Source organism: Erwinia aphidicola (assembly GCF_024169515.1).
Classification (GTDB): Bacteria; Pseudomonadota; Gammaproteobacteria; order Enterobacterales; family Enterobacteriaceae; genus Erwinia; species Erwinia aphidicola.
In genome coordinates, this window is sequence record NZ_JAMKCQ010000003.1 from 1 (window position 1) to 56,518 (window position 56,518).

At 53.2% G+C, this 56,518-nt stretch carries 53 protein-coding genes and 1 pseudogene (1 of these 54 cut by a window edge); 20 read left to right on the forward strand and 34 right to left on the reverse strand.

The genetic code is table 11. The annotated features are described in order from the left end of the window. Positions 1–809: BCCT family transporter (locus J2Y91_RS22520; protein ID WP_253539748.1), on the reverse strand; the 809-nt coding region annotated here is incomplete at its 3' end. Positions 810–1,398: 589 nt separating this feature from the next. Here J2Y91_RS22520 and zigA point away from each other — a divergent pair. Then, on the forward strand, positions 1,399–2,613 hold the full coding sequence (gene zigA, locus J2Y91_RS22525) for a zinc metallochaperone GTPase ZigA (protein WP_133625286.1): 1,215 nt from the start codon (positions 1,399–1,401) through the stop codon (positions 2,611–2,613). Between the two features lie 19 nt (positions 2,614–2,632). Here the strand turns inward: zigA and J2Y91_RS22530 are convergent, their stop codons facing one another. Continuing rightward, positions 2,633–3,040, reverse strand: coding sequence for an Exc2 family lipoprotein (locus J2Y91_RS22530; RefSeq protein ID WP_133625285.1), 408 nt, complete (start codon positions 3,038–3,040; stop codon positions 2,633–2,635). A gap of 175 nt (positions 3,041–3,215) precedes the next feature. On the opposite strand from J2Y91_RS22530, the gene J2Y91_RS22535 reads away from it, so the two are divergent. Then, positions 3,216–3,503, forward strand: coding sequence for a VF530 family protein (locus J2Y91_RS22535; protein WP_133625284.1), 288 nt, complete (start codon positions 3,216–3,218; stop codon positions 3,501–3,503). A 181-nt stretch (positions 3,504–3,684) separates the two neighbouring features. On the opposite strand, the gene J2Y91_RS22540 is transcribed toward J2Y91_RS22535, so the two are convergent. After that, the gene (locus tag J2Y91_RS22540; RefSeq protein WP_133625283.1) at positions 3,685–4,950 is read right to left on the reverse strand and encodes a type II toxin-antitoxin system HipA family toxin; all 1,266 of its coding nucleotides are present in this window, start codon (positions 4,948–4,950) and stop codon (positions 3,685–3,687) included. Next, positions 4,940–5,257, reverse strand: coding sequence for a helix-turn-helix domain-containing protein (locus J2Y91_RS22545; protein WP_048918046.1), 318 nt, complete (start codon positions 5,255–5,257; stop codon positions 4,940–4,942). The genes J2Y91_RS22540 and J2Y91_RS22545 overlap by 11 nt, the downstream gene beginning before the upstream one ends. Positions 5,258–5,639: 382 nt before the next feature. On the opposite strand from J2Y91_RS22545, the gene J2Y91_RS22550 reads away from it, so the two are divergent. The 4 genes from J2Y91_RS22550 (at position 5,640) to J2Y91_RS22565 (ending at position 9,822) form a co-directional block, all read left to right on the forward strand. Beyond that, complete coding sequence (locus J2Y91_RS22550; RefSeq protein WP_166643231.1) at positions 5,640–7,040, forward strand: ATP-binding protein; 1,401 nt, start codon at positions 5,640–5,642, stop codon at positions 7,038–7,040. After that, positions 7,027–7,683, forward strand: coding sequence for a winged helix-turn-helix domain-containing protein (locus J2Y91_RS22555; protein ID WP_208864925.1), 657 nt, complete (start codon positions 7,027–7,029; stop codon positions 7,681–7,683). The genes J2Y91_RS22550 and J2Y91_RS22555 overlap by 14 nt, the downstream gene beginning before the upstream one ends. Further along, the gene (locus tag J2Y91_RS22560; protein WP_133625281.1) at positions 7,683–8,510 is read left to right on the forward strand and encodes a DUF2861 family protein; all 828 of its coding nucleotides are present in this window, start codon (positions 7,683–7,685) and stop codon (positions 8,508–8,510) included. The genes J2Y91_RS22555 and J2Y91_RS22560 overlap by 1 nt, the downstream gene beginning before the upstream one ends. Before the next feature lie 91 nt (positions 8,511–8,601). Beyond that, the gene (locus tag J2Y91_RS22565; protein WP_253539751.1) at positions 8,602–9,822 is read left to right on the forward strand and encodes a glycoside hydrolase family 5 protein; all 1,221 of its coding nucleotides are present in this window, start codon (positions 8,602–8,604) and stop codon (positions 9,820–9,822) included. A 152-nt stretch (positions 9,823–9,974) separates the two neighbouring features. Here the strand turns inward: J2Y91_RS22565 and J2Y91_RS22570 are convergent. Then, positions 9,975–10,983, reverse strand: a pseudogene (locus J2Y91_RS22570) (ISNCY family transposase). Between the two features lie 186 nt (positions 10,984–11,169). Further along, positions 11,170–12,267: an alkene reductase gene (locus J2Y91_RS22575; RefSeq protein ID WP_133625280.1), complete on the reverse strand. Its 1,098-nt coding sequence runs from the start codon at positions 12,265–12,267 to the stop codon at positions 11,170–11,172. A 119-nt stretch (positions 12,268–12,386) separates the two neighbouring features. Here J2Y91_RS22575 and J2Y91_RS22580 point away from each other — a divergent pair, with 119 nt between their 5' ends. Then, positions 12,387–13,316: a LysR family transcriptional regulator gene (locus J2Y91_RS22580; RefSeq protein ID WP_133625279.1), complete on the forward strand. Its 930-nt coding sequence runs from the start codon at positions 12,387–12,389 to the stop codon at positions 13,314–13,316. On the opposite strand, the gene J2Y91_RS22585 is transcribed toward J2Y91_RS22580, so the two are convergent. Genes J2Y91_RS22585 through J2Y91_RS22595 form a run of 3 tightly spaced genes read right to left on the reverse strand, consistent with a single transcriptional unit; the run spans position 13,299 to position 16,251 of the window. Next, positions 13,299–14,270 (reverse strand): nuclear transport factor 2 family protein, encoded by a 972-nt coding sequence (locus J2Y91_RS22585; RefSeq protein ID WP_133625278.1) that lies wholly within the window; start codon positions 14,268–14,270, stop codon positions 13,299–13,301. The genes J2Y91_RS22580 and J2Y91_RS22585 overlap by 18 nt on opposite strands. Before the next feature lie 14 nt (positions 14,271–14,284). Continuing rightward, the gene (locus J2Y91_RS22590) at positions 14,285–15,265 is read right to left on the reverse strand and encodes a TIGR03571 family LLM class oxidoreductase (protein ID WP_253539754.1); all 981 of its coding nucleotides are present in this window, start codon (positions 15,263–15,265) and stop codon (positions 14,285–14,287) included. A gap of 56 nt (positions 15,266–15,321) precedes the next feature. Continuing rightward, positions 15,322–16,251 (reverse strand): alpha/beta hydrolase, encoded by a 930-nt coding sequence (locus tag J2Y91_RS22595; protein ID WP_133625277.1) that lies wholly within the window; start codon positions 16,249–16,251, stop codon positions 15,322–15,324. Between the two features lie 121 nt (positions 16,252–16,372). Here J2Y91_RS22595 and J2Y91_RS22600 point away from each other — a divergent pair, with 121 nt between their 5' ends. Beyond that, a complete protein-coding gene (locus J2Y91_RS22600) occupies positions 16,373–17,281 on the forward strand; it encodes a LysR family transcriptional regulator (RefSeq protein ID WP_133625276.1) in 909 nt (302 codons plus the stop codon). Between the two features lie 135 nt (positions 17,282–17,416). On the opposite strand, the gene J2Y91_RS22605 is transcribed toward J2Y91_RS22600, so the two are convergent. The 3 genes from J2Y91_RS22605 to J2Y91_RS22615 all read right to left on the reverse strand — a co-directional run bounded on the left by J2Y91_RS22605 (position 17,417) and on the right by J2Y91_RS22615 (position 19,594). Beyond that, complete coding sequence (locus tag J2Y91_RS22605; protein ID WP_133625275.1) at positions 17,417–18,091, reverse strand: Rossmann-fold NAD(P)-binding domain-containing protein; 675 nt, start codon at positions 18,089–18,091, stop codon at positions 17,417–17,419. Between the two features lie 52 nt (positions 18,092–18,143). Beyond that, positions 18,144–18,908, reverse strand: coding sequence for a glucose 1-dehydrogenase (locus J2Y91_RS22610; RefSeq protein ID WP_133625274.1), 765 nt, complete (start codon positions 18,906–18,908; stop codon positions 18,144–18,146). A 122-nt stretch (positions 18,909–19,030) separates the two neighbouring features. Continuing rightward, complete coding sequence (locus tag J2Y91_RS22615; RefSeq protein WP_133625273.1) at positions 19,031–19,594, reverse strand: TetR/AcrR family transcriptional regulator; 564 nt, start codon at positions 19,592–19,594, stop codon at positions 19,031–19,033. A gap of 432 nt (positions 19,595–20,026) precedes the next feature. Here J2Y91_RS22615 and J2Y91_RS22620 point away from each other — a divergent pair, with 432 nt between their 5' ends. Beyond that, positions 20,027–20,353, forward strand: coding sequence for an alpha/beta hydrolase (locus J2Y91_RS22620; protein ID WP_166643230.1), 327 nt, complete (start codon positions 20,027–20,029; stop codon positions 20,351–20,353). 104 nt (positions 20,354–20,457) lie between these two features. On the opposite strand, the gene J2Y91_RS22625 is transcribed toward J2Y91_RS22620, so the two are convergent. From J2Y91_RS22625 to J2Y91_RS22635, 3 genes are read right to left on the reverse strand one after another with little or no spacing between them, the layout of a single operon-like run. Further along, the gene (locus tag J2Y91_RS22625) at positions 20,458–20,847 is read right to left on the reverse strand and encodes a nuclear transport factor 2 family protein (RefSeq protein WP_133625271.1); all 390 of its coding nucleotides are present in this window, start codon (positions 20,845–20,847) and stop codon (positions 20,458–20,460) included. A gap of 4 nt (positions 20,848–20,851) precedes the next feature. Further along, positions 20,852–21,700, reverse strand: a complete 849-nt coding sequence (locus J2Y91_RS22630; protein WP_133625270.1) for an MBL fold metallo-hydrolase — start codon at positions 21,698–21,700, stop codon at positions 20,852–20,854. 57 nt (positions 21,701–21,757) lie between these two features. Then, entirely contained in the window at positions 21,758–22,390 is a 633-nt protein-coding gene (locus J2Y91_RS22635) for a DsbA family protein (RefSeq protein WP_253539774.1), read from the reverse strand. Between the two features lie 116 nt (positions 22,391–22,506). Between J2Y91_RS22635 and J2Y91_RS22640 the strand changes: the two genes are divergently transcribed. Continuing rightward, complete coding sequence (locus J2Y91_RS22640) at positions 22,507–23,406, forward strand: LysR substrate-binding domain-containing protein (protein ID WP_166643229.1); 900 nt, start codon at positions 22,507–22,509, stop codon at positions 23,404–23,406. 311 nt (positions 23,407–23,717) lie between these two features. Here J2Y91_RS22640 and J2Y91_RS22645 read toward each other — a convergent pair whose 3' ends face one another. The 3 genes from J2Y91_RS22645 to J2Y91_RS22655 form a co-directional block, all read right to left on the reverse strand. Next, entirely contained in the window at positions 23,718–24,929 is a 1,212-nt protein-coding gene (locus J2Y91_RS22645) for an MFS transporter (RefSeq protein WP_166643228.1), read from the reverse strand. Between the two features lie 171 nt (positions 24,930–25,100). Beyond that, entirely contained in the window at positions 25,101–26,003 is a 903-nt protein-coding gene (locus J2Y91_RS22650; protein ID WP_133625267.1) for a LysR family transcriptional regulator, read from the reverse strand. Between the two features lie 82 nt (positions 26,004–26,085). Then, entirely contained in the window at positions 26,086–26,643 is a 558-nt protein-coding gene (locus tag J2Y91_RS22655; RefSeq protein ID WP_133625266.1) for a recombinase family protein, read from the reverse strand. Positions 26,644–26,802: 159 nt separating this feature from the next. Here J2Y91_RS22655 and J2Y91_RS22660 point away from each other — a divergent pair, with 159 nt between their 5' ends. Next, the gene (locus tag J2Y91_RS22660) at positions 26,803–29,811 is read left to right on the forward strand and encodes a Tn3 family transposase (protein ID WP_133625265.1); all 3,009 of its coding nucleotides are present in this window, start codon (positions 26,803–26,805) and stop codon (positions 29,809–29,811) included. A 492-nt stretch (positions 29,812–30,303) separates the two neighbouring features. Then, complete coding sequence (locus J2Y91_RS22665; RefSeq protein ID WP_133625264.1) at positions 30,304–31,341, forward strand: tyrosine-type recombinase/integrase; 1,038 nt, start codon at positions 30,304–30,306, stop codon at positions 31,339–31,341. A 301-nt stretch (positions 31,342–31,642) separates the two neighbouring features. Here the strand turns inward: J2Y91_RS22665 and J2Y91_RS22670 are convergent, their stop codons facing one another. From J2Y91_RS22670 to J2Y91_RS22685, 4 genes are all read right to left on the reverse strand, one after another. Continuing rightward, the gene (locus J2Y91_RS22670; RefSeq protein ID WP_133625263.1) at positions 31,643–31,969 is read right to left on the reverse strand and encodes a hypothetical protein; all 327 of its coding nucleotides are present in this window, start codon (positions 31,967–31,969) and stop codon (positions 31,643–31,645) included. A gap of 409 nt (positions 31,970–32,378) precedes the next feature. Further along, positions 32,379–33,887 (reverse strand): glucosyltransferase domain-containing protein, encoded by a 1,509-nt coding sequence (locus J2Y91_RS22675; RefSeq protein WP_133625262.1) that lies wholly within the window; start codon positions 33,885–33,887, stop codon positions 32,379–32,381. Next, on the reverse strand, positions 33,874–34,806 hold the full coding sequence (locus tag J2Y91_RS22680) for a glycosyltransferase family 2 protein (RefSeq protein ID WP_133625261.1): 933 nt from the start codon (positions 34,804–34,806) through the stop codon (positions 33,874–33,876). The genes J2Y91_RS22675 and J2Y91_RS22680 overlap by 14 nt, the downstream gene beginning before the upstream one ends. 8 nt (positions 34,807–34,814) lie before the next feature. After that, positions 34,815–35,207 carry a GtrA family protein gene (locus tag J2Y91_RS22685; RefSeq protein WP_133625260.1) on the reverse strand — a complete coding sequence of 131 codons (393 nt, stop codon included), beginning with the start codon at positions 35,205–35,207 and terminating at the stop codon, positions 34,815–34,817. Between the two features lie 202 nt (positions 35,208–35,409). Here J2Y91_RS22685 and J2Y91_RS22690 point away from each other — a divergent pair, with 202 nt between their 5' ends. The 5 genes from J2Y91_RS22690 to fhuD all read left to right on the forward strand — a co-directional run bounded on the left by J2Y91_RS22690 (position 35,410) and on the right by fhuD (position 41,172). Then, complete coding sequence (locus J2Y91_RS22690; RefSeq protein ID WP_133625259.1) at positions 35,410–36,702, forward strand: glycoside hydrolase family 10-like protein; 1,293 nt, start codon at positions 35,410–35,412, stop codon at positions 36,700–36,702. Between the two features lie 190 nt (positions 36,703–36,892). Continuing rightward, entirely contained in the window at positions 36,893–37,249 is a 357-nt protein-coding gene (locus J2Y91_RS22695; protein WP_048918556.1) for a cupin domain-containing protein, read from the forward strand. Positions 37,250–37,312: 63 nt separating this feature from the next. Further along, positions 37,313–37,813 (forward strand): thioredoxin family protein, encoded by a 501-nt coding sequence (locus J2Y91_RS22700; RefSeq protein ID WP_166643227.1) that lies wholly within the window; start codon positions 37,313–37,315, stop codon positions 37,811–37,813. A 274-nt stretch (positions 37,814–38,087) separates the two neighbouring features. Next, complete coding sequence (fhuE, locus tag J2Y91_RS22705) at positions 38,088–40,262, forward strand: ferric-rhodotorulic acid/ferric-coprogen receptor FhuE (protein WP_253539776.1); 2,175 nt, start codon at positions 38,088–38,090, stop codon at positions 40,260–40,262. Further along, entirely contained in the window at positions 40,252–41,172 is a 921-nt protein-coding gene (gene fhuD / locus J2Y91_RS22710; protein ID WP_133625257.1) for a Fe(3+)-hydroxamate ABC transporter substrate-binding protein FhuD, read from the forward strand. The genes fhuE and fhuD overlap by 11 nt, the downstream gene beginning before the upstream one ends. A gap of 32 nt (positions 41,173–41,204) precedes the next feature. On the opposite strand, the gene J2Y91_RS22715 is transcribed toward fhuD, so the two are convergent. Beyond that, entirely contained in the window at positions 41,205–41,414 is a 210-nt protein-coding gene (locus J2Y91_RS22715) for a YMGG-like glycine zipper-containing protein (protein WP_048918560.1), read from the reverse strand. Between the two features lie 343 nt (positions 41,415–41,757). Between J2Y91_RS22715 and J2Y91_RS22720 the strand changes: the two genes are divergently transcribed. Further along, positions 41,758–43,539 (forward strand): sensor domain-containing diguanylate cyclase, encoded by a 1,782-nt coding sequence (locus tag J2Y91_RS22720; RefSeq protein WP_133625256.1) that lies wholly within the window; start codon positions 41,758–41,760, stop codon positions 43,537–43,539. Positions 43,540–43,541: 2 nt separating this feature from the next. Here the strand turns inward: J2Y91_RS22720 and J2Y91_RS22725 are convergent, their stop codons facing one another. Then, on the reverse strand, positions 43,542–44,927 hold the full coding sequence (locus tag J2Y91_RS22725; protein ID WP_133625255.1) for an aldehyde dehydrogenase family protein: 1,386 nt from the start codon (positions 44,925–44,927) through the stop codon (positions 43,542–43,544). 103 nt (positions 44,928–45,030) lie between these two features. Between J2Y91_RS22725 and ptrR the strand changes: the two genes are divergently transcribed. After that, positions 45,031–45,885 (forward strand): putrescine utilization regulator PtrR, encoded by an 855-nt coding sequence (ptrR, locus tag J2Y91_RS22730; RefSeq protein WP_133625254.1) that lies wholly within the window; start codon positions 45,031–45,033, stop codon positions 45,883–45,885. A gap of 2 nt (positions 45,886–45,887) precedes the next feature. On the opposite strand, the gene hpaC is transcribed toward ptrR, so the two are convergent. The 10 genes from hpaC to J2Y91_RS22780 are packed head-to-tail and all read right to left on the reverse strand — an operon-like array spanning position 45,888 to position 55,903. Further along, the gene (gene hpaC, locus J2Y91_RS22735; RefSeq protein WP_133625253.1) at positions 45,888–46,406 is read right to left on the reverse strand and encodes a 4-hydroxyphenylacetate 3-monooxygenase, reductase component; all 519 of its coding nucleotides are present in this window, start codon (positions 46,404–46,406) and stop codon (positions 45,888–45,890) included. Continuing rightward, positions 46,396–47,979 (reverse strand): 4-hydroxyphenylacetate 3-monooxygenase, oxygenase component, encoded by a 1,584-nt coding sequence (gene hpaB / locus J2Y91_RS22740; RefSeq protein ID WP_133625252.1) that lies wholly within the window; start codon positions 47,977–47,979, stop codon positions 46,396–46,398. Before hpaB ends, hpaC begins: the two co-directional genes overlap by 11 nt. A 41-nt stretch (positions 47,980–48,020) precedes the next feature. Next, a complete protein-coding gene (gene hpaA, locus J2Y91_RS22745; protein ID WP_133625251.1) occupies positions 48,021–48,899 on the reverse strand; it encodes a 4-hydroxyphenylacetate catabolism regulatory protein HpaA in 879 nt (292 codons plus the stop codon). 28 nt (positions 48,900–48,927) lie between these two features. Beyond that, the gene (gene hpaX / locus J2Y91_RS22750) at positions 48,928–50,268 is read right to left on the reverse strand and encodes a 4-hydroxyphenylacetate permease (RefSeq protein WP_133625250.1); all 1,341 of its coding nucleotides are present in this window, start codon (positions 50,266–50,268) and stop codon (positions 48,928–48,930) included. Between the two features lie 16 nt (positions 50,269–50,284). Then, the gene (gene hpaI, locus J2Y91_RS22755) at positions 50,285–51,082 is read right to left on the reverse strand and encodes a 4-hydroxy-2-oxoheptanedioate aldolase (protein ID WP_133625300.1); all 798 of its coding nucleotides are present in this window, start codon (positions 51,080–51,082) and stop codon (positions 50,285–50,287) included. Between the two features lie 9 nt (positions 51,083–51,091). Beyond that, positions 51,092–51,895 (reverse strand): 2-oxo-hept-4-ene-1,7-dioate hydratase, encoded by an 804-nt coding sequence (hpaH, locus tag J2Y91_RS22760; protein WP_133625249.1) that lies wholly within the window; start codon positions 51,893–51,895, stop codon positions 51,092–51,094. A 13-nt stretch (positions 51,896–51,908) separates the two neighbouring features. Further along, entirely contained in the window at positions 51,909–52,295 is a 387-nt protein-coding gene (locus J2Y91_RS22765) for a tautomerase family protein (protein ID WP_133625248.1), read from the reverse strand. Positions 52,296–52,310: 15 nt separating this feature from the next. Next, complete coding sequence (gene hpaD / locus J2Y91_RS22770; protein WP_133625247.1) at positions 52,311–53,162, reverse strand: 3,4-dihydroxyphenylacetate 2,3-dioxygenase; 852 nt, start codon at positions 53,160–53,162, stop codon at positions 52,311–52,313. A 10-nt stretch (positions 53,163–53,172) separates the two neighbouring features. Then, positions 53,173–54,627: a 5-carboxymethyl-2-hydroxymuconate semialdehyde dehydrogenase gene (hpaE, locus tag J2Y91_RS22775; protein WP_133625246.1), complete on the reverse strand. Its 1,455-nt coding sequence runs from the start codon at positions 54,625–54,627 to the stop codon at positions 53,173–53,175. Continuing rightward, positions 54,614–55,903 (reverse strand): fumarylacetoacetate hydrolase family protein, encoded by a 1,290-nt coding sequence (locus J2Y91_RS22780; RefSeq protein ID WP_133625245.1) that lies wholly within the window; start codon positions 55,901–55,903, stop codon positions 54,614–54,616. The genes hpaE and J2Y91_RS22780 overlap by 14 nt, the downstream gene beginning before the upstream one ends. 254 nt (positions 55,904–56,157) lie before the next feature. Between J2Y91_RS22780 and hpaR the strand changes: the two genes are divergently transcribed. Next, positions 56,158–56,518 carry the 5' portion of a homoprotocatechuate degradation operon regulator HpaR gene (gene hpaR, locus J2Y91_RS22785; RefSeq protein WP_253539763.1) on the forward strand. Its footprint extends 83 nt past the window's final position, so only the first 361 of its 444 coding nucleotides appear in the window; its start codon is at positions 56,158–56,160; its stop codon lies beyond the right edge, outside the window.

Genomic DNA, 56,518 nt, shown 5'->3' on the forward strand with positions numbered 1-56,518 from the left:
GCCAGCAGTACGTTCAGCTCAGAAAGGAAACGGATCCCTTTGTTGACGCCGGAGGTAACGGAAATGGTCGCCATAATCACCGACAGTACAATCAGCCCGGCCTGCGCCGTCAGTCCTTCTGGCACGTCGAACAGCACCTTGAGGCCATAATTGAGCTGCACCACGCCAATGCCAAGTGTGGTGGCGATACCGAAAATGGTCCCCAGCACGGCGGCAATATCCACCGTATGACCAATCGGACCGTTAATGCGCTTGCCAAAAATGGGGTAGAGCGCAGAGCGGATGGTCAGCGGCAGGCCATAGCGATAGCTGAAGTAACCCAGCGCGATCCCCATCAGGGCATACATCGACCAGCCAGTCAGACCGTAGTGGAACAGCGTCCAGACCATCGCCTGACGCGCCGCTTCCATCGTCTGGCCCTGACCTTCCGGAGGCATCATATATTGCGTGACGGGTTCCGCGACCGAGAAGAACATCAGGTCAATGCCTATCCCGGCGGCAAACAGCATTGCCGCCCAGCTCATCAGGCTGAACTCGGGCTTCGACTGCTCCGGCCCGAGCTTGATCGAGCCAAAGCGTGAACAGGCCATAAACAGCACGAAGACGATGTAAACCGTGGCTGCCAGCAGGTAATACCAGCCAAAGGTATTCGATACCCAGTCAAGGGTGAGATTGATCCAGCGATCGGATAAATCGGTGAAGAAAATAGTGGTCAGGGAAAATAGCAGGATGAGGACGGCTGAGGTGTAAAACACCACCGGATTAATACGATCTTTTTGAGGTTTTGCAGGTATTTCGATTGACGGCATAATGTCTCCGCAAACAGTGACCAGAAAAATAACCTGAAGTCCGCTCTGCGAAGCGCGCATTAGCGCATACTGGGTAAAATCCGCCGTATATCCGCTAATTACACTGGGAGAACTCTCAGGTGATGAGTGGTGTAACTTTCTGATTTTATTGTTTTAGTTTTTCTGCAATTGGCCCCCTGACGGTAAGTTTTGGGTAAATTTGAGCACCGATGATAAGTTTTATTGATTGAGCATTCAATTAAAAAAAACTTTAGCGTCTCATTTTTGGCTATTTTTCGGCAGAAAATCGGCAAGTCTGGGCGATATTTTTCCGTTCAGTCTGGTGATTTATCGTCGTCAATTTCCTGCCTTCACTCCGTTTATTCTTTATGAGAATTAACTTATAACCACGTTAATATTGCGGTTATATCCTCGTGTCTATTTTTAATGAATTTTATCATCAAGCTTCAATCCGGTCCCACAAGCAATAAAGCCGAAGAGGATAATGACAAAACATATTGTTATGTTATAACATATCAAAAATAAATGGTGTGCCGTCAGTTTTCACACTGTCTTTATCGCGGTTTTATCAGTCTGTAAGGATGTTCCAATGTCAAATATCAATCTTGCGGCGGACAGCCGTCTGCCGGTCACCGTTCTCTCCGGCTTCCTGGGTGCGGGTAAAACCACGCTGTTAAATCACATCCTTAATAATCGTGAAGGGCGCCGCGTAGCCGTGATCGTCAACGATATGTCGGAAGTGAACATTGACGCTGCGCTGGTGCGTGATGGCGGCGCTGAACTGTCGCGCACCGATGAAAAGCTGGTTGAAATGAGTAACGGCTGTATCTGCTGCACGCTGCGCGAAGACCTGCTGCTGGAAATTAACCGCCTGGCGCGGGAAGGGCGTTTTGACCAACTGGTGATTGAGTCCACTGGGATCTCCGAACCGCTGCCGGTGGCGGAAACCTTCACTTTCGAGGATGAGAGTGGGGAAAGCCTTTCCGCCGTAGCGCGGCTCGATACCATGGTCACGGTGGTCGATTGCTATAACTTCCTGCACGACTACGAGTCATGTGACAGCATTCAATCGCGCGGAGAATCGCTGGGCGAGGGCGATGAGCGCACGGTTGTCGATCTGCTGATTGAACAGATCGAGTTCTGCGACGTGCTGGTGCTGAATAAAACCGACCTGATTGATGCCGAACAGTGTGAACGGCTGTTTGCCATTCTGCGCAGCCTGAACCCCCGGGCGCTGATAGAAACGGCGAGTTTTGGTGCTGTCCCGTTGGAGCGCGTGCTGAACACCGGTCTGTTTAACTTCGCCGATGCCGCGCAGGCGCCGGGATGGATGCAGGAGTTGCGCGGCAGCCACGTACCGGAAACCGAAGAGTATGGCATCAGCCATTTTGTCTGGCGAGCGCGCCGTCCGTTCCATCCTCAGCGCTTCTGGGCATTATTCAGCAATACGCTGCCGGGCGTGGTGCGTTCGAAAGGCTATTTCTGGCTGGCTTCTCGTCCGGCTTTTGCCGGTAACTGGTCACAGGCCGGAGGCGTTTCGCGTCAGGGACTGGCAGGAAGTTGGTGGGTCAGCGTGCCGCGCGAACGCTGGCCACAGGATGAGGAGTCGCTGTTGGAAATAATGCGTAACTGGCAGGACGGCATCGGCGATGCGCGCCAGGAGCTGGTGTTTATTGGTATGGAAATGGATGAAGAGTGGCTTCGACAGCAGCTGGACAGCGCATTATTGAGCCATGCTGAGATGGCTGCCGGTCCGCAGGCGTGGGTCGGAATGGCCGACCCGGTTCCGGAGTGGTTTAACTGACTTGCTGCCAGGGATGGCATCAACGCCCGGCAAAACCATCAAGGTAAGCGCCAGAGGCTTCAGTAATGAAAATGTGAACTCTTCTTTTACCTGCCGGAGAGGTGATGGTCTGGTTCACGAACGTCTCCTGTTTTTGCAGCCTGTTCAGTGCTTCATCGTGATACATCGCCGCCGCTTTTTTCTCGGCCTCGCTGCGGCTCACTCCTGCCTGACGATCTTTCGCCCCCATGTCGTAGAACTGAGCAAATACCGGTGTCATGGCTTTGATGGTATCGGACGTTTTGGTGTAGAAGTTCGGATCGAAATCCTTCTTCGTTTTGAACACATAACTTTTGGCATGAGCTTGCGGACTGGGAAGGTGATTGTTGCAGCCGGATAAGAACGGGAACAATGAAGCGACAATCATGGCGATGAGTGTACGAGGCATAACATTTCCTTTTGAGGGTGTAACATCCTGTTTATAAAACTGTTGCACTGCTGATTCTGACGCAAAATTTCCTCCAGATACAGTTATTTTCACCTGCTGCTATGATGGCGGAGATTGCATAACGCCTTTACGCTCAGTATGGTGTGCGCAATTTTCTGACAGAACCGGAATGACCATGACCACTCACTCTTCAAAAGATCCTCTGCACGGCGTCACGCTGGAAGCGCTGGTCACCGCGCTGGTTGAGCGATATGGCTGGGAAGAACTGGCGCAGCGCATCAGGATCAACTGCTTCAAAAGCGACCCGAGCATCAAATCCAGCCTGAAATTTTTACGCCGCACGCCTTGGGCGCGCCAGGAAGTGGAAGCGCTCTACATCGCCACGATAAGTGAGCCTGAAGCCAGTGAGGAATCTCAGGATAACGATCCCTGGGCCAACGCGAAAAATCGCCCCCGTTCGTAATCAAGCCTCGTAAATACATGAAAGGGCTCTCCTGTCTCCTATTTTGTGACATCCGCACTGTAGGAAGACCACCTCAGCATGGGCACCAGCGCTGCTGCGTGAGCAGGTTGCGACCTGGACTGACGATCGCTGGCTTGCACCTGAGATTGCCAAAGCAGCCCTGCTGATGAAAACGCAGTCGCTAGCGGCCTAACCGTTTAATGTTGTCATCCATCCGCGCCTGCAGGGTACGCAACGTTTCCCCGGTGATTTGGCCGGGGAACATATCGCCAGCCTTCAGCGCAAAGCCCGCTGCCACATCACAGCACTTCGCAATAATATTACCCGCCTGCTGCGAACTCAGCTCGGCTTCCTGCTCAGCAAGCGCCAGGAGATGTTCACGGCCAATCTGTAACGCTTCGCCCATTACGTCCATTTGATGATAACCACCCGGTCCCTCGCACCAGGTGACATCGTAGGCCGGTGCCAGCTGCCACTGGCCGTTGTGCGTCATGGTGTAAGCAAAATTTTTCGGATGATCGTCGCGGTTATTGAACACGATATTGAACACGACGCGCTCAAAAGCCAGGGCTTTCTGGCGTACGTCATTGGTACACAGCTGTGTTGCACGCAGGAAGCTGGTGTAATCCAGCGCGCCGGGTACTTGATAATTGGCCCCGGTGTAGGCCGCAAGGCTCTGCATCGGCACCCGCAATCCGTTTTGGCGGTCAAACCGTTTTGAGGCAAACGCCGCCTGACCATTGGGCAAAGAGAAATAAGCGGTGTCAGGCGTATCGATCTGACACTCGCGCAGGCACTGTGCATACACCGCCTCGATCGCGCACACTTCAGGATGTTCCTGGCGGGCGGGAAATTTAATCAGCCAGGCCTCCAGTTGTGCAGAGGCGGCAGTGGTGAAATGGCCGCTGGCCGGATCGCGGTACAGTAGCGCTTTCGGCCTCGCACCCTGAGGCGACCCGCCCATCTGGAGTAGCCGCTGCAGAAATGCGCCACCTTCGCCGTCCAGAACTTCCTGAACCTCCGTCGCCAGCTTCGACAGCGTAATATCCTGCGCCAGGGCAGCAGCTTCCGATTGTGAAGGTTCAAACGACATTGCCCCCATCGCATTGCTACCGATGTAAGTCAGCCGTTCAAGCGGGCCAATGCGCGCTGCATTCAGCCCGCGCTGGCGAAACAGGCGATCCATTAGCAGCATGCCCCAACCATCGGGCAGCGCATCGTAAACCGGGCCGGGTAAGCCAAGCTGATGCGCGGGGAAATCTCTGCGCAGCCGCGGCCCTTTTAGCGCCAGGCGGAGCGACGAAAGCTCCAGTCCGCGCCGCGCCGCCTCTTCGCTGTATTCAAACATGATCAGCGGGCGACCGGTTAACGCGATCGATGACACCAGCGTTCCCCACTGCCATCGTTCATCCCAGCCCTCGTAGTAAACATCGACTTTACTGACCATGGGTTGAACTCCTTTTTACGCGCTGGCGTGCAGTACTCTTCTCGTAACGCAGAAGATCGTCGATGCTGTCGATCTGAGGCATAAACAGCGCCTCCAGCTCTTTCCCGCGCCCAAGCACCATCGCCACCCGTACCAGATTTTCAAACCCCACGTTGCGCCCGGCTTCGAGGTTTGACACCGTATTGACGCCAATCCCCGCCCGCGACGCGACGTCGGCCTGCGTCATCTGCTGCGTCAGGCGCTCTTTGCGTAGCCGCTCGCAGAGCAGCTTAACAACTTCGCCGGGTTTACTAAGGGTTAAATCCATCATAATAATGCTTATCTTTAAAATATGAGGTTAATACACGTTATTATAGAGTTAAGTAGTAATTGTGGCAAAGCGATTAAATCCATAATCATGGGGTTAAACAGCTTAATATCGATACAAACTATGAAATTATGGAGTTAGTCGGTTGGCGAAAGCTGTTTTACAGGGAATGGTGCAGTTTATCAGGTGCGCGGTAAAAGCCCGTTCTTCAAGGAGGGGATGATGTCAATTCGCTGGTTGATTAAGCGCATTGGCGGCGGGTGAGCAGAAATAGTAGCCTGCCCATTTCCATGACCGAACTCGCGTTATTAACAATATCTTGTTTATCATGGACCGTTTTTTTGTTAGTTATCTGCGCCTCAGCGATCGGTGGAGAGTGCGCATGGAACGAAGCAAGATGCTGTCGCTGCTGACAGTCTGTTCACTGTTGATCGCCGCCTGTGCGCCGCTGCCGCTTTCTCAGTCTGCCGACCAGTTTTTCTCCGCGCTCGAACAGGCTCCGGCTAGCATAGCGATCCCGCTCAGCACGCTGCAGCAGCTGGACCCGTTGCTATTACGCCCTTCTTCACTTTATCCCGACTTTGACGACTTGCCATTACCGGTATTGTCGGCGTTGTACCATTATCAGCAGCGCTGTACCGGGTCACTTCGTGAGGTACCCAGGGCGAGCCGTCAGCTGGCGCTGGCATTGTGTCATGACACGCTGCTTACGGCTGACTGGTTTGCCGCACATCCCGTCTCTCCGCTCGGAGGAAGCAACGCCTGGTACTACTTGCAGCGCCACCCTGAGCAGCGTGCGGCGCTGGAAAAGGTGCTACACGTGCGGGAAAGACCGCAGGCGCTGGGAGGCATTGGCCTGCTATCTGATGAGAACCTTGATGCGCTGGCAAGTGGGCAGGGCTGGCTGATGCAGAACGGCACGCTGTGGCGATTACATCATCAACAGTGGCTTCTATACGCGCCCCAGGTCTGGCAGCCGCTAGCCAGACGCGCAGGAATAATATTACTTGCTGCTGGCGGACGTTGTGATATTGCCCTGAGCACGCTTTGCATCATACCAGGCGTTGAGAGCAGCGCAGCCTGGCGATCGTTACTGACCGGTGCGGCAATCATGGCGTCTGTATCCCTGATCTGGTTTGCCTGGCAGCGGCGACGTTTGCAGCAGCGGCATCGCTTTATCCTGCAGATGCTGACGCATGAACTGCGCACGCCCATCGCCCGCCTGGGCAACGTGGTGGAAGATTTTCGTCGTGATTTCGACACTCTGCCGCTGCCTGCACAGTCCGGTTTTGCCGCGCTGGCGGATTGCGTGCAGCGCATGCGGCAGATGGCTGAAGCCAGCGAGCACTATCTGACTGGTGACAGTCGGCGGAAGGTGCTGGAGGCCCCCACCGCGCTGTTACTGAGCGAATGGCTTAGCCATATAACGGGATGCTGGCCCGGGCTGACGTTTTGCCTCGCCAGCGATCGCCGGGTCGCACTGCCAATATATTGGGTCACCCTGTGTCTGAATAACCTGTTGGATAATGCTTTTTGCCACGGACGCGCCCCGGTTCGTCTGAGCGCAGAGTGGGATAAAGGGCGGCTCACTCTGCGGGTGACGGATTCAGGTTCACTGCAGTCACCGCGTTTACCCCACCTGGGGCGGTCTCTTTCAGCGCAGTCCGGGATGGGCCTCGGACTGGCGATTGTCAGACGCATTATCTGGCGACTTAAGGGGCGCCTGACGCTCAGCGGGCCACCTACCACCTTCACTCTGGAGCTGCCTTGTGACAAGCAATAATACGCTGTTGCTGATAGAGGACGATCTTGCACTGGGTGAGGGGTTGACCTCCTTCCTGCGGCAGGAAGGGTTTATCTGCCACTGGACGCGCGAAACAGCAGCGGTATCGCACCTGTGGAATCTGGCCGGGCTGGTTATCCTCGACCGGCAGTTATCCGACGGTGACAGCCTGCGTTTTCTCCCGCGATGGCTGGCAAAAAAAGCGCTGCCGGTGATTGTGCTGACCGCTCGCGCCAGTATTGATGACCGGGTTGATGGCCTAGAAGCCGGGGCCCGTGACTATCTGACTAAACCTTTTGCGCATGTCGAACTGCTGGCGCGCATTCGTGCCCAGCTGCGTACATTGGGCGAGGGGCAGCTGACGGTCGGGGAACTTCAGCTTTTCCCATCAAGGCAGGCCGTGATTTGGCGAAAAAGAGAGGTCACCCTGACGGCAACGGAATTTTCACTCCTGTCAACGCTGGTGCATATGACCGGACGGGTGTTTACCCGTGACGAACTGCTGAATCAGGTCTGGGGCTACCAAAGTTTTCCCTCGACCCGCACCGTGGATACCCATATTTTACAGCTGCGGCAGAAGCTGCCGGATATCGCTATCAGCAGCGTGCGTGGCGTCGGTTATCGTCTGGAAAAACTGCCTTGATGCGTCCGTTTCTAACGTTTATCGCCGGGCTGCTTCTCCCCACTGGAATCGCAGCCGTCACGCTGCCCGCCACGCCGCTGACACCGCTCTATCACGCGCTTCTCACTAAGCGCAGCGATCTGGCCTGGCAACAGCTGCTTATCAGCTGGCCTCAGATGAGTAGTGCGGCGCAGCGTGATGCATGGCTACAGGCGCTGGATGCATTGATCACAGTTCAGTGTGGCAATGACCTGCCGGTAGCAATCCCGGACTGGCTGGATCACCCTTCGTTGTCGCTGATCCAGCGCGATATGCCCCTCAACCGTATTTACCGGGTGCAGCTGAGTGGGAACAGCCCGTCTCGTCAGTTACGTGTCGTGCTCTCTTCCCCGGACGGCAGGGATTTAATGGCGGGAGCTGAGCAAGAATATCACGGCAGTGATGGGTTCAGCATTCAAAGCCAGGACCTGAATAAACCGTTAGCCGCCGGTATCTATCTGCTGACGGTGCGTTCCGGCAGTGAAATGTGGCAGCAGCCGCTGGCTTTACAGGGCAGCAACCGTCTTAACTGGATACAGCTTCAGCAGGGAAAGATTAAGCTGCATCCCCCGACAGTAGCGGCTGCCTGCCCTGCTCCCTGGCTGGAGCAGGCACTGTTAAGGCGCGATAGCTTTGCGCAGGTAGCGTGGCATCGCAGCGATGACCTCCAGCTACATAACTGGCCGCCGCGTGATGATGCAGAAAATTTATGGGGCACTGCTTCCGTGATCCGCGTGGAAGCGCGGGGCGGGCTCACGCTGCGTTTTGAACACCGCATGGCCGGACCGCTACTCACGCTGAAAAACTGAGGGCGCGGGCATATTCTGACATTGCTCTGACAATTCGGCTTCCGGCGCAGGGGATACTGCCTCTCATCATTTCAAGATAAGAGAGATAACGATGATGAAAAATCTGCGCGTATCGCTGTGCCTGGCCCTGTTGCTCTGGGGAATACTGTCTGGTTTCTCGCGTGCCGCCGATGAGATTACCTTCTGGGACAGCCCGCGTTATGGAGGCAACAGCTTTAACCGCCTGCCGCCGGACAAGGCCTATTTTGCTGCATTACGTGGCTACGGTGCCAGCTGGGTACGTTTGTCCTATGACAAATGGCACCCCCAGCAGCGTGACTTTCTGATGGGCGATGCTGATCATTATCGGGGGCTACAGCCTGCGGATCTCAGCACGCTGAAGGCCACGCTAAAAAAAGCACATGATTCAGGCCTCAAAGTAGTCATCTCCCCGCTGAGCCTGCCCGGTATGCGCTGGTCGCAAAATAACGGGGGGAAATTTGATGACCGTCTGTGGCAGGACAAAAGCTACTGGAAGCAGAGTGCGGCTTTCTGGCGCGACCTGGCTGCGGCGCTGAAGGATATTCCCGGGGTGGCAGCCTACAACCTGATTAATGAGCCCGCACCAGAAAAGCGTGCCGGGCTTGCCGAACACGCCGGCATCGAAGAGATGCAGCGCTGGTACCAGCATCATCAGGGCAGCGCACGCGATCTGCCGGCATTTTATCAGATGCTGATTAGCGCTATTCGCGAAGTAGATCCGCTTACGCCTGTCATGGTAGACGGTGGTTGGTATGGTGCAGCTGATGGGTTTGGCTACTGGCCCGCGGCGTTGGACGACACGCGTGTGCTGTACAGTTTTCATATGTATGAACCCTACGCCGCCACCAGTGGGCCAAATCTTAAGCGCAAAAAACCGTACTCGTATCCCGGTGTGGTCCCCTTCGGTACGGGGAAAGAGATGTGGAACGCGCAGCGCATAGCACAGTATCTGCAACAACCTTTTATTTGGGCTGAACAACAGCATATACCGGCCAGCCGGATGGTAGCCGGAGAGTTCGGCTGTATCCGCATGCTGCCGGGATGCCAGAAGTACCTGGAGGATGTGTTGCAGGTACTGGATATAAAGCAGTCGCACTGGGCCTTTTACAGCTTCCGCGAAGACAGCTGGGATGCCATGGACTACGAACTCGGCAAACGTAAGGTGCCGTGGTCATACTGGCAGGCGATGGAGCAACATACTGCGGACACCTTAGCGCGTCATCCGGGGCCTGAGTTTGAACCCATTCGCCGGCGTCTGGAGCACGGCAGAGTAAAAGCTGGCCCGAAATGAATTCATAAGATGCCGGCAGATGAGCAGAGCTGGAAATAAGCACGACATCGTTGCTTTGGACTGACATACTGTTGAGGCTAGTTTTAAATGTCCGGGTTTTAGCTAAATTGAAATGTCCGTCAGGTCTTGCCGAATATATCCTGGCTGCGGGTCTATAAGTCAGCAAGTGCTTCAAGCAAATCAGTTTCATTCAGGAAGCGCTGTGACTTCTTCGCCGGATCTTTTTTCTGTCCTCTGCGACTGGGTCCACTGCCCGATGGTACCGAAAGTGAACGCGTGCTGTCGCGCTTTTCCTGAACCCGCTTAGCCACGGCCAGCGCGTGTCCCAGCCGCTTATTCTCAACGATGGCACCCTGATCGACTTCCGCCAGGCGGTCATAAGCAGAGCAGGGAAGTGCAATGCCATTTGACCGAAGCTCAATTAGCACAGATGCCGGTGATGTTCAGCTCGTTCATCGCGCGCCCGAACTGCGTCTGTCCGTCACCGCCAGCCGCATTTTTGTTGTTAATACGAAAAATGCTGGCTTTGTCGCTGTAGAATGCCAGCGGCTTACCGTGCTGCTCCAGATAGCCGCGCGTGGCGTCAAAATAGGTGAACGTGGACTCAGACTTTACGAAGTGGAGCTGCATCAGGCGACTGGTCGCGTCATCAACGTAGACCAGCAGCGTGCAGGCCGGTCCGCGTTCCTCAAACCAGCGGTGATCGCAGCCGTCGATCTGTATCAGCTCGCCAACGCAGGTGCGACGATACCGCGGCTGCTGGATCCTCGGCGCACGCATTTTCCGGGGGATCCAGAGTCCGGCTCGTACCATCAGCTGACGCACGGTCTCTTAAGCCAGCACAACGTCATGGAGTTCGGCCAGCTTCTCGCAGGCGAGCGTCGGACCAAAGTCGGCGTAGTTATCGCGGATGATGCCCAGAGCAAGTTCAGCAAGGCCAGGCAGAAGCTGGCGATTACTACGCAATCCACGGCGGCGGTTCACCAGTGCCAGTGGCCCGGACTCGCGATAACGCGCAAGCAGACGCCGGCAGTGACGATCCGTCAGGCCAAGTCGTTGTGATGCAAGCGAAGTAGTGAGCCTGCCATCAATGACATCCTGCAGGATCTTGAGGCGGTTAACTTCATTCATCGTAAAGCACTCCGAACCGTAAGCCGTCATTAGTTGCGTCCTCAGCGGGGTTCGGGGGCCGATGATGTAAAAAACCACTCTAACGAAGTAATTATATGAAATATGGGTATTTATTTGGCAATTCACTATTAATAGAATTCCTCCTCTCCGAATGGCTGAAAACCGGAGCTGTTTTAAGATCGGAGGCATTCCGGATACGTTCCAGCTTCTGGGAACTTAATCGACGTGATGCGTGGGATAATCTATATAACCTGCATCTCGCCCAGTATAGAACGTATCTTTATCAGGAATAGCTATCGGCCACCCATTTTTCATGCGTTTAACGAGATCTGGATTGGCTATGAAAGGACGCCCAAATGCAATTAAGTCGGCAAACCCCTCTCTGAGTGCCATTTCTGCACGCGCCTGTGTATAGCTGCCTGCGACGATAAGAGTTCCCTCGTAGGCCTCACGAAACTTTGTTAGAAAACCAGCAGGAATGGCCTGAGCTCCGAGAGATTCCTGATCGCTCAAATGCACATATGCGAGATGTCGACGACGCAGTTCGATACCTAAAGATAACCAGGTATCCTGCTCATCATCAAAGCTATGCATATCCTGCAGGCGGCCAAAGGGTGCAATACGGATACCTGTCAGATGACTCCCGATGGCTGCAGAGATAGCATCCACAGTTTCCAGCGTAAACCGCAGACGATTGGCAATATTACCGCCATAACGATCTGTTCTGTCGTTAAGTCCACCATTGATAAATTGCTCGAAGATGTAGCCGTTAGCTGCGTGGATCTCCACTCCGTCAAAACCCGCCTCGATGGCATTTTTAGCTGCCTGAACGAAATCCTGTGTCACCCGCGGGACTTCATCCGTTGCTAATGCGCGGGGCTGGCTGTGAAATACGCGTACAGACTGACAGTTATCACCAGGAATGTGAGTGGTGCAGCCTTCTGCAACGCGTGAGACGGAGCTGACCGGGGCCTGCCCATCAGGCTGGTGAGCAATGTGTGAGGAACGTCCTACGTGCCAAAGCTGGATGAATATTTTCCCACCCTGCGCATGTACTGCCTCTGTCACCTTTTTCCAGCCCTCTATCTGTTCGTCAGTGTAAATTCCCGGCGTGTAAGCCTGTCCACGGCCTTCCATTGAAACAGGTGAACCTTCGGAAACAATTAAACCTGCTGTTGCGCGCTGGCGATAGTAGGTGACCATACTGTCAGTGGGAACAAGGTCATAGGCCCGCGATCGGGTCATTGGTGCCATAACGACACGATTATTAAGCTTTATTCCATTCATTGTATAGATATTTAGCAACTCGCTCATTCTGTCTCCTGACGCCATTTCATGGTAAACATCTGTTAGCAACGATCTTAACCTTATTTGAAGGCCATGATTACCTGGGCAAAAAGCCCCTCAGTGTTGAGATAAAGGAACCAATATTTGTGACGGCACAACTCAATGGCGTACAGGAATTTACTGAAGTCGTCAGAAAAGGCAGTTTCGTTGCTGCTGCTGAGGGTTTAGGCGTGACGCGCTCTGCACTCAGTAAAAGCATCAAGCGTCTGGAAATCCGCCTGGGGGTTCGCTTACTCAACCGCAGTACGCGAAGCCTGTCGCTGACGCCGGAAGGTGAGATCTATTTCAATCGCTGCACTGCTGCTCTGGATATGATTTCAGATGCTGAAAGCATCATAGAGGCGGGGATAGTGGAGCCGTCTGGACTGATGCGGCTGACGGTTCCCGTGGCCTTTGGGCATCTTTTCATTATGCCCTTACTCAATATCATGGCGTTAAAATACCGGACCCTGAACATCGAAGTTGATTTCAGCGATCGGGTTCGCGACCCGGCGACAGACGGCTTTGACCTCGCGCTGAGGCTTGGCCCCCTGCCTGACTCAGGTGATTTGGTTGCCACCCGCCTGGGCGAGCAAAGGCTTACCATTTGCGCCTCTGAGGGCTATCTTGAACGAGCAGGCACCCCCATTGATCTTCGTGAGCTTTCATCACACAGATGCATTTCAGGGTTACCGTCAGACGGGCAAACTTACTGGCTAATCCGGGGTAAAGAGGGACACGTTGTAAGGCATGTTGTTTCCTCAGCCTACCGTTTTAATAATGGTCAAGCCATGCTGGAAGCGGCTATTGCCGGATGTGGGGTGACGCAACTTCCGGACTGGTTATGCGGTGATGCCATCAAAAAGGGGCAGCTTCGTGCAATTCTACCCACATTTCAGGCACCGCCCACCCCCATTTCTGCAATTTGGCCCAGGACTCACACGGTCCTTCCTAAAGTGAGAGCCTTGATTGAAGAACTGAAAAAAGAGTTGCCGGCACGCTTGCCGAGCGCGCAGCGTTCATCTGTTGCGCGGTAATGCGGTATCAATACCGGATACATCGTCTGTTGAAAGCCAGCCTGGATTATATTCGCTCCAGCATATTGACCAACGATTGTGAGAATCCTTTTCCATTCCAACCCGGTAATGCGCGCCGTAGATTTCGCGCCCCCCTGAGTCGTGTGTTTTCTCCGCGATAATCCGGCCTATTATCAGGAAGGCCGACTGACGATCGGGCTGGATACATACTTTCAGCGGTTCACCATAATGCTGCATCCAGGGCCACGGAAGCCGGAAGGCTTTCATTGCGGCAATAATATTCCGCCTCCCTGATATGTAGCCCAGGGGGGTAAAATTACCCGCAGCATTTTCACTAAAGCATGTGCTGAAAAGTTTGAAATCTGCCTGGTCCAGCGCCCACGCATAGCGATACCAGGTATCGATGACCCCCTGTTCTTCACTCGTATCACGGTGGTTTTCTGGCACAATATTCCAGGGGGCGTCAAGTTCACTGATGATGGCGACTTGCGGAAATCCCTGATGCCAGCCGGATTCTTCAGCCGGTAGCAGCCATCCCGATAAAAACTGCCTTGCACCTGAAGTCCAGGTTATTTGCAGGTGAAGAGTATGGATAACAGGTTGGGACTCATCTGTGCCTGCCCTCATCACGACCGTCCCCCCAAACCGCACCTGGTTATGACGTCCGGAACCTTTGCGCGAAGCCTGCCCGTGCAGGTATGCACTGGCGACGTAATCTTTATCGTTCCGGCGCTCAACGGTGTTTGTCAGCGTAACGGATACGTTGTCCAGGTCAGCAAAGTCATTTTGCAAAAGGGCGGCGACATTTTCACGGCCGGAAACTGTTCCACGATGACTGCTGACTAATCTGACCGAGGGGTCCAGCCATTGGCTATTGTCTGAGCAAGCATTCCCTGACCAGGTTTCACAAAAACTAATCAGGCTCTGCACCGAAGAATGAAATGAACTGTTCATTTATTGTCCTGCGTTTATTCAGAAGGAAACTCGGGTAACACGAATTCTGCCATTTCAGCCATCACCTCGGCTGCGGGCCGTGTCAGCGGTTTCAGATTTAACGCAACGTGGTTTACCCCCTGGCATTCCTGCTCCTTCCATAGCTTTATCAGCGCATTGCGGCCGACAGTGATGCCATTCATCAATCTGCGAAGCGGGGCGTCAGGGTTAGCATCGAGGTCAAAAAAGGTGGCATAGCCATAAGGTCTGAAACGATTGTCGTCGTAACCGTCACGCCAGAATTCAAGTAGCTCCGGGAGCGTTGAGAAGTCACTCAGATGCCATATCCATCCGTCGCTTTCCTCCGCTATCCAGCTCAGGTCCTGCCGTGCCCGCCCTACCACAATCATCGGAATGCGGAATTTAAACGGTTTAGGAACAAGATCAAGATTGCCTGAAAGCTTGCCGTAAAACGCCGTTTCAGCCACTGGGAAGGACCTCTCACTGACGGTTTTTATCAGACTAAACGCTTCCCGATAGCGTTCGGCACGGTTATCGTAATCGGCTCCAAACGCAGGGTATTCAACAGCACGATCGCCGCTGGACAATCCCAGCAGAAGCCGCCCACCACTTAGCTGGTCCACCGAGGCTGCCTGCTTCGCCAATATAATCGGGTCCCGCAGGGGTAACACCATACCGGTAGTACCCAGCGTTATGCGTGTAGTTTGAGAGGCAAGAAATCCGAGGTAGACCATAGGATCCAGCATCTGTCCGGTGTCACCAAACCGCGGGTCATAAAAGGGAACATCTCTCATCCAAAGAGCGGAAAAACCAGCGTCATCAGCATATTTTGCCAGCGCCTGATGATCCTGCAGAGTCGGGAAAGGCGAATCCGGATAACCTTCAAGTGGCATAATAAAGCCAAAGGTCAGGCGGCCCGGGCGGAATACGCGCTTATAGGCGCTGTGTGAGTCAAGATCCGGCGGATAAGTAAGTTCTGTATGTAAATGGGGCATTTTCACTCCTGATGGGCGCGGTCAGCCGCGCCCGTTATTCAATTCATCATTGATAATTACTTCGCGGCATCCCGTAGAGCCTGCTTAATAAAGACGACTGAGCTCTCCAGGGCCTGTACCGCTTCTGGCTGCAGTGTGGAGAAGAAATGCCATGCGTGAAACATACCTGGCCAGACTTCCAGATTTACGCGAACGCGGTGATCACCCAGGTGAGTGGCCAGACGCATCGCATCGCTTAGCATCAGTTCGTTTTCACCAATCTGAACCAGCACCGGCGGCAGACCCGTTACGTCGGCAAACACGGGAGATGCCATTGGGTGATTAGGTAACGCACCGCCCAGGAAGGTGCGTGCCAGGAAATCCAGACCGGCCTTGGTGTTTAGCGGATCGAGGCTTTCCCGGTTGGTCATGGATACGCCCGTGTGCTCAAGGTTGGCCCATGGGGAAATAGAAACACCGCCAGCCGGAAGCGGCAGGCCTTTGTTGCGTGCAGCAACCATAACGGTAACCACCATCGCTCCGCCCGCAGACTCACCCGCCAGTATGATTTTGCTGGCGTCAAATCCCTGTTCAATTAACCACTCATACGCACGAACGGTATCGGTAACGGGCGTAGGGAAAGGATACTCCGGCGCCAGACGGTAATCCGGCATGTAAACCCGTGCGCCCAGCATGCTGGCGTAGTTACCACCAATGCCGTGATAGCCAGCAGGTTCACCGACAATGTAAGCCCCGCCGTGGATGTACATAACGATGGCATCAGTTTCAAGGTTGTCGGGGGTTACCAGCGTTCCCGGCACGCCCCCCATGTCGACTTCAGAAAAAATCACACCGGCAGGTGCAGGATTTTTAGCCAGCATACGTGTATAGGCGTCACGCACCTCGCTCATAGGCGTTACGGTATCCTCACCCGTAAGGATTGGGCCCAGGCCAGCCAGGCTTTCTGACCATTCTTTTACGGCTTGTTTGGTTTGTTGATTCAGCATTTTTATTCCTGTTTGTATTTGCACTAAAAAGTAACAGGTGACTATGATAGGTAAATATTTGGGGAATGTGCTTCCCTTATCAGGGTACATTAACGCCCGTATTGAATGAGATAAATAAATCATGGAAATCAACAGCATTGGTGATATCGCCGCGTTCGTTGCGGCTGTTAAAGCCGGGAGTTACACCCACGCTGCGGGTTCTCTCGGACTCACACGTTCAGCCATTGGCAAGAGTATTGTCAGACTCGAAACGCGTATGGGGGTACGCCTCCTTAACCGTACCACCCGGAGTCTGAGTCTGACCGATGAGGGGAGGATCATGTTCGAACGTTGCCGACAGATACTGGATGACCTGGAAGAGGTCGATGCTGCCATGGCCATGCGCAGAGGTAAGCCAACGGGGACTCTCCGACTGAGTGCGCCGCTTTCTTTTGGGCAGCACCATATCCTTCCCGTTCTGGATGTTTATCTCAAAAAGTGGCCGGAGCTTCGTGCGGAGGTATCCTTTAGCGACAGGTTTGTCGACCTCATTGAAGAAGGCTTTGATATTGCTATTCGCATCGGTGAACCTCGCGATGACTCCCGGATTCTTACCCGAACGATTGCTTCGCAGCACATTGTCACTTGTGCATCTCCCGAATATCTGTCCTCACGGGGCGTGCCAAAAACGCCCGCAGACTTAACCAGGCATGACACCATTTTTCTTCTGAGTGCAGAAAAGAGACGAAGCTGGCGGTTTGCGACTACGGAAGGCACTTTTGTGTATGAAGGACCCGGGCGGTTAAACCTCGACAGTTCGGAAGCCATGCGGGCATCGGCAATTTCCGGATTTGGTATCGTTCACTTACCGACCTATTTGCTAGGGGAGGATTTGCGTAGCGGTAAATTAATACCCGTGCTTGAGGCGTTTCCTTTCCCTCCGGAACCTATTCGGCTCATTTATCCCAGTAAACGACATTTATCACCGCGAATTCGTGCCTTTATCGATCTGCTGGTTGAAAGCTGGGAGCAAGGCGTGCCCTGGGAATAAGGGAAATGTCCGTACAGGACTTCCAAACGCAGTTATGTGGCATTCATTTACAGGTTCCACGTCCGCTGTTCGCTCATAGAGGACCTTTACCTCGCCCGCTTCGTGCCAGTAGCTGATCAGTTGAACATCCTGAAGTCATTTGTTGTGCCGTTTTTTTGCCAATAAACTTATATCAGCCATTTCTAGAATATTTTTGCTGGAACCGTACCGGACGGCGTTAAGCATAGCGTTGCCCATTTCAACGGTAGTTAAAATTGACCGGGGAAATATAAGTCTGAGGACAGGAAAAAAGGGGGCTGCAAGCCGGTAAACAAGGCGGTAGCTGGATGTTTTAGATTCAATACCGTTGAGAGGCTGGATTACAGCAGGGCGGAACATTAAGGCCGAATCAAAACCCAGTGCCAGCAGAGCATTTTCCGTTTTTCCTTTTACCCTGGCCCACATCACCCTCCCTTTCTCGGTACTATCTGTGCCAGCTCCTGAGACATATATAAATGTCATTTTCCGGTTTGATTCAGCCAGTCTTCTGGCAATATTTAGTGTTAAATCATAGGTAATCTTACTGTACTGGCCCTCTGTCATACCTGATGCGCTCACGCCAAGGCAAAAAAAACAGGCATCATATTGTGATGAGTTATCGCCCAAGGCTTCGGCAATATCTGACGTAACAATCTGCCACAGCTTTGGGTGTTGAAGTGGTGATACTGAGCGTCCTGCAATGGTGACCGATTCAATATCCTCAGCCTGCAGACACTCACGTAATACACCCTGACCAACCATACCGGATGCGCCGTAAATCAAAATATTCACTTCCTGACTCCTGACTCCTGACTGGCCGGGGATCCCCGGCCCTCTATCGGAATTACTTCGCCTGAAAGCCACCGTCGATATTCAGAATATGGCCCGTAACAAAGCTTGCCTCGTCTGAAAGTAACCAGACAATCCCATTTGCGATCTCTTCTGGTTTACCGAGGCGATTCATCGGATGCATAGCGCTGATAACGTCTTCATTATAATTTTCATCATTGCCATCCAGCTGAGCGGCAATGATATCTGTTTTGGTGGCTCCCGGTGCCACACCGTTTATGCGGACACCCTGAGTGGCATGGTCAAGAGCAGCAGATTTAGTCAGTCCTGCAACGGCATGTTTGGTGGCAGCATAAGTCCCGGCCCACGGCATGCCATTCAGACCGGCGATGGAAGCAAGATTAACGATTGAGCCATGCCCCTGTTTTACCATCTGCTGAAGTTCGTACTTCATGCAGTAATAAAGTCCCAGAACGTTGGTATCAATCATTGCACTGAATTTTGTACTTTCAGATTGTGGAATAGTCGTCGTCTCGACAGATATCCCTGCATTGTTAACGGCCATATCCAGGTGTCCAAATTCCTGAACGACATGCTCAATTAAGGACTTAACATCGTTCTCACTGGTCACATCGGTCTGGATAAATCTCACTACAGCCTCGTTTGCTGCAACAGCCTGAATCGCCGCAACAGCCTCGCGGCCTCGTTCAGCATTCCGACCACTTATAACGACAGTAATCCCCTTAGCTGCGAGTTTAAGAGCCGTTGCTTTACCAATGCCGCTAGCGCCACCGGTGATTAGAGCTACCTGATTAGTCATTACATTTCTCCAGATAATGGCAGTTTAATGAGCGAAGCGCTCAGTTGTTGTTAATACTCAGGGCCGACAAAGGTATTTTTAAGTGATTAACTGGTCAGTCATTTAAATTTCAAAAATGCAGACTAAATGCCTGTTGCCCTGTAAAACATCTCGAAACCTTTTTCTATAAACTCATTCGATTGGTCAGGGTAACGCATAGCAAAGTCAGCCGTTGCCTCTGCAAGAGACGCAAGGACTGTTGTGACAAAATCAACATCATCACAAATACCCGCTGAACTCAGTTCTCTGAGCATGACATTGGTTGCTTCAAAAAGCATAGCAGATTGCTCACGTACGTCCGCAGTAACTACACGTGAAACCGTCAGTTGCTGGAGTGTCGCCCGCTCCTGCGGACAACGACATGCCCAGCCAATATAGGCAGACCAGACATGGAAAGCCCTGTCCCTTATGTTTGCCTGAAGTGGAAAATCCTGCATCAGCGCAGCAGCCACTCCTGTTTTGATGGTCAGATAAAGCTGGTTTAACAGCGTGTTTTTATCGGGAAAATAAGTGAACAAAGACCCTGCTGAAACACCTGCTTCACGTGCTATCTGAGCCGTAGTTGCGCTAAGTCCTTCCCCGGAGATGATGCGTAATGCGGCGTCGAGGATTGCTCTGCGTTTTGTTTCGTCAAGGGGACGTGCCATAATGGAACCTTAGATGAGTGATTAGTCAATCATATATGGATGATTAAAAAAATCAACCAAGAAATTACGCCATTCTCCTTTAAAACAATGTCCGCTCCTCGCTCTTAGCTGCCCGTCAATTTGGGTTGCTCTGTCCCGGTTTTTTATTGGAAACGACCAAGTAATTTGCGAACAGGTAGTCAAGTAAAATGCGAATGGGTGATCAAGTGAATGCGAATACCCACCAGAAAATCACGATCCAGAAGCGCCGCTCGTTAAAGCTTAACAATTCAAGCATTATCGCAGGCGGGGGACAGGACAGACCGCCCTGGTACGATTAACGTCATTCTGATTTTTCTCGTTCGGAAGACGAAACAGGACTGCGTAATACGATGGGATATTATGAGAGTCTGATACACTGCGAAATTCGCGCGGTATGAAAGCGGATTGTCATTGGGGGATCCTCTCAGGGCAGCACGATCCCTGATTACAGGAATCCGTTTCGGGCATCGTCTGGCCGGAATTTTTGGTATGTCTGGCTATCTGCCTCTTGCCTCTGCTTCTTCAGCTGAGCAGCATGATACACATCGAACACCCCCTGTCTTTATCGCTCATGGAGAAAAAGACGACATCGTATTACCCGCGCTGGCAATGACAGCGCGGGATATCCTGCGAAATGCGGGGCATGATGTTACATGGAAGACCTATCCTGTTGGACGCACAGTAAGTGATGATGAACTCCATGATTTGAGCCTGTGGCTGAAGAAAGTTTTGGCTTAGTCAGATTGCACTTGTAGTGGTTTACTGAAACTGCCCACAATGGATGTTGACCAAATTCAGTAAACGACTACAAGTGCGTAGAAACCTGTCAGACGGTGTTAACTTTATGCTAACGCCGACATGACCGACGCGCTATCGACGTACTGCTCCATGGTCATAATTTTCCCATCCTCAAGGCGATAAAGGTGCGCAAATGATGCCGTCATCGCCTTGCCGGTTATTTTATAAACGCCGGAGTAAATCCCAAAAGCAGCAACATAGTTACCGTCAGCAAGAAACGTATGCGTCTTTGCCTGATAGTCTGTCCACTCAGTTGCCAGTCGCTGAAATACGTTAGCGATTATCTCTTCTGCACCGGTGTAAGTCCCTGCATAGGGGAACCCAGCCGCTTCAGTCCATGTCGCATTGGGGGACAGGACAGCAAGCAGGTTCTTTCCATTTTCTTCAGAGGTACCTTCATAAGTCGCGCGTATAATTTCCACATTACTCTTCATTATTCTATCCCCAACTCATTTCGCCCTTGGCGACTTTTGCACCAATTTGTAAAGCGACACTCATGCCAGCATCAGGATAACGTTTTGTCATGGCTGCAATCAGTTCGCTACTGTCGCTGGCCAGACTTAGCTCGTTCTCAAAAGCCAGAAGATAGTCGCGGGTATAGGTTATTGCTGAAATATCGGTAGCACCCTCAGGTAACATATGCCCTGCGATGACCGTAGTGGGATGTCTGGATGCCATGGTGTCCAGATTTTTTATCCAAAGTGCGCGACCCTCTGGACCTTGAGTGTCGGCGGTCCACACATGGGTACCAGAGAACACCAGTACACCGCCAAAAATGGCGTTAAGCGAAGGTACCCAGAGATAACGACGGTTAGCGAGGCCATCAGCATCAATAATTTCGAGGGCCTGGCCTTCGAGAGATAACGCATCCTCGTCAAATACCTCGGGCATAATGATGTCTGACAACGTTTGCGGGCCGTTGTCCTGGAGTTGTGGGCCCCACACTGCCAGTTTCTTATCAACACTTTTCTTAATGGCATCGATTGTCGACGATGCGGCAACGACACGAGCTTCCGGAAAGGCTGCTCTTACCGGACCGAGGCTAAAGTAGTAATCAGGGTCGCTTTGGCTAATATAGATTGTGGTCAGCTTTTTACCTGTTTTCTGGATAGCCTCTGCCAGCAGTCTGCCATCGGCGAGCGTAAAACCACCGTCAATAAGTACGGCTTCCTTATCGCCAGAGATCAGCACTGGCGAGCGATAAAAACCGTGCTCGCCGGCAGGAAAATGTGTCCAACTCAGGGGAATGTCCCTCCCTGCATCAGGGACGTTGGTTTGTAGTGTCATCGTATTTTTCGCCTTCTGTTAAAGTGGTAATTAGGTGAGCATTGCTTTCACCAGACGTTATGAATCCACTAACTGACGTACCCATTCATGAGGGTTTGAAAACAATATGCTTGAGTTTAGCATCCAGCGCTTTGAGCCGGATTCGGCAATAAAAGTGGGAACACCGCGTGCGCCAAATTCCCGCATTAATCGTTTCGCACGCTCAGTACGAGTATGGTTTGCTTCGAGCAAGTCTGCTGCAGGATCCAACACTTTCTTCGCCGCATTTTCCAGACCCTGAGAACTTAACACACCCGCAAGAACCGACAATGACGTGACGTCAAGCCCCTCAACATAACGAGCGTGTTGTATTGCTTTCAGCGCTTCAATTTCCCGCGAAGGGTTTGACAGTGATACTGCAGTAATCGCAAGCGTGGCTGAACCACTGTCAAATTTTTTCTGCTGGCCATGAAGCACTTTTTCGCGATAAATCTCGGAAAAAGGCTGCCCGGTGATATTAGAAATTCGCTGGTCGTTTTCCCACGCAAAAGCAGCAAATTCATTGTTCATGGGACGTGCGCCGGCATCTGAAAACAGGCCGGTTGGCATGAACTCAAGTTTAATGCCCGGAATGTCATTTAGTTCAGTAAGCACAGGTGACGCGCCGTAGCACCAACCGCAAAGCGGATCGAATAAGTAATTAAGAATCATGTTCACAGGTGCCCCCTATTTTTAAAAGTAACTCATCATAGAAAACTTTTATTGGATATTAAATACATCCATGGTAAACAGCTTGTCATCTAAAAACATACAATTGGAATGCGGTAGTGAGAAAACTGGGAAATATCAGACGCCTTGCCTACTTTGTCTCCGTGGTTGAGGCTGGCTCATTTACTGCAGCTGCCGAGCGTTTGGGTATAACTAAAGCGGTAGTCAGTCATCAGGTCGCGCGTCTTGAAGAGGAGTTGAACACCACTCTTCTTATCCGTACTACTCGTACCATTCGCTTAACGGATGCGGGAAAAGTCTTTTATGAGCACTGTGCGTCTATTCTACGTGAAACAGAGGAAGCCTTTGCAGAGTTAGACGCACTGGTGGCAGAGCCTTCTGGGACATTGAGGCTGACAGCGCCTTTTGACTATGGGATCAGCGTCGTCGTTCCAGCTATCACGGCATTCAGTCAGCGCTATCCAGACTGCAAAGTTGATGCCGTGATAAGTGATAACAAGTTTGATATCGTGGACAAAGATATAGAAATAGCCATCCGTGTGGGCTGGTTAGACGACTCACATTTGCAGGCAAGGAAAATCGGGCACTTCCGGCAGTTGCTGATAGCCCCGCGCAATATGCAGCCGCAGGTAGAAAAAATTAATAAACCACAAGATATCAAACCACTGCCTTTTATAGCCAATACAGCTCTGCGTGAACCTTCTCAGTGGCATTTCACGCTGAATGGATCTGATCAACAAAGTGTCAACGTTCAGCCCTCGATATTCATTAATAACACACTGGCGGTCCGTGAAGCGGTGAGAGAAGGTGCTGGCATCTCTGTGTTGCCGGATTACGTTGTCAGTGATGATCTTATTTCTGGCCGCTTAATTCAGGTGCTCCCAGAATGGGAACTACCTTCAGGTGAGATTCATGCAGTTTTTCCCGCATCTCGATTTCGCCCGACAAAGGTTCGCTCATTTTTAAATATATTGATGGAGAAAGATAAAGAGCGCTGATTGTGCTTATCTTTTGCATGCCAGCTTAGATTCAGGAATACGCAGCATACCGGTCATCGTGGAAATTTCAGCAAACGTAGACGTGTTTTCTTCCACGAAGATGGCAATACCAGGTCATCAAGGCTGAGCGCTCGTAAGGGAGGAGTCTTCCTCAGACGACGTGGTCGATTTCCGGGAAATTAGCATTCATAATAACATCTTTATTTTCCTTTAATATTGAGTTTACGTTTGAATTTTTCGCATTCAATTTCCGGCCATCATGCATAGATGGGCCCGGATGATAATTTTTTCCGTCTATATTATTTAGTATTTTATGCTCCGACCCATGATTTTGGCTGGCTCCTTCCCGCGAAATACGCCGATAAAGCAATACACGCACTTAAAACACTGCACAAACAAAGATAGGCATTCAGGGCTGTTTCCTGGGGGAAATGATCCATCATCACACTCAGCGAAAACGGCAGCCAGTTACCCACGTATCCCACAATGTAAAGAAGGTTTATCAGGTGGTGCCGCTGACTCTGTCTGGCGACCACATTAACGATAGTGGCGGCACCGACCAGTATTGCCCCATAGGCGAATCCTTCGAGCATCACGGCTACGAAAAGAAGGAAGGGATCCGTTGTGTATACACTGCAGAGGACGAGCAAAACCGCAGAAAGTTGGGTAACAATTCCGATTTTCAGCGACGAATAATGGTGTTTTTTTCTCATCACTATCTGGGTGATACCTGCAACCAGCAGGAATACCGACAGTGAATAGCTTACCAGCTGCACGCTGGTAACATTGAAGTAGGTGCGGGCGAGGGTGGGTCCCTGGGACATAAACGTGGACGCCATCGCCCATGAAAGAAATATGGCCATGCAGCAGACGATGACGTCCCGGAAAGAGAGTACCTTATGACCTTGAGCTTTGATATTTTTCCGTTCACCGGTTACGGGTGTACTGTGCCTGTTAATCATCAGACGACTGCCCCTGATCGCAAATACTGACGCTGTAACCAGAATAAAAAGAATTACGTAGGGAGCCTTAAGTACATAAAAACCGCGATGCACGATTTCCCCCGTAATTAATGGGCCAATAGCCTGTCCAAGGATCAACGAGGCAGAAGCCGTCAATGCCGCAGTATTACTTACTTCCGTATCAAATAATTTAATCAGCGAGCGGTTAATATAGGCCATTAAAATACCTGAACCCAGACCCGTAACAAAACGGCCTAGGATAAGTATCATAAAGTTATCTGCAAGCATCATCAGTAGTGATGACAGCAAAACGCAGGCCAGACCTGCATACAGGGGTTTTGTATACAGCTCAGGCCTGATGTTAACCCTGGCGGTAAATGCAAGCGCTAAAAGGACTCCAGCCGCGTAGACGCCAAAAACCGCCATTATTTGAGAAGCGCTGAAACCATATAAACTGATGTATACGGGATAGAGAGGAGTGGGAAGACTGCTGCTCAGCATGCCGGAAAAGAAAGCCATGGCCAGTGCCATCCCTGCATGCGATGTTTGTTTGTCTGACATAGTAATATCTTCTGTCCTGGGAAATGGATTCGTTCTGTAAAAATCCATAAAACAGTAACACGATCCCTTAGCGATGGGATTCGAGCAGCAGGAATACCCACTGTGACGTATTTTCACAGTGAGTATTTAAATATGACCTTGGGGACAAGTAGTAAGGGGCTGGCTGAAAATTCAAATGCTCCAGGGATGCAGGGCTATCTGTTTTTCCATGAATTCAATAAAACAGCGGATGCGCGGGCTGAGATGCTGCCTTTTCGCGTAAATTATATAGAGCGGCTCTCTGACAGGAGACTGGAATGCCTTCAAAAGCGGTATTAATCTTCCTTCTCTGATATCCCGGTGAACGTGAAAGTCAGCCAGGCGGACGATACCTTCTCCCTGAATAGCCAGATCTCGCAGCAAATCGCCCTGCGACAGTGAGGCAACCGGTTTAACTGGGAATATAATGCTCTGATTGTCTTCGGTGAATACCCACTGGTTCCAGTGGCTATCGAAATTAAAGTGGAAACAGCGATGCTCCATCAACTCACGGGGATGGGAGGGTATCCCGTACCTGGTGATGTAGGCCGGCGAAGCGCAGGTAATCCACTGACTCTCACCGATACGACGGGCGATACGGGAAGAACTCGCAAGTACACCACCATAAATGGCGAGATCCAGCCCTTTATCAAAGTCATCCCGGTAAACCGGCCCCGTTTCAATATCAACGTCGAGGTCGGGGTAGGCGTCAATAAACGCGGGCAACCATGGAAGGATATGATAACGGGCGAAGGTGGTCATGGTACGGATTTTCAGCTGCCCGCTGATGCGTGATGGCATATCTTCTGCCAGTGAATCAGCCTCAGACATTGCGTCAACGACTGCCCGGGCACTGTTAAGATAAACGTGCCCCTCTTCGGTCAGCGTTAACGTTCTCGTCCCGCGATGAAAGAGCCTTACCTGTAATCTCGCCTCCAGCCGGCTGATGAGTTTACTCATTGCTGAAGGCGTCAATCCGTTTGCCCGCGCGGCGGCAGAAAAATTGCCGTATTCATACGCCCATATAAATGCAAGCAACTGATTATAATTATCCATTATGTCCCGGGTTATTTATGTGAAGATGTTTAGAGCTTCCGAGGCAGGAACCTGAAAAATTTTCATTTGTAGCGTCTGACCATCAGGAACGGCGCTGATGACTTTTCAACCGAAAGTAAGTTGCCCGAGAAATGCCGGTTTTCTCCATCACCAGCTTAATGGGAGTATCAAGGTGAATAAGTTCCAGAGCCATTCCCGATCTTTGATGAGGTTTTCGCCCAAACTTAACTCCTGCCGCCATCGCGACCACTCTGCCCTCGTTGGTACGCTCTAATATTCGTTCGCGTTCCGCCTCTGCAACAGCGGCAAGGATCTGAATCACCATTTTCCCCATCGTGCCTTCAGTACTCAGTCCATTCTCCAAAAATCGAATGGCTATTCCCTTTTTATAGCAAGCATCAACAATGTGGATCATATCTGCGGTATTGCGGCCAAGCCGGTCCATTTTGGTACAAATGATGATGTCGTCTTTTTCCGCTCGGGCAAGTAGCCGTTGTAGTCCTTCGCGTTCGTCCGTGGCTCCCGACATCATATCAGTAAAAATTCGATCATCTCTGACACCTACAGATTTCAGCTCTGTGATCTGCGCCGTCAGTTTCTGATGGCTGGTTGATACTCTTGCATATCCCAGTAATGCCATATTGGTCTCACAAATCGATATTGATACTGCGTAGTATCATAAGGCATAAATCACGATTTTTGATACTCATGTTTGAAGTCGTTTTGAGAGGTATCAAAACTTATAATATTTGAGATGGTAAAAAAAAGAACAGAACTCCCGTTTACGAAAGGATGCGCAATGAGTGATGACTTTCTTACCAGCGAACAGACAGAAAACTACGGTCGCTATGTGGCAGACCCAAATGAGGTTCAGCTGGCTCGGTATTTTCATCTGGATGAGCGTGACCTTGCTTTTATTAATCAGCGACGGGGAAAACATAACCGGCTGGGGATTGCACTTCAGCTGACTACGGCGCGCTTTCTGGGAACGTTTCTTCCTGATCCCCTTCAAATTCCCTCATTCATCCGTTTTTACATTGCGGCACAGTTGAACATCAGCCGACCAGAGATCCTTTCCCGGTATGCAGAAAGAGAAAATACCCGCTGGGAGCATCAGGGGCTTATCAAGCTCTATTATGATTATCATGATTTTGGTGATTTCCCCTGGTCATTCAGACTGAAGCGTTTGCTCTATACTCGCGCCTGGCTCAGCAATGAGCGTCCAGGTCTGCTGTTTGATTTTGCTACCGCATGGTTGCTGCAAAATAAGATCCTGCTACCCGCAGCCTCGACTCTGACAAGGCTGATTGGCGAAGTACGCGAACGGGCAAGTCGACGATTATGGCGAAGGCTGGCTTTGTTGCCTGACAGCTGGCAGAAAACACAACTGGACGGTTTACTTGAAATACCTGAAGGGCAGCGTATATCGGTGCTGGAGGAGATGCGAAAAGGTCCTGTCACTATCAGTGGGCCGTCATTTACAGACGCCCTGGAGCGATATACCCGACTGCGTAGCATGGAGTTTTCCCGGCTGAATTTCTCCGGTCTGCCTGCCATCCAGCTGCGGAATTTGGCCCGTTATGCCGGAATGGCTTCGGTGAAATACATTTCAAGAATGCCTGACGAACGGCGACTGGCCGTGCTTACTGCGTTTGTGAAAGCACAGGAAATTTCGGCGCTTGACGAGGCCGTGGATGTGCTGGATATGCTTATTCTGGATATCACGCGTTCTGCAAAAAATATCGGGCAGAAAAAGCGGCTCAGAACCCTAAAAGATCTTGATCGTGCCGCGCTATTACTGGCACGGGCATGCACGTTATTACTTGATGAGAACACCGATGAAGCAGCTCTGCGGCAGGCTATTTTTCGCCGCATACCAAAGGACAAACTGGCTGAATCCGTCGGCAAGGTAAATGAGCTGGCGCGCCCGCAAGATACTCATTTTCAGAATGAAATGGTGGAACAATATGGACGGGTGAAGCGCTTCCTGTCCGCGATGTTGCGTGACTTACACTTTCAGGCCGCCCCAGCCGGGGAGCACACGTTGTCAGCAATCCATTATCTGGCCGAACTGAGTGGCTCAAAAAAGCGAATTCTCGACGATGCACCAGAGCAAATCATTTCCGGCCCCTGGAAACGTCTGGTCTACGACAGAGATGGTAGGATTCTACGAGCGGGTTACTCGTTGTGCCTTCTCGAGCGCCTTCAGGATTCTTTGCGCCGTCGTGATCTCTGGCTGGAGAACAGTGACCGGTGGGGGGACCCGCGTCAAAAATTGCTTCAGGGAGCTGAATGGCAGGCACAACGCATCCCGGTATGTCGGGCGCTGGGTCATCCATCAGACGGAACTAAAGCAGCAGAACAACTGGCTACGCGGCTTGATGACACATGGAAATCAGTGGCTTCACGTTTTGCCTGCAACGCAGCGGTCAGCATAAGCAATGAAGGTAAGCATCCCTCACTGACGATTAGCAATCTGGATAAACTGGATGAGCCACCGGCACTGATACAATTGAATCGTCGGGTAAGAGAACTGATCCCTCCGGTTGATCTGACTGAGCTGTTGCTTGAAATAGATGCCCGAACCGGTTTTACCCGCGAATTCAGCCACGTCAGTGAATCAGGTGCTCGGGCGCAGGATCTCCAGGTCAGTCTGTGCGCAACACTGCTGGCAGAAGCCTGCAATATAGGGCATGAACCCCTGATAAAGCATAATATTCCCGCGCTTACTCGCCATCGTCTGAGCTGGGTTAAACAAAATTATCTCAGGGCAGAAACGCTGGTCAGCGCTAATGCACGGCTGGTTGATTTTCAGTCCACGCTGCCGCTCGCGGGGTACTGGGGAGGTGGTGAGGTTGCCTCCGCAGATGGTATGCGTTTTGTCACACCGGTTAAAACGGTTAATTCCGGACCAAATCGTAAATACTTTGGTTCAGGACGCGGTATCACCTGGTACAACTTCGTCTCCGATCAGTACTCCGGTTTCCATGGCATTGTGGTTCCCGGTACGCTTCGTGATTCCATCTTTGTACTGGAAGGGCTTCTGGAGCAGCAGACCGGGCTGAATCCGGTAGAAATTATGACGGACACGGCAGGATCCAGCGATATCATTTTTGGCCTGTTCTGGTTACTGGGCTACCAGTTTTCCCCTCGTCTGGCCGATGCAGGCGGGGCGATATTCTGGCGGGCAGATAAAACGGCACATTATGGTGCCCTGAATGAGCTGGCCCGGGGATGTGTTGAACTGTCAAAAATAGAATCCCAATGGGATGAAATGATGCGAATGGCGGGCTCACTGAAGCTTGGGACCATCCATGCATCAGAGCTTATTCGTTCACTGTTGAAAAGTAGCCGACCATCTGGTCTGGCTCAGGCGATTATGGAAGTGGGCCGGGTCAACAAGACGTTGTATCTTCTCAACTATATCGATGATGAGGATTACCGGCGTCGGATCCTCACTCAGCTCAACCGGGGAGAAGGACGCCATGCAGTGGCTCGAGCCATTTGCTACGGACAACGTGGTGAAATTAGAAAACGCTACCGTGAAGGGCAGGAAGATCAACTCGGTGCTCTGGGTCTGGTGACCAATGCGGTTGTGCTGTGGAACACACTTTACATGCAGGAGGCGTTGTCACATCTTCGCAAATCGGGGGAAACACCTGAAGAGGAGCATCTGGCAAGATTATCGCCGCTGATACATGGCCATATAAATATGCTGGGGCATTATACGTTTTCGTTACCGGAAGATATTCTGAAGGGCGAGTTAAGACCGTTAAATTTCAATACAAACAATGAATTAAACTCTTAGCGTGGTTTTTTACATCATTGGACCTCGAACCCCTCAGCCGAGAAACCCTGGAAAAGGACGATAAAGCGGACATCTCAATATAGCCAGAGGCGGACATCTTAATTTAGCCACTACATAATTAGTACACATAATACATCTTATGTTAAATTACCCCCCCTCTGCACATCCAGCAACTTTGACCTCATTACTTAACCCTTTTGATTCATACCCTTCGCAGTAAGCCATTAATAATCACTTTAAAAATTCGCATCCCGAAAGATAATATCCTAACCTTATATAATTAAGATTATATAAGGCCAGACATGAGAAATGAATCCCTGTATCATGTGGATCTGGGCCAGATCCTGCTTAGAAGGCGGCTGGCGGAATGCCCGCTTTATAAATGATTAAAATATCGGCATCGCTACGTAAAATTTTGAGAACGATACCCCTGCGAATTATTCAGATTTCACGTAGCGTTGCCAATCTCTGGCTGGATGAATACTGACCAATATGACTCAGATTGCCGGCTTCAGCAGCCCCAACTTGCTGACATCAATGGATGAAGACATTTCGCAAAGACTCGCCTCCTTCGTTAACCAGCGAGAGGCATTCTCGTCTAACACGTGGAAACAGCTCCTCAGCGTCATGCGGGTATGTTGGCGCTGGGCACAAGAAAACCATCGTTCATTCCTGCCGATGTTGGCGGAAGATCTACAGGATTATCTGCTGCATCTGCAGAATGCTGGCCGGGCAGCATCTACGATTTCAACGCATGCAGCTCTAATTTCTATGTTACACCGTAACGCCGGCTTCATTCCCCCTAACGTCTCGCCCGTTGTGGTGCGTGCCAGGAAGAAAATTAACCGTAAGGCAGTATCATCCGGTGAACGTACTGGCCAGGCGGTACCCTTCTGCAGGGTAGACCTCAATCGGCTTGATAAAATATGGCAAGCTTCACCTCGCCTGCAGCTGAAACGTGATTTGGCATTTTTGCATGTGGCATATAGTACACTTCTTCGAATGAGCGAGATGTCGCGCCTGCGAGTGAGAGATATTAACCGAACTGAGGACGGCCGAATCATCCTTGATGTCGGTTGGACTAAAACCATTCTTCATTCTGGTGGCATTGTTAAAGCGCTGAGTGCTCGCTCATCTCAGCGTTTAACAGAATGGATTGACGCCGCCGGACTGAACGACGAACCTGATGCGGTGCTGTTCTGCCCTATCCACCGTTCTAATAAGATTGTCAATGTGACTACGGCCCCTATGAGTGCGCCGAGTCTTGAAGATATCTTTTGTCGCGCCCGAAAAGCGATCTGCGAAAAAGAGCATGTGAAAACCAACAAGGGACGTTACGCAGGCTGGAGCGGACACAGTGCGCGCGTGGGGGCCGCACAGGATATGGCCAGAAAGGGCGTTCCACTCGCCCAGATTATGCAGGAAGGCACCTGGACTCAAACCCAGACTGTGATGCGCTATATACGTATGGTTGAAGCGCATAAAGGCGCAATGGTTGCACTGATGGAAGAAGATGACGGTGTAATTTAAGTGATTATTTATATTTTAATATTAGGTATAACTCACACTTAAATGCGTTTGTCGTCAATTGTCAGCGGCTTAACTGCTTCTGCGGGATCAAGTTCCAGGTAATTATCTCTAGCCAGTATTCATCCAATTTCAATCCCTATGCAGCCGTGGATCCGGTAGAAATCACTGGAAAATTGTAGCCTTAAAGTACTGTCCAGGAGCAGCCAAGCTGCACCCAGAAGTCGGCCATCATGCCTGCAATCCTGTGCAGTTCGTTCACCTCCGGGTGCGCAAACCGGCATGATGGGGGCGAAGATATCGGCTATTTAGCAGACATCTCGCAGCGGGTATTTACCGATGGAATAAACGTTGTTGGCGTATCAGCTGATATGAAACCCCTCTGGAAGGTTAGTACAGACCTGCCATCGGCGAGGGTTCTGATAAAGATATCTCTGGCGACCTGATAATTGGACGTTCCACCACGAGGAAAAACACCCATTACAAGTTTTTCTCCTTCATAACAGTAAATGCGGAAATCCCTGTCGTGTGATCCGGGAACGGCTACCCAGTCACTTTGCTGCTCTGCTGCACTGGATACGCCTGTGAACGTGAGAAAAACCAAACCTGCCAAGAGTGTCTGTAATTTCATAGATGCCTCTGATTATCAAGAATGATTTAACTATCGGCACCTTCACGCAGGATTTTAGTCTTTTATGCGCGTTTGCGCATGAAGGCCACAGCTGGTGTAGCAAATAACTCATCGGGTAAGGGGCGTCGGGACGCGGCGCAGCCGCCATGCTCACAGCCCCACTGATATTTAGTTACAACACCCATTTTAGAGCCACACAGTTCCGGGGCTTTGCAGTGGGGAGCTGGAAGCTTACCGTTTCTATGGAGCTGAGGTTTACACAGAAAACTGGAACAGTATCGTGTGTGTTGTAACTAATATCCCTGTTATCTATTACTCCGGATTATCTGGGAAGATATCGTTAATAGATTATCTCGTATAATTTATATGGCATATTCATCCTTTTCTTTGCACTGACATGCTATCCAGCCTACTGAGCATCAGCCTCCACCACCCCACCTGACTTACGGAAATCAATCACCAGGGTACTGTTGACAACATAGGCGTCATACTCGGGCCCCTGAGTAAGATAGTTACGCGGCTTTTCCGCCCGAATCAGCTCATTCGCTCTGATTGATTTTAACGGTAAGTCGGCATGGGCGATTAGCGCCTGCCAAATCCAGGGTTCTGACTCGCCCAGCATTTTCATGCGTATGTTGTTAATCAGGGGGAGATTTTTGATATTAGTTCGCACCTCAGGCGCATCATCTAATTGACCGATAAATGCCATGCTATCAATGCTGCGTGCGGGCAGTCGGTAGAAGTCACTTTTAATTTGAGCCATCACGCTAAACTCGTAGCGCTGGCTGTTGACCACCGTGTTAAAGCAGGCCAGCATCACCACCAGATGGTACAGCAGCAGAACCCCGCTCAGCCCAGCTAACCACCGCCTCAATGCAGGCCATACCTGAACGCTGATATAAAAGCAGAACAGCAAAGTCACTCCCCAGGCTGCCAGCATGCGCGGAACAAAAACCGGGCTGGCCAGCATAAGCGAGAGTCCGGCAACGGATGCAATGGCCACTGGTAGTGTTGTTGACAGCAGCAGCAGAGTGGAGACATTGAACCTTTGCTGCTGCTTTAACCGGATTCCAGTAATGCCAAGGCCGACGGCAGCAAACAGAACAGGCCCCCAAACAAACCCGGCTCGCCACCCAGGGTAAGCGCTGAAAAACAGCGAGTAATAACGTCTGATGCTTTCAGTCAGAATATGCAGCGCGCCCGGCCCGGGAGTCAGCAGCTGATTATGCTGCATGCTGTATATATCCGCTTTATCAATCAGGGGGCCGCTGATGCCGTATTTATAGATCAGCACAGCGATCAGCAGCGCGAATATCTTAACGCCAAGCCATTGCCAGACGGGTAGATGTTGAACAATGCGGCATACAACCAGTAACGCCACGCAGCCAATAAACAGGTTTAAGCCGGACTGATACAGTGTCAGAACCATCAGCAAAAGCAGCACGTCAAGAATGAGCTGCTGCAACCCGCCCGGCCTCAGCTTCAGGCTGGCCACCATCGCAATGGCGAAGGCAAGCAGGATGGTCAGACTGTCATAGGCGTAAAGCAGGCACTGCACCAGAAAAGGGTTAAGGATGATGAACAGGGGGGGTATCAGCGCCCAATAGCCGGTGAGTGGGATGCGCAGCTTCTCGATATAGATCACCGAGGCAATGCTCAGCGCCAGCAGACCGATAAACAAATTAAGCGGTGAGATATCACTAAGGTTGCTGCTGAACGATAGCATCGACTGCAGCAGCCAGGTCATTGGCCGGCCATTGGACAGCCACGCCGAGGTGCTGCCATTAAATATCCGGTACAGATCGTCACGGTAATAAAGTTTGCTGGTCCAGACCGGCAGGGTCGCCAGCAGCGCTATCACGAAGGTAAAGACTATCTGCCGTAAACGGGAAACGGGCTGAATCTCACTGGCCGTCATTTTTCTTCCTCAGCACGCTCTCAATAATATAACGCGGCCTGTTCTTACTCTCGGTATACATGCGACCGATATATTCACCGAGAATACCAATGCCAATCAGCTGCACACCGCCGAGGAACAGCATGACCGTCATCAGCGAAGAATAGCCGGCAACCGCATTACCCCAGATAAATTTTGATAGCACAATCCAGATACCATAAAGCAGAGAAATAACAGCGACGACGCCGCCTATATAGGTCCACACGCGGAGTGGCAGTGTGGAAAATGAGGTAATACCGTCAAGGGCGAAATTCCACAAGCTCCAGCCGTTGAATTTCGTTTTACCCACCACGCGCGGCATCCTGGCATAGTCCAGAATAGCGGTCTTGCCCCCCACCCACGGCATCATGCCTTTCATAAACACGGTGTGCTCGGGAAGTGAACAGATCGCATCAACCGTATTGCGCGATAACAGGCGAAAATCGCCAACGTTCTCTTCAATCTTCTCGCGCGCTAACACGTTATGCATTTTGTAATACCAGCGCGAGGAGATACGTTTCAGGAAGGAATCAGCACTCCGATCGCTGCGCCGCGCCAGTACCATATCCACCCCCTTCTGCTGCCAGATGGTGACCAGCTCGGGAATAAGCTCTATGGGGTCCTGCATATCAACGTCCAGCGGAATAACGGCATCGCCAGTAGAATAATTAAATCCCGCCAGCAGAGCGGCTTCTTTGCCGAAATTACGACGCAAATTAACCAGCACCAGCCTCTCATCGTTGGCTATCAGTCGCTCAATCACCTCGGCGGTGCTGTCACTACTGCCGTCATTAACAAATATAAGTTCCAGCTGCAGATCGCCGAGGATATCCAGCGCGCGGTAAAAAACCGGTACGGCCTCATCCTCATTCCACACGGGCACCACCAGAGATATCAGCATTCCGATCCTCACCTGAAAACGAAACGGTTGGCAAAAAAGAAACCGATCACCAGACTTAACGCAGAAAAAATTATCAGCGTAAGGAAGGGATTGAGCACCATTAAGTCCCCACACCAGCCGGTAAAGAGAGCGAAAAACGCCATAAAGCTGACCCACAATAGATAGCGCTTAAGCGACACAGGGCTACTGAACGTCCAGCGGGCGTTAATAAAAAAGCTCACCGTTACCGCGCAGGCAAAGGCGACTGCGTTGGCGCTGGCCTGATTAAAATGAAACAGGCTATAGCCGGTGAAAAACACCAGCCAGTGCACCAGGGTATTAAGCCCCCCGGTTAAGCCATAGCGGATAAAGGTGATTGGAATACCGTAAACGGTACCTGCAGAAATGCCCTTATTACCCATCGATATTCCTCAGGAACAGTCGCTGGCAAAACTGGTGATACACAAGCATAGCGGGGAATCTCATCATTCGCCGCGGAATATGTCTATAGCTAAAGCATTGACTTAATTTTGGATAATAAGAGAATGTTCGCTATCTCATCACCACCGTAATGAACCGGAGCACACCATCACCCGCCCTCGCCGCTTGCCATCGTTATCCAGCATGAAGACAGTTAGCACAGCCTGCGTAGCTCTCCTGCTGCTGGTCAGCTGCTCTTCGCAACCGCCAAAGTCGCTGGTTACTCCTTTCCCGGTGGTCACAAAGCCATTGCCGGTGGAACCGCAGCAGGGTCAGCCGCCGTTAAGAGGTGTCTGGTTGGCAACCGTTTCCCGCCTTGACTGGCCGCCGGTGGCCTCAGTCAATGCCAGCAGTGCCGCCGCGCGCATCAGCCAACAGCAGAAATCGCTGACCGATAAGCTGGATAAGATGAAAAGTCTCGGTGTCAACACCGTGTTTTTCCAGGTGAAACCGGACGGCACTGCGCTGTGGGCATCCAAAATACTGCCGTGGTCCGATATGCTGACGGGCGAGATTGGCAAGGATCCTGGCTACGACCCGCTGCAGTTTATGCTGGATGAAGCTCACAAGCGCGGTATGAAAGTCCACGCCTGGCTCAACCCTTATCGCGTGGCGGTGAACACCAAAGCGTCCACCGTTGCTGAGTTAAACCGCACGCTGTCGCTGCATCCGGCCAGCGTTTACGTGCTGCATAAAGAGTGGATCCGCACCGCCGGTGACCGCTTTGTGCTGGACCCTGGCATCCCGGAGGCGCGTGACTGGATCACCAGCATCGTGGCCGAAGTGGTGGCGCGTTATCCCGTTGACGGCGTGCAGTTCGATGACTATTTCTATGCAGAATCCGCGGGTTCAATGCTCAACGACTCTCAGACCTTCCGGACCTATGGTCAGGGCTTTGCCAGCAAAGCGGACTGGCGGCGGCACAACACCCAGCAGCTGATCGAACAGGTATCACGCACCATCAAACAGCTGAAGCCTGACGTAGAGTTTGGCGTCAGTCCGGCGGGGGTATGGCGCAACCTTTCGCACGATGCGGCCGGCTCCGACACGCGCGGCGCGGCGGCATACGATGAAGCCTATGCCGATACTCGCCGCTGGGTGCAGCAGGGGCTGCTGGACTATATCGCCCCGCAGCTCTACTGGCCCTTTGCCCGCCAGGCGGCACGCTATGACGTGCTGGCAAAATGGTGGGCGGATGTGGTCAAGCCGACTCATACCCGCCTCTACATTGGCATCGCGCTGTATAAAGTGGGTGAGCCGTCAAAAAATGAACCTGACTGGATGATTGGCGGCGGCGTGCCCGAGCTAAAAAAACAGCTCGACCTGAACGAAGCTGTGCCGCAAATCAACGGCACCATCCTGTTCCGGGAAAACTACCTAAACCAGATGCAGACGCAGGAGGCGGTTAACTACCTCAGAGAACGCTGGGGCGAATAGATGGCAAAGTCAGGCCGCAAAAGTTTCTGCCAGAGGCACGCCGATTAACACACAAATGTGTTAACCGGCGGCTAATAATCCCGCCAATCTATTTGGTGCTTCTCTTATGCTGAGTAACCGTAGCAAGTAAAACCCTGAAATTTTTATCAGGTTACGCTCGCTGTATCACATTCACTAAAGGGAAAGTCCAATGAAAGTACAAAAGATTGAACAGCCAGCGGCTATAGAAGTGTTAGAACCCTGGGGTAGCGTTGACGGTCTGCCGGAAACGTCGCCAATTCAGCTGTCGGGTATTCAGAAAGTGATCCCGGGAAAAGAAGATATTGATACCGGTATTTTCGAGTGCAGCGCCGGCAGCTATCGCCGCTCGGTGAAGCAAGCCGAGATAATGCACTTTCTCGCCGGCAGCGGTTCCTTCACGCCGGACGGCGAAGAGACGTTGACCTTCAAAGCTGGCGATTCCTTTTTCTTCGAAGCGAACACCGCAGGTACCTGGGTGGTCGACACGCAGATGCGCAAACTCTACGTCATTTTTGATGCGAGCTAATTTCTGCCCCCACTCCTGCTATTATTCGTGAATCATTTCGCAATACCGGATAGGAGAAATAGCGTGGCAGATTTCAACACCCTCATTGAGAACAGCGTTGGCTATGAAGAGTTCGTCAGCCAGGGGACAGCGCAGGAGATCGCGCAGCTGCGGATTGAGCAGGAGAAAACCACTCGACCGGACTTTCTCAGTCAGGAAACCACCGCGGATATCGCGGCGCTCTCAGGAAAATTCGTGATCCTGGCGGCCGCAGAGATGTGGTGCCCGGACTGCCAGCGCAATATGCCGGCAATTAACGCGCTGTGCGAGCGCTATCCTGATGCTCAGCTGGCCGTGATCACCCGCGATCAGTCAGAGTCACTGTTCAAACAGCAGTTCAGTCTGGATAAAGTACGCATCCCGTTTGCCGCAGTGCTGGATGCACAGCTTTCCCCACTGGGTGCGTTTGTCGAGCGGCCAAAGTCGCTACAAAGCGGCGGTGAAGAGGCCCTGCTCGCCTACAGGCGCGGCGAGCGTCTGGCCGATACGCTTGAAGAGATTGTCAGCATTATGCGTCAAAACTAATCATTTCCTGTCCCGGCCCGTCCAACGCGGCGCCGGGTTTGCCTTCCCTTCAACCCGCTTCTTTTTCGCTGTAACTCCTCATAAGTCACTGTAAATAGTGAAAAGTAATACTCTGCCACTCATGCTGACAAAAATTTTACAATGATAATCTTAAAGAAAATGATTATCATCTGCATTGCGATTTCCATGCTAGCGAGATTTAATGTCGCCAAAATGGGCACGCCGCCAATAAACGCCATACCAAAAAAATAATGCTTCCGCGTGGGGAACGATGATGTCTTTTAATTTCAGGGAAAACAATGCACGGCGCATGCCGTACATGGCGACAACTTTTGCCGTCTCGCTGCTGGCACTGGCGATCAACTCATTGCTTCATCCGGCGCAGGCCGCCAGTGAGGAAACGGCTGTCGCCCAGCCCGATCTGGTGGTCGATGCCACAGTTGATAATGCCGCCGATGAGCAGCAGGACTACAGCGTTAAAACTACGCGCGCAGGCACCAAAATGCTGCTGACGCCGCGCGATGTGCCGCAGTCGGTCAGCGTCGTGACCGGGCAGCGCATGCAGGATCAAGATCTGCAATCAGTGGGTGACGTGCTGAATAATACTACCGGCGTCTCCGCCGAAATTATCGACAGTGAACGCTCGGCCTACTTCGCCCGTGGATTCCAGATAACCAACTACACATTCGACGATATCCCGACTTCCGCCAGCGATAACTGGAACTATGGCGATGCCGGGGAAGATACGGCGATTTATGACCGCATCGAGATAGTGCGCGGTTCCACCGGGCTGATGACTGGCGCGGGTAGCCCGGCGGCGTCGGTCAATATGGTGCGCAAGCACGCCGACAGTAAAGAATTTACCGGCAACCTCAGCTCCAGCTACGGCAGCTGGAATAAGCAGCGTTACGTTGCGGACGTTTCCGGTCCGCTGAACGAGGCTGGCAGCGTGCGTGGACGCGTGATAGCGGGTTATCAGGATCAGGACAGCTCGCTGGACCGCTACCACAAAAGCAAAAAATTCCTTTATGGCGTAATCGATGCTGACGTAACCGATAACAGCACCGTATCGCTGGGCTACGATTATCAGCAGAGCAATACAGGCAATCCGACCTGGGGCGGGTTGCCAACCTGGTACAGCAACGGCTCACGCACTGGCTATGACCGCAGTACCAATCCGGCGGCCGACTGGGCACGTTACAGCCTCGATTCACGTAAGGTGTTTGCAAACGTAACGCACGATTTCAATAACGGCTGGAATTTCCGCGTCAATGCCACGCACGCCGAACAAACTTTCAACGACAAGCTGCTCTACGTGATGGATTTCCCGGACGTGGTCACCGGGCAAGGCACCTCGGGCTTTGGCAGCCTTGATCGCGGTAAGCGAAAGCTGGATTCAATCGATACTTACGCCAGCGGGCCATTCGAACTGTTCGGCCGCCAGCATCAGATGATGGCCGGGGTCAGCTACAGCCGCCAGCACAATGCCACCTACAGTGCCGACGGCGCCCTCGACAGCAGCCAGATGGGCAGCTTCAACGATGCATGGAGCGGCAACGTGGCCGAACCTGAGTGGGGAGACTGGTATCAGAATGCTGACGACGTGGTGCGCCAGAAATCGGCTTATAGCGCCGCCCGTTTCTCACTGGCCGATCCCCTGTCGCTGATCCTCGGCGCGCGCTATACCCAGTGGAGCACTAACGGCAGCAGTGGTGACGTGACTAAAAACAACATCACTCCTTACGGTGGGCTGGTGTATGACATCAACGAAAGCTGGTCCGCCTACGCCAGCTACACCTCCATCTTCCAGCCGCAAACCTATCGCAACAGAGACGGTCGCTACCTCGACCCGGTTAACGGAAAAAGTTATGAAACCGGACTGAAATCCGCGTGGATGGATGGCCGCCTGACGGCAACGGTGGCGGTATTCCGCATTGAGCAGGAAAATGCTGCGCAAACCGACGGCAGCAACTTCGTTAACGGCAGCAGCGAACAGGCGTATATCAGCACGCGAGGGGCCGTAAGCAAAGGCGCAGAGTTTGAACTCAACGGCGCGTTAACCGATAACCTGCAGATGACCTTTGGCGCCACGCGCTATGTGGCCAAAACAGAGAGCGGCCGTTACAACAGCAATATGCCGCAGACTTCGTTCAAGCTATTCAGCCGCTACCAGTTGCCGATGCTGCGCGACCTGACAGTCGGTGGCGGCATCAACTGGCAGAACCGCACCTACCAGGATGCTACCGGGCCGGACGGGGAAACCCAGCGTGTCTATCAGAGCAGCTATCCGCTGGCTAACCTGTTTGCCCGCTATCAGGCAACGAAGCAGGTGGCAGTGCAGGCCAACATCAACAACCTGTTTGACCGCAGTTACTATGCCTGGGCCAGCGACTATACGCTGTACGGCGAACCGCGTAACTACTCTGTCAGCCTCACCTATGCTTTCTGATAAGCGCTTCCCCCGGTTCACTGCCGGGGAGATTGACCATCGGCGGCGGCAGCTATTGATCGCGCTGGCGCTGGCCCCCTGGCTGACGGGATTACCCGCCCGCGCTGCGCTGCCAGAGCCGCGCATTATCGCCCTCGAATGGCTGCCGTTGGAGATGCTGTTTGCCCTTGGCGTGCTGCCAATTGCCGCAGCGGATACCCACGAGTATCGCCTGTGGGTGAAGGAACCCGCCCTGCCCGCCAGCGTGCTCGACATCGGGCTGCGTTCAGAGCCTAACCTCGAATTTATGGCGCAGCTTAAACCGGACCTGATTGTTTATTCGCAGGGTTACGGGCCGCACGCGCAGCAATTGCAGAAGATCGCCCCGACGATGGAGTTAGCTTTTATTGATGAGGAAGGCCAGCCCCTGGCTAAAGTGCGCAGCGGATTGCTGGGGCTGGCTGAGCGCTTAGGGAAAATGGCAGAAGCCAGAACACATCTGGCGTGGTTTGACCAACAGCTGGCGCAGGCCCGCGACCAGCTGGTAGCCTGGCGCCAACAGCCGCTGCTGGTTTTTACACTGCTCGATGAACGCCACGTGGTGATCCTCGGTAAACGCAGCCTGTTCGGCAACGTGATGCAGCAGCTGGGCATAGAGAATGCCTGGCAGCAGCAGGACAGTTTCTGGGGAACGGCAACGGTGGGAATTGAGCATCTGGCAAAGCTGCCAGCACTGCGGGCGGTGTGTCTCGATCATGGAGATGAAGGCTTGCGCAGCCGCGTCAGCGCTTCGCCGCTGTGGCAGGCTCTTCCTTTTGTGCGCCAGAGGTCGCTGCGAACGGTTCCGGCTATCTGGATATTTGGCTCAACCCTGGCGGCTCTGCGCTTCACTCATATGCTGCAACAGCTGGACAGAATCTGGCAAAACTAACGCTATCCGGCAAAGACGGATAGCGTTATTGATTAACGACTGACTTCGTGGCCGATAACGCCACCGATCGCCGCACCGCCCAGGGTTCCCCAGGTGCTACCGCCGGTCAGCACTGCGCCACCCACCGCACCGACACCGGCGCCGATAGCGGTATTCCTGCCACGATGAGACATGCCACACGCCGTCAGTGAAAACGTGACCAGCAGAACAACGGCAACAGTACAGCTGCGTTTTAAAAGCATTCAAGACCTCATCACCATTAGAATTAATGGAAGGTAAAAGTGTTAATTATGATTTTTCTGGTGCCAGAAGACGGGGTCGTGCCCTCTCCCCGGCGCAGGAAATTTACTGCTTATCCCAGTTTTGCGACAGGTAAAAAATCCTATTTCAGTACCAGCTTTTGTTGGTTACCTGTTTAGCGATCGCCCGGCGTTAATTTTGTGATACTCCCGGCGTAAAGGGCGTGAAAAATTCGTTGATTAAATAATTTCATCAAGTTATCAATAAAGACTTTCCTTCGCTTGCCGATACTCGATCTCATCTGGCTGCGCTTTGGGCCAACAACTCTTAATGTGAAGCGTAATCATGAGCGGGACTTTTAGTAGCGACGATGCCAAACGTCTGGCTGCCCTGGAGATGTTGAAATCCGAGGATGTGGCGCGCGATGATATTTTAAAAAAATTCAGCCAGCTGGCCAGCGAACTGCTGGAAATCCCGGGCGGCTTCGTATCGGTTCTGGACGATGAAAACCAGTACATTAAAGCGGCCTGCAACTTCGATCTGAAACAGACCTCGCTGCAGGATGCGTTCTGCCGCCACACGCTGGAGCTGGATGACGTGCTGGTTTGTGCTGATACGCATCTTGATCCACGCTTCAGCGCGCATCCTCTGACGCTTGGCGCGCCCTTTATCCGTTTCTATGCCGGCGCCCCGCTGCGCAACCGTGAAGGCATCATCATCGGCACGCTGTGCGTCACGGATACCCAGCCGCATGCCTTCAGCGCAGACAAAGCCGCGCTGCTGGCACTGCTAGCAGGCCTGGTGGTGGGCTACCTCGATGCCTGGTATATCACCGGCTATCAGGATGTCGTCACGCAGCTGCCTAACCGCCAGCGGCTGCTGAAGGATATTGAACTGCTGCAGCAGGCGGGCAATAGCGAACCGCATAATCTGACGCTGATTGACTGCATTGATATGCCGCGCGCCTATGAGATCGCCCGTTCGGTAGGAATGAATGCGGTGGAAACCCTGCTCAAAGAGATGGCAGCCACGCTGCGCACCCGCCTGCGTTTGGACAGTGATGATGTGCTGTACACCGTTGCACTGGGCCGCTTTGCCCTGCTGAGCGACAAGCCCGACGCACCCAGTGGACGTGAGCTCAGCCAGCGCCTCGGCGGCATTCGCGCACAGATTTTCGATAATATTACGGTTGATGCCAAACCGTATCTCGGGGAAGTCAGCTTTGTTCCGGTCGATTCGCAAGTTTCGGAAGTGTTGCGCCGCGCAGTCAGTGCACTGCATGAAGCCATCAGCCTGAAGCAGAACTATATGGCGTATAACGCCGATAGCGATGGGCGCAGAAATCAGAGCTTCCGCCTGCTAAACGACCTGGCCGCAGCGCTACGCGGCACGCCGGGGCTTTATCTGGTCTATCAGCCACAAATCTCGCTGCGCAACGGCAAACCCGTCGGACTGGAAACGCTGCTGCGCTGGGATCATCCGCTTTACGGCAATATTCCGCCTGACGAATTTATCCCTCTGGCTGCACAAACCAACCTAATGGAGGAGCTGACCGACTGGGTGTTAGACCATACGCTGGCGCAGCTCAAACTGTGGCGGAGTAAAGGGCTGAACCTACCGGCGTCGGTAAATCTGTGCGTCAGCGATTTTTCGCGCCCGGACTTCGCCAATAAGCTGGAAGAGAAGCTACTGCGTGCAGGATTGCAGGCTGAAGATCTCAATCTTGAATGTCTGGAAACCGAGCAGGTGCTGGAGAGCGCCGAGGCGCGGCGCGGGCTGGATATGCTGAAGCTACGCGGCTTTCGCATCGCGCTGGATGATTTCGGATCCGGTTACAGCAACATCAACACGCTGCGCCGCATCCCGGTTGACGTTATCAAGCTCGACCGTTCGCTGATCCAGCAGCTGTCGCACGATCCGGCCAGCGAGGTGATAGCCCGCCACGTGATCACCATGCTGAAAGAGCTGGAGTATGTGGTGCTGGCCGAAGGGGTGGAGGATCTGCAAACCCTGGCATCACTGCAGCGATTAGGCTGCGATGAAATCCAGGGTTTTTATTACTCACGCCCGCTGATACCGGAAGGCCTGGAGAGCTGGCTCAGCCGCTATTACCCGCAGGCCAGCTAAGATCAGGACTCGATCCACACGGTCTGCGTGTTGGTGAACTCACGCAGGCCGAAGTGCGACAGTTCGCGACCAAAACCACTTTTCTTCACGCCGCCAATCGGCACGCGCGGGTCAGAGAAGCTCGGCGAGTTGATAAACACGCCGCCGGTTTCGATGCGTGATGCCAGCTGCTGAGCGCGGGACAAGTCCTTGCTCCACAGGCTGCCGCCAAGGCCGAACTCAGAGTCATTCGCCATCGCTACCGCATGATCGGCATCATCCGCCATAATCAGCGAGGCAACGGGACCAAACAGCTCCTGATCGAAGCTGGTCATACCCGGCTTCACGTTGCTCAGCACCGTGGGGGCATAGTAGTTACCTTCCCCCGGCAGTACATGGCCACCCAGCAGCAGCGTTGCGCCCTCTTTCAGCGTCGCCTGCACCTGTGAGTCAAGCTCGTCGCGCAGATCGTAGCGCGCCATCGGGCCAATCCATACGCCGGCTTCACGCGGGTCGCCGATTTTCATTGCTTTAACTGTAGTGACAAATTTCTCGCAGAACTGGTCGAAGACCGCCGCTTCCACAATGATGCGCTTGGCCGAAATACACAGCTGGCCGTTGTTCATAAAGCGCCCGGCAATTGCTCCTTTAACTGCGGCATCAATGTCGGCATCGGCCAGCACGATAAACGCATCGGAACCGCCCAGTTCCAGCACGCATTTTTTGATTGCCGCACCGGACAGCGCGGCAATTGCCGCACCGGCACGCACGCTCCCGGTCACTGTCACGGCAGCAATACGACGATCGTTAATCGCCTGCGCCACGCCGTCGTTGTCAGCGTTGACCACGGCAAACAGCCCTTCCGGCACGCCAGCATCCTGCAGGATCTGTTGCAGCAGCAGCGCACAGCCCATGACGTTCGGAGCCGGTTTCAGCAGGTAACTATTGCCTGCCAGCATAATTGGCACCGCTCCGCGTAACACCTGCCACACAGGAAAGTTCCACGGCATCACCGACAGCACCGGGCCGAGCGGCAAATAGTCAACAAAGGCCTTATTGCCTTCGACCAGCGTCGGTTCACGCTCAAGGTAGGCAGGGCCGTGTTCGCCATACCATTCACACAGCTTTGCGCTCTTTTCAACTTCGGCCAGCCCCTGGTCAATCGGTTTGCCCATTTCACTGGTCATCATCTCAGCCAGCGCGCGCGCCTGCTGACGCAGGCCGCCGGCAATTGCGTTGAGCAGCTGTACGCGGCTGATCATCGCGCTGCTGCGCCAGGCCTGAAAGGCGTTATTAGTCTGTGCCAGCGCGCTGTCAACGTCCTTCGCTGTGGCAAATGGATAGCGGGCAAAGACTTCACCGCTGGTTGGGTTACGAGAAATCGCTGCGTTTGAGGAAACCTGAGTCATGATTGCCGCCTTAAGTTGTTCACAATGGCATCAATCATAGAGTTGCCGTAGATTCTTTAAAAATGAATAATAAAGAAAGTTACTTACTCAAAAAGAGAATGATATGGATCTGACCCAGCTGGAAATCTTCCGCACTATCGCTGAAGAGGGCAGCGTTACGGCGGCGGCAGAGAAGCTGCATCGCGTGCCTTCCAATATCTCAACGCGCTTAAAGCAGCTGGAAGAGGAGCTGGAGTGTGAGCTGTTTCGCCGCGAAAAGCTGCGCCTGTACATCACCGACAGCGGCAAAACCTTTCTCGACTATGCGCGGCGCATTCTGGCGCTGGCGACCGAAGCAAAGCACAGCGTTTCCGGCCAGCAGCCCGGCGGGATTTTTACCCTCGGCGCCATCGAGAGCTTTGCTGCCGTACGCCTGCCGCCGCTGATCGCCCGCTATCACCAGCGCTGGCCGCAGGTTGAGCTGGATCTCTCCACGGGACCGTCCGGCGATATGACCGACGGCGTGCTGGCCGGGAAGTATTCCGCCGCCTTTATCGACGGCCCGCCGAAGCACCCGCTGCTGGAAGGTGTCGCGGTGGTGGAAGAAGAGATGGTGCTGATTTCGGCGCTCAACCATCCCCCTGTACCGGATGCCACCAGTATCTCCGGGTCAACCATCTACGCCTTTCGCGCCAACTGCTCTTACCGCCGCCTGTTTGAAAACTGGTTCTCACGCGAGAACGCCGCGCCGGGAAAAATTTTCGAAATGGAGTCGTATCACGGCATTCTGGCCTGCGTCAGCGCCGGAGCCGGTCTGGCGCTGATCCCGCGCAGCATGCTGGAGAATATGCCAGGGCGCGATAACGTGCATGCGTGGCCATTAAGTGAGGGGATGGGGCAGATTGCCATCTGGCTGGTATGGCGCAAAGATACGCGTTCCAATAATTTGCAGGCGATGACTCGCCTGCTGGAAAGTTAACGCTAAACCTGCGTGCTGGCGCTGCCCGGCAGCGCATGGAAGCGGCGTTTAAAATAAATTAATCCTGCCTCACTGCTTTCCGTCAGCCGGATGTGACGGATTTCTACCAGGTACAGCTGGTGTGTGCCAAGCGCCCTGATCTGGCTGATAAAACCTTCAAGGCTGGCCAGCGCCTCAATAAGCACCGGCTGGCCTAATGTCCCCTCCTGCCAGCCGTCCAGCAGGAAGCGATCTTCCATCGTCATTGCAGTCATACCGGCAAAATGGCGCGCCATCTCCTCCTGCTGAGGATTAAGTACATTGATACACATACGCTGATTTTTCAGGAACACCGGGTTCATCGCGCTGTTGAGATTAATACACACCAGCAGCGTTGGTGGCGTATCAGTCAGCGGACACACCGCCGTCGCAGTGATGCCACAGCGCCCTGCGGCCCCCTGCGTGGTGACGATATTAACCGCCGCGGGCAGATTTGCCATCGCATCACGAAAATGTAAGCGGTGTTGGTTTTCATTCTGCATAGTGCCCACCATCCCTGAGCAGACGATCAAGCTGGTTAATATCGCTGTTGCTGTGCAGGTGCGACTTTCTCCAGCCATCGCGGTCATAGTCAGCCAGGCAGCGATCGACCATCTCCATCATGCCATCCATCGCTCCCGAGCTGTGCGCATCGCGCAGACACTGCATGCGCACTTCATCCTGACTACCGGCGTAGTTGATCTCGTACAGCTCATGGCGGCCCGCGAACTCACTGCCAGTAGCGTCCCACATCAGCTTCAGTATTTTGATGCGCTGCTCATGCTCCATGCCGTTGGAGCCACGGACAAAGCGCGCAAGATACTGTTCAATCTCTGGATTTTGCAGGTCGCGCACGCTGGAGGGCAGATAGATTAACCCGCTGGCCACGTTACATTCGATGATGTTTTTGATCTTCGCCCAGGCCATTGGCGCCATCACGCGGTAAGTGTTCATCGCCTGAGAATCTGGCAGCCAGGCGCCGTTAATCCAGGGTTTGGCTTCCGCCGCCATCGCATCACTCAGCGACCAGAACAGGTTGCGCCAGGCGACCACTTCCCCCAGCGCCGCCTGCACGCCGCGAAACTCGATAGTACCGGTACATTCGAGGCTTTTTTGCAGTAGTGCGGTAATAAAATCAAGCTTCACCGCCAGCCGTACACAGGCCTGCATTGGATACAGCCGCACAAATCCGCCCTCGGCATACCAGCGGCGACAGCGATCGAAATCGCGATAGACCAGCACGTTCTCCCAGGGGATCAGCACCTTATCCATCACCAGAATCGCGTCGTTTTCGTCAAAACGGCTGGAGAGCGGATAATCAAACGGTGAGCCGGTAACGCCGGAAGTGAGCTCGTAGGAGGCACGTGAAATCAGCTTCACGCCGTCTGCATCCATCGGGGCAATAAACATCATGGCAAAATCGGGGTTATCCCCCATCACCTGCGCAGAACCAAAGCCGATAAAGTTAAAGTTGGTTAGCGCCGAGTTGGTCGCGACCACTTTGGCTCCGCTGACGATAATCCCCGCATCGGTCTCTTTTTCGACTTTGACATAAACATCTTTCACTTCATCAACCGGCTTATTGCGGTCAATCGGCGGGTTGACGATGGCATGATTAAAGTAAAGGCCTGCCTCCTGAATGCGCTTGTACCAGCGGCGCGCGTTGTCGGCATAAGGGCCGTAAAAGTCAGGATTGGCGCCGAGCGCGCTGGCAAAAGCCGCTTTATAATCCGGGGTACGTCCCATCCAGCCATAGCTAAGGCGTGACCAGTCGGCAATCGCATCACGCTGCTGACGGATCTCCTGCGCTGACCGCGCATAGCGGAAGAAACAATGGGTGTAGCCGCCGTTACCGCTGTCGGTGCTCCAGCACAGCTTGTCATGGCTCTCCGGCGCGTGGAGTGCATCGTAGAGTATGGCAATCGACCCGGCAGCATTACGAAAAGCCGGATGGTGGGTAACATCTTTCACTTTCTGGCCATAGATAAAAATTTCGCGCCCGTCCTGCAGGCTTTTCAAATACTCGCTGCCGGTGAACGGACGATTGATGGCAGAACGATGATCTTCGGGTTTCATACATTGCCTCTCGGGTTAAGAGTGGATAACTGCACCTAAGCTCAGTGCCGCAACAGGTTCCAGCGGCGACGGAATTCGCTGGGTGAAAAACCAGCCAGACGATGAAAAAAACGGGCGAAATAGGCCGGGTCTTTATAACCCAGCGCCAAGGAAATCTGATGGACACTACTGTCGCTGAACAGTAAGAGACGTTTTGCTTCACGTAGTAAGCGTTCGTGAATCAGTCGTTTGGGCGATTGGTTTGCCAGGCGCCGACACAGCTCGTTTAGTCGCGATTCACTAATTTCTAGCTCGCGGGCATAATCCGGCACGGTCAAATGCTGCGGGTATTTCTCGTTAACCCTATGGATGAAACGCCGCAACAGTTTCATTTCACCCCGCACGCTGATATTAGCCCCTTCGCCTCGTTCCATCTCCCGCAGCAGCATCATGAACACGCTTTGTGCCAGCAGGCGCAGTTGAGTATCACGGCCGTTTTGCTGATGGCCAAACTCACTTGCCAGCAGCGGCCAAAGAGCCTCTAGCGCTCGCTGAGTTTCTGAGCCTGGGCCCAGCGGCAGGCAGAACCCCGGGATCTCCAGCGCTTCACGGCTGCCGGGCCACAAAGTCTGCATCAGCGGCCAGATAAGTTCTTGATGAACGGTAAGAACATGTCCGTCACTCTCCTTTTCGCTGATAAATGCGTGGGGGACGGTGGGAGGCGTGAGGATAAACAGTGGGGCCTGCAGTGAATAGTGGCGATCGTCCAGCTGCAGCTCAATTTCACCGCTGGTCAGATGATGCAGCTGGAAACAACAGCTGTGCCAGTATGAGGGCATATTACGAACAAAAAACCCCGCCAGGCGTGCAAAAGCCGCATAGTGAACATCTTCGTTATACTGCCGGTGGTCGTACTGCTGGCTGATAGTGATGTTTTCCATAACATGCTGTCCGTAAGTTATTTACATCTCAGCGCTGTGGGGCTGAGTCTCCCGCCGCACGCGATTCATGGCGTAATGGAATGCGCCCGATCACCGCAGCCCCAATAACCAGCAGACCCGCAACCAACCACAACCCGCTGCTAAAGCTACCTGTTCTGTCACGCAGGAAGCCGATACAAAGCGGGCTGACGGCTGAACCCATGTTGCCAAAGGCGTTAATCACCGCGATTGCCAACGCCCTTACCTGAAGGCTCATGGCGCTGTCGGGGGTAGTCCAGAAGATCGCCATCGCACTAAACGAGCCCATTGAGGCCATGACAATACCGCTCAGTTGAAACAGAGGATGGCTGGTCGCCGATGCTAACAACCATCCCGCTGCGGCAAACAGATATGGCAGCAGCGTATGCCAGCGGCGCTCCTGCAAACGGTCGGAGCGGCGGCTCCAAAAGACCATGGCTAAAATAGTGCATAGCTGGGGGATAGCGGCCAGCACGCCGATAACCGTATTGCTGCTGTGCTGGTTAAAGCTTTGCAGGATTTGCGGCGTCCATATGTTGATAGCGCTGAGGGTATTGGTAAGGCAAAAGTATGCCAGGGTATACATCAGCACCACTGGCGTCAGGACCTGGCGCCATAGAGACTGGGTGATTACCCCCACACTCGATTGACGATCCCGCCGCAGCATCTCTTCCAGCGCCAGCTTCTCTTGCACACTCAGCCAGCGCGCCTGTGCCGGGGTATCATCGAGAAAAAACCAGGTGATGCTCCCGAGAAAAACAGCCGGAAGCCCCTCCAGCAGAAACATCCACTGCCAGCCGTGCAGGTTCAGCCTGCCATCCAGCGCCAGGATAGAACCGGAAAGCAGAGAGCCCAGCATCATGGTTACAGGCATGGCAATCATAAACAGCGCATTGGCACGCGCCCGGTAGTGAAGCGGAAACCAGTGGGTGAGATACACCAGAATGCCGGGCAAAAAGCCTGCCTCGGTAATGCCGACCACCATACGCAGCAGATAAAGCGAATAGGCCCCGCTGGCAAACAGCGTGCAGGTTGAGGCAACACCCCAGAGCACCATAATGCTGGCGATCCAGCGCCGCGCACCAATAAGACCCAGCATCAGGTTGGCAGGAACCGCGCAGATCGCATAGGTAACATAAAATAGCGTGGCCGCCAGCCCGAACATGGTAGCGCTCAGACCGAGGTCTTTCCCCATGGTCAATCCGGCGAAGCCAATATTGATCCGGTCGAGGAACGAGAACACAAACAGCAGAAACAGAAACACAATCAGACGACGGAACAGTTTACGGACAGCCCGCTGTTCAGGTACGGACTGTGCCGCGCCGCTTTGTGGCTGGATAATCGCTGCCATCGCCCCTCCCTGGAGATTAATAACCGCCGTCAGGCGCGCTGATAACCGGCGCAGCCGGCGAGGTAAAGCGTGCGGCGAGCGCCTCTGCCGCACGAGCCAACAGCGTGGTATCGACGCCGACAGCCACGAACAGTGCGCCAAGCTCAAGGTAACGCTTAGCCATTATTTCATCAGCCGTCAGAATTCCCGGTGCTTTACCCGCCGCGCGGATTAGAACAATGGCTTTTTCAATCACTGCCTGCACTTCCGGGTGGCGCGGATTACCGGCAAAACCCATATCGGCACTGAGATCGGCCGGGCCGATAAACACACCATCAACGCCGTCCACGGCGAGGATCTGTGCCAGATTTTCCACGCCCTGGCGGGTTTCAATCTGAACCAGCAGGCAGATCTGCTCCCCGGCACGCTGGAGATAATCCCCAATACGGTTCCAGCGCGAGGCACGTGCCAGCGCACTGCCCACGCCGCGAATCCCCTGCGGTGGATAGTGGCACGCACGCACGGCGCTCTGGGCTTCCTGCGCGCTCTGGATCATCGGAATCAGCAAGGTCTGCGCGCCAATATCCAGCAGCTGCTTGATCAGCACCGCGTCATTCCACGCTGGCCGCACGACGGGATGGCTGCGATAGGGGGCAATGGCCTGTAACTGCCCGAGCACCGAGCGCAGATCGTTTGGCGCATGTTCGCCGTCAATCAGCAGCCAGTCGAAACCCGCGCCAGCCAACAGTTCGGCGCTGTAGCTGTTGGCCAGCCCCAGCCACAGCCCTGCCTGCGGCGTCTGCTGGATGAGTGCCTGTTTAAAGAGGTTGTTCATCATGACTCCTCAGATAAAGCGGCAACCGATGGCGCCGAGAGCCGCGTAATCAACATGAAAGGTATCCCCTCTGCGGGCGGCTACCGGACGGGTAAAGGAGCCACTGAGGATCACCTGCCCCACCTCCAGCTGCACATTGTGGTGAGAAAGTTTGTTCGCCAGCCATGCGACGCCGTTAGCGGGATGGTTAAGCACTGCGGCTGCCACACCGGACTCTTCAATCACGCCATTGCGGTACATCAGGGCGCTCACCCAGCGCAGATCGAGCGCATCTATTTTTACCGGGCGGCCGCCTATTACCACCCCCGCACTGGCGGCGTTATCGGAGATGGTGTCGAACACTTTGCGTGGCCGCTGCGTGTCCGGGTCGATGTTGTGGCAGCGGGCATCGATAATTTCCAGGGCCGGGATGACATAATCAGTAGCATTCAGCACATCAAACAGCGTGCAGTGTGGCCCGTGCAGCGGTTGCCCCAGCACAAAGGCCAGCTCCACCTCAACCCGCGGTACAATAAAACGGTCGAAGGGAATATCACTGCCCTCGGCGAAAAACATATCGTCAAGCAGTGCGCCATAATCCGGCTCATCGATTTGCGAGCTGGCCTGCATCGCCTTCGAAGTCAGACCAATTTTATGGCCTTTTAATCTCCGTCCGGCGGCGATTTTATGGCCGATCCAGCGCTGCTGAATGGCATAGGCATCATCCAGCGTGATTTCCGGGTAGGCCAGCGAGGGCTGGCGGATCTGCTGGCGATCTTTTTCTGCCCTGTCCAGTTCAGCCGCCAGCCGGTTAACGGCGCTTTGGTCTAACATACGAGACTCCTTCTCACTGCGGGTCGAACAATGTATGGACGTTATTCAGCTTAAAATTGAGCGTGGCGGGCAGCTCTTCCACCGCCAGCGACAGCGCCAGGTAGCGCTGCGCCATTAGCGGTGAAAAATGCTGTTTGATCTGCTCAAACAGCGCACTCATCACCGGCAGCAGTTGTTCAGCCGTGCGACCGTGACCAATTTTCAGCGTCATGTGCACAAAGGCGTAATCATGTTTGCCATCGGCCATTTGCCAGCAGTCCACCCAGTGCGCACGGCTGCGAATACCCGCCAGCGGGAACAGTCCGCTGGCGGCCAGATAGCGGTTTACCTGGATGAACAGCTGCGGCAATTCGGCCTGCTGGCGAATGTTGTCACTACACTCCACGATAAAATGTGGCATCTCACTCTCCCTGAATCAGGCCGTTAGCGGAAAAATGGCGTTAACCTGCCCGGTGCCGGAACTGGGAAACAGATCGGTGATAATTTCTGCCTTTTTCTGGTAGTGGTCCCAGCCCAGCAGCCCCATCAACATGACCGTGTCATGCATATTGCCCTCGCCGTAGCAGTAGTCAGCGTACTCCGGCAGCATGCGGCAGAACTCGGCAAATCGCCCTTCGCGCCACAGTTTCATCACCCGCTTATCCATCTGTTCATCAAACTCACGCGTCCAGGCGTTCATGCCCTCTTCCGCACGCCGATCGTCGATAAAACGGTGCGACAGCGAACCGCTGGCAAGCACTGCAACCGTGCCATCATATTTTTCCACCGCCCGCCGTACCGCCTCACCCAGACGGCGACTGTCGGCAAAGTCATGTACCGTGCAGAAAGCAGAGATCGACACCACCCTGAATTTGCGGTCGCTGTTCATATAACGCATCGGTACCAGCGTGCCGTACTCCAGCGTCAGGCTCTCAATGGCATGCGCCTGAGCGCGCACTCCCTGCTGCTTCGCTTCCTCAGCGATCATGTAGCCCAGCTCGGGATTGCCTTGATATTCGTAGGCCATATCCCGGATAAAGTGCGGGAGTTCGTGGCTGGTATAGACCCCTTCAAAGTGAGCGTTGCAATTGATGTGGTAGGCACTGTTAACCAGCCAGTGAGAATCAAACACCACCATCGTGTCGACCCCCAGCTCGCGGCAGCGGCGGCTGATTTCGTGATGGCCATTAATCGCCGCCTGACGGCAGCCGTGGTGTTTACCCGGCATCTCGGAGAGATACATTGACGGCACGTGGGTGATTTTGGCCGCCAGCGCAAGTTTTCCCATAATGAACTCCTTACACGCCCCATTTCGGGATCGGATGATCGCCAAATGAGATACAAACATTTTTCATTTCGGCGAACACTTCAAAGCTGTACTCACCCCCTTCCCTTCCGGTGCCTGAAGCCTTAATGCCGCCAAACGGCTGGCGCAGATCGCGCACGTTCTGGGTATTCACAAACACCATTCCGGCTTCAATGCCCCGTGCCAGCCGCATCACTTTGCTGATGTCCTGAGTCCAGATATAGGAAGCCAGGCCATATTCCACGTCATTCGCCAGACGCAGCCCTTCCGCCTCATCTTTGAATGGCAAAAGACAAGCGACCGGACCAAAAATCTCTTCCTGCGCCACGCGCATACGATTGTCTACGTCGGCCAGCACCGTTGGCCGCAGGAAATTTCCGCGTTTCAGGCCTGCGGGTCTATCCGGCCCACCTGCCAGCAGCTGCGCCCCCTCTTCAATTCCTAAGCGGATATAGCCGGAAACCTTTTCCCAGTGCTGCGGGCTGATCAGAGAACCAACCTGGGTTTGAGGGTCACCAGGATCGCCAACGCGCAGCCGGTTAGCGCGCTCAGCGAAACGCCGAACAAATTCGGGATAGATACTTTGCTGGATAAAAATGCGCGAACCGGCGGTACAGCGTTCGCCGTTAAGCGAGAAGATGGTGAACAGCGCCGCATCCATTGCACGCTCGATGTCAGCATCTTCGAAGATTAACACCGGCGATTTCCCTCCCAGCTCCATCGAATATTTCTTCAATCCGGCATTTTTCATTATGTTGCGCCCGGTGGCGGTGCCACCGGTGAATGAGACGGCGCGCACATCGTGATGGCGCACCAGCGCATCCCCGGCCGTAGCACCATAGCCCTGTACGACGTTTAGTACTCCGGCCGGAATACCGGCCTCCAGCGCCAGCTCGCCAAGCCGATCGGCACTGAGCGGTGACAGCTCGGACATTTTCAGGATGGCGGTATTGCCCAGCGCCAGGCAGGGTGCCACTTTCCAGGTAGCCGTCATAAACGGCACGTTCCACGGCGACACCAGCGCGCAGACTCCCACTGGCTGCACCAGGGTATAGTTCAGCATTTTGTCGTCCACCGGATAGCTGCGTCCGTTCATCTGCTGGCAGATTTCCGCAAAAAATTCAAAATTGTGTGAGGCCCGCGGGATCAGTACGTTGCGCGTCTGGTGGATCGGTAAACCGGTATCGGCAGTTTCCAGTTCAGCAATCTGCGGCACGTTGCGGTCAATCAGTTCTCCCAGACGGCGCATCAGCCGCGCCCGCTCTTTCATAGGCGTACCTGCCCATTTCGGAAAAGCGATTTTTGCTGCTGCAACGGCCTGTTCAATCTCCTGTTCGCCGCCGGAGGCAACCTCGGCCAGCACCTCACCGGTCGCCGGGTTGCAGGTGGTAAAGTAATCGTCGCTGGCGACATTTTTGCCGTTAATCCAGTGGTTAACTTTTTTCATGCAGGCTGTCCTCAAACTGTTTTTCACTGATAATCCGGTTGGTTAAACGCCCGACACCTTCGATTTCTACCACCACTTCATCGCCGGGTTTCACGTCTGACAGACCTTTGGGCGTACCCGTGGCGATCATGTCGCCCGCCTGTAACGTCATAAACTCGCTGAGCCAGCAGATCAGAAACGGGATATCAAACACCATATTGCGGGTATTACCGCTCTGGCGCAGCTCGCCGTTAACGGAGGTTTTCAGCCGTAAATCATGGGGATTGTGCAGGGAAGACGAGGGGGTAATTACTGCCCGCAGCGGGGTCAGCGCATCGCGGCTTTTTACCCGCAGGTTCGGGCGATAGTAGTTTTCCAGAAAGTCGCGTATCGCATAGTCGTTACACAGCGTATAGCCAGCGACATACTCCATTGCACTTTCACGGCTGACCTGCCGGGCCGTTTTGCCAATCACCACCACCAGTTCAGCTTCATAATGCATGTAGCCAACGTTATCTGGCCGCACCGACACGCTGTGGTCGCCGGTCAGCGTATTCGCTGCCTTGATAAAAACCAGCGGCTCCTGCGGCGCGTTAAAATCCAGTTCACTGGCATGGTCGGCATAATTCAGCCCGAGAGCGAAAAGGGTGGGCGAGGCTTCGGGCTGCAGGATGGGTTCTGCATCCTCGACATACGCGTTACTCAGCGTGGGTAAACCCGCCGCTTTCACCGTTACCACATCGCCTGGCTGAATAGCCACCCGCTGTTGTGGCGTACCCAGCAGGATGACATCACCCGGTTGCAGGGTGGCGAACTCACTGAGCGCAGCGATCAACTCTTCAGCACTACGCAGCAGGTCGGCGGTATTCCAGCAATCCTTCACCTCGCCGTTAATTTCCGTCAGGATTTCCAATGCACCGATATTGCGCACCTGCGCTATCTCACCAATCGGGCAAAAACCATCCCGGCATTTGGCGCGGATCGCCGGGCGGTAAAAACTCTCCTCCGCCAGGCTGAGCTCGTTGGCGAGCGCGTAGCCTGCAATGTAGTCTGGCGCCTGCTCTGCACTGACTTTGCGCGCGGTTTTACCGACGATCGCCGCCACGGTAGCCCCGCTGTATACCGTTTCCTGAGCGAGCCCGATCGCATCGCCATTCACCCGCCATGTGTTACGCGGCTTAATAAACCAGACAGGGGTTTGAGGTGGGGTTTGATAAGGCGGCAGACGAAAGCATTCTTCCCAGTCTGTGGTCTGCGACTGATGATTCAGCGCCACCGCAAAAACAGTTCTTTTCATCTTCACTCCCTCAAACAGAACAGTTCATTAACATGTTAATGAAATCATAGTTACGCGCTAATTTTACGGGAATCAACCCTGTTTATTTGAGTTGTGACATGACTAACAAAAAACCATTTTATGTATAAATAACTTATTTATCATTATTTTGATTAGTACATCGAGTTAAATGAAAAGTACCCAATTGCCGTAATATCCCTCTGCATGTAAACAGTGTTAGTATTAATGAAATACCCAAAAAGCTTGTGAAAAATATGCATGAATCATTGACTATTGCCCTGCTTCAGGCACGGGAAAAGGCGATGGGATACTTCCGCCCGATACTTCATCGTTATGGCCTTACCGAGCCACAATGGCGGGTTGTGCGTATCCTTGCAGAGGTCCATATGCTGGATTTTCATCAGCTGGCGCAGCAGGCCTGCATCCTGCGACCCAGTCTGACCGGTATCCTCACCCGCCTTGAACGCGACGGAATGGTATCGCGCCTGAAGCCAGTGAACGACCAGCGCAAACTGGTGGCAGCATTAACCCCGGCAGGCCTGAGCCTGTATCATCAGGCGCGCCGCGAGATCGACGCCGGATATAGCCAGATTGAGCAACAGTTCAACAGCGAGA

Bases quoted from the DNA above. Each gene is read 5' to 3' on its own strand.
- hpaX (WP_133625250.1), bottom strand. From the start codon at position 50,268: ATGGCAGCGATTATCCAGCCACAAAGCGGCGCGGCACAGTCCGTACCT.
- J2Y91_RS22610 (WP_133625274.1), bottom strand. From the start codon at position 18,908: ATGACTAATCAGGTAGCTCTAATCACCGGTGGCGCTAGCGGCATTGGT.
- J2Y91_RS22535 (WP_133625284.1), top strand. From the start codon at position 3,216: ATGACCACTCACTCTTCAAAAGATCCTCTGCACGGCGTCACGCTGGAA.
- J2Y91_RS22695 (WP_048918556.1), top strand. From the start codon at position 36,893: ATGAAAGTACAAAAGATTGAACAGCCAGCGGCTATAGAAGTGTTAGAA.
- J2Y91_RS22625 (WP_133625271.1), bottom strand. From the start codon at position 20,847: ATGAAGAGTAATGTGGAAATTATACGCGCGACTTATGAAGGTACCTCT.
- hpaA (WP_133625251.1), bottom strand. From the start codon at position 48,899: ATGGAAAACATCACTATCAGCCAGCAGTACGACCACCGGCAGTATAAC.
- hpaB (WP_133625252.1), bottom strand. From the start codon at position 47,979: ATGAAACCCGAAGATCATCGTTCTGCCATCAATCGTCCGTTCACCGGC.
- fhuE (WP_253539776.1), top strand. From the start codon at position 38,088: ATGTCTTTTAATTTCAGGGAAAACAATGCACGGCGCATGCCGTACATG.
- hpaE (WP_133625246.1), bottom strand. From the start codon at position 54,627: ATGAAAAAAGTTAACCACTGGATTAACGGCAAAAATGTCGCCAGCGAC.
- J2Y91_RS22645 (WP_166643228.1), bottom strand. From the start codon at position 24,929: ATGTCAGACAAACAAACATCGCATGCAGGGATGGCACTGGCCATGGCT.
- J2Y91_RS22690 (WP_133625259.1), top strand. From the start codon at position 35,410: ATGAAGACAGTTAGCACAGCCTGCGTAGCTCTCCTGCTGCTGGTCAGC.
- J2Y91_RS22680 (WP_133625261.1), bottom strand. From the start codon at position 34,806: ATGCTGATATCTCTGGTGGTGCCCGTGTGGAATGAGGATGAGGCCGTA.
- J2Y91_RS22590 (WP_253539754.1), bottom strand. From the start codon at position 15,265: ATGCCCCATTTACATACAGAACTTACTTATCCGCCGGATCTTGACTCA.
- J2Y91_RS22660 (WP_133625265.1), top strand. From the start codon at position 26,803: ATGAGTGATGACTTTCTTACCAGCGAACAGACAGAAAACTACGGTCGC.
- hpaI (WP_133625300.1), bottom strand. From the start codon at position 51,082: ATGAACAACCTCTTTAAACAGGCACTCATCCAGCAGACGCCGCAGGCA.
- zigA (WP_133625286.1), top strand. From the start codon at position 1,399: ATGTCAAATATCAATCTTGCGGCGGACAGCCGTCTGCCGGTCACCGTT.
- J2Y91_RS22635 (WP_253539774.1), bottom strand. From the start codon at position 22,390: ATGATTCTTAATTACTTATTCGATCCGCTTTGCGGTTGGTGCTACGGC.
- J2Y91_RS22595 (WP_133625277.1), bottom strand. From the start codon at position 16,251: ATGCTGAATCAACAAACCAAACAAGCCGTAAAAGAATGGTCAGAAAGC.
- J2Y91_RS22655 (WP_133625266.1), bottom strand. From the start codon at position 26,643: ATGGCATTACTGGGATATGCAAGAGTATCAACCAGCCATCAGAAACTG.
- J2Y91_RS22670 (WP_133625263.1), bottom strand. From the start codon at position 31,969: ATGAAATTACAGACACTCTTGGCAGGTTTGGTTTTTCTCACGTTCACA.
- J2Y91_RS22560 (WP_133625281.1), top strand. From the start codon at position 7,683: ATGCGTCCGTTTCTAACGTTTATCGCCGGGCTGCTTCTCCCCACTGGA.
- J2Y91_RS22575 (WP_133625280.1), bottom strand. From the start codon at position 12,267: ATGAGCGAGTTGCTAAATATCTATACAATGAATGGAATAAAGCTTAAT.
- J2Y91_RS22540 (WP_133625283.1), bottom strand. From the start codon at position 4,950: ATGGTCAGTAAAGTCGATGTTTACTACGAGGGCTGGGATGAACGATGG.
- J2Y91_RS22630 (WP_133625270.1), bottom strand. From the start codon at position 21,700: ATGACACTACAAACCAACGTCCCTGATGCAGGGAGGGACATTCCCCTG.
- fhuD (WP_133625257.1), top strand. From the start codon at position 40,252: ATGCTTTCTGATAAGCGCTTCCCCCGGTTCACTGCCGGGGAGATTGAC.
- J2Y91_RS22550 (WP_166643231.1), top strand. From the start codon at position 5,640: ATGGAACGAAGCAAGATGCTGTCGCTGCTGACAGTCTGTTCACTGTTG.
- J2Y91_RS22565 (WP_253539751.1), top strand. From the start codon at position 8,602: ATGATGAAAAATCTGCGCGTATCGCTGTGCCTGGCCCTGTTGCTCTGG.
- hpaH (WP_133625249.1), bottom strand. From the start codon at position 51,895: ATGTTAGACCAAAGCGCCGTTAACCGGCTGGCGGCTGAACTGGACAGG.
- J2Y91_RS22600 (WP_133625276.1), top strand. From the start codon at position 16,373: ATGGAAATCAACAGCATTGGTGATATCGCCGCGTTCGTTGCGGCTGTT.
- J2Y91_RS22720 (WP_133625256.1), top strand. From the start codon at position 41,758: ATGAGCGGGACTTTTAGTAGCGACGATGCCAAACGTCTGGCTGCCCTG.
- J2Y91_RS22545 (WP_048918046.1), bottom strand. From the start codon at position 5,257: ATGGATTTAACCCTTAGTAAACCCGGCGAAGTTGTTAAGCTGCTCTGC.
- hpaC (WP_133625253.1), bottom strand. From the start codon at position 46,406: ATGCAGAATGAAAACCAACACCGCTTACATTTTCGTGATGCGATGGCA.
- J2Y91_RS22530 (WP_133625285.1), bottom strand. From the start codon at position 3,040: ATGCCTCGTACACTCATCGCCATGATTGTCGCTTCATTGTTCCCGTTC.
- J2Y91_RS22675 (WP_133625262.1), bottom strand. From the start codon at position 33,887: ATGACGGCCAGTGAGATTCAGCCCGTTTCCCGTTTACGGCAGATAGTC.
- J2Y91_RS22765 (WP_133625248.1), bottom strand. From the start codon at position 52,295: ATGCCACATTTTATCGTGGAGTGTAGTGACAACATTCGCCAGCAGGCC.
- J2Y91_RS22780 (WP_133625245.1), bottom strand. From the start codon at position 55,903: ATGAAAAGAACTGTTTTTGCGGTGGCGCTGAATCATCAGTCGCAGACC.
- J2Y91_RS22585 (WP_133625278.1), bottom strand. From the start codon at position 14,270: ATGAACAGTTCATTTCATTCTTCGGTGCAGAGCCTGATTAGTTTTTGT.
- J2Y91_RS22615 (WP_133625273.1), bottom strand. From the start codon at position 19,594: ATGGCACGTCCCCTTGACGAAACAAAACGCAGAGCAATCCTCGACGCC.
- J2Y91_RS22715 (WP_048918560.1), bottom strand. From the start codon at position 41,414: ATGCTTTTAAAACGCAGCTGTACTGTTGCCGTTGTTCTGCTGGTCACG.
- J2Y91_RS22650 (WP_133625267.1), bottom strand. From the start codon at position 26,003: ATGGATAATTATAATCAGTTGCTTGCATTTATATGGGCGTATGAATAC.
- ptrR (WP_133625254.1), top strand. From the start codon at position 45,031: ATGGATCTGACCCAGCTGGAAATCTTCCGCACTATCGCTGAAGAGGGC.
- J2Y91_RS22725 (WP_133625255.1), bottom strand. From the start codon at position 44,927: ATGACTCAGGTTTCCTCAAACGCAGCGATTTCTCGTAACCCAACCAGC.
- hpaD (WP_133625247.1), bottom strand. From the start codon at position 53,162: ATGGGAAAACTTGCGCTGGCGGCCAAAATCACCCACGTGCCGTCAATG.
- J2Y91_RS22665 (WP_133625264.1), top strand. From the start codon at position 30,304: ATGACTCAGATTGCCGGCTTCAGCAGCCCCAACTTGCTGACATCAATG.
- J2Y91_RS22685 (WP_133625260.1), bottom strand. From the start codon at position 35,207: ATGGGTAATAAGGGCATTTCTGCAGGTACCGTTTACGGTATTCCAATC.